We start from the raw sequence: 53,744 nt of genomic DNA on the forward strand, positions 1-53,744 counted from the left end.
GACCAGGTCGCGGCGAGATCACTTGTGGCGGAGTTCCACGAGCTGCGGACGTTGATGTCGACGATGGCGTTGTTGATGACGTCGTTCGGCTTGTCGCGTTACGGCCGCCTCATCCGCCCTGAGCGGTCGACGGCTGCCGGCGTTCTGGCGGAGGCCGACGCCGACCTGGGCGCCGCCTCCGACCATCTGGGCCAGGCGGCTGGGCACCTGACCGCCGCCCGCCGGAAACTCGATTCCCTGCACTGACCACCAGGTGCTGGACCAGGGTCTTCCCCTGGGGTGATGCGTCGCCAACTGACCAACAGTGGTGACAGCGGAACCCCTTCAAGGAACGGAAGACCCCATGACCACGATTCACTTCACCGAGGTGACCACCTCGACGCCCGAGCAGTTCATCGCCGGGCTCACCGATTTCGGGCCAGGACGCTCGAAGATCTTCGGAAACAGTCACGACGACTACCTCGTGGTGCACGACCAGGGGCCCGATTGGGCCGACGTCACCGAGGGCTTGCCCGGCGTCTGGGAGCGCCTGCGCTACGACTGGTCCGACCCTGACCACGTCGTCCTCACCACCACCGACTCCAACGTCTGGGGCGGCAATTCCGGTCACACGTACACATTCACGCGACGTGCTGACGGTGCGACGGAGATCGACGTCGTCATCGTCCGCGAAGGCAAGAACTTCAAGGGCCACCTGATCGGAGGTGTCTTCGCCCTGTTCGGCAAGCAGGTCCTGGGTAAGGCCTTCGACGCCTCCGTCCGAGCCATCGAAGCCCGCAACATCCCCACAACCCGAGCGGAGGCCTGATCGATGGAACCGGCCGGAGCATGCACTCCGGCCGGTTCTGGGTGTTCATGCGAGGACCGGGACCAACAGCGCTGGTGCTGTCAGGCGGAGCGGGCCAGGGCGCTACGGAGCTGGCGACGAGAGGTGATGCCCAGCTTGGAGAAGGTCTTGCGCAGGTGCCACTCGACCGTCCGGGGGCTGATGTAGAGCTGCGCCCCGATCTCGACATTGGTCAACCCGTCGCGGGCGAGACCGGCGATCTGGGCCTCCTGTGCGGTGAGGTCGTTGAGGGTGTCCGGCGTACGTTTGCGGACCGTTTCGCCGGTGGCGAGCAGCTCGTGGCGGGCGCGTTCGGCGAAGGCTTCGAGGCCCATCTTCTCCAGTTGTTCGTGCGCTGTCCGTAGCTGTTCGCGGGCGTCCACGCGGCGACCCTCGCGACGCAGCCACTCGCCGTACAGCAGACGGGCGCGGGCCTGCTCGACGCGGATGCTGGTCCGGTCCAGGTGCTCGATGGATCGGCGGTAGGCGTCCTCGCTGTCCTCTAGCAGCGCCTGCGCGCGCGACTCGATGCCGCGTCCCCACTCGGTCGGGGTGGCGGCGGTGCGTTCGGTGAGCCAGGCGAGGGTGCTCTCGAGCAGTTGGGTGTCGCCGGTGCGGGCGGCTGCCTCGGCGAGCTCGCCGACGACCAGTACGTCGTACCCGACGACGTCCTGGTCGAACACCTGGCGTGCCGCTTCGCGGGCGGCGTCGTACTGGCCGAGGCCGTTGTGCAGCACCGACTTCGCCACCATCGCGAACGACGCCATCCGGCCCTGCGTGTGCTCGGTCGACTCGCGGACGATCGTGTCGATCAAGGTGGTCGCGGAGGTTTCGTTGCCGCGGAATGCTTCGAGCAGCATCTCGCCGTACCGGATCCGCGGGTTGTTGGTCGCGGCGGCGAGCTGGCGTTCCTCTTCCATGAAGCCGGCCACTGCGGGCAGGTCTCCGGTGAGGCAGGTGAGGTTGGCGCGGAAGTTGAGGGCGAACTGGAGTTGCACGAGTGCGCCGGACTCGCGGGCCATCCGGTCCTGGCGGCGGGCGAGCTCGAGTGCGGTGTCGAAGTCCCAGACCTCGATGGCGATGATGCCGCTGGCTCGGTTTCCCACGAGCCAGAGCCAGCTGCCGACGTCGTCGGCGTCGACCATCGCCTCGCCTGCCAGTGCGAGGGCCTTGGTCAATTGTGGTGCGGCGGCTGCGTATCCGCGGGTGAAGCGTTGGGCGAACGCCTGGAGGATGAGATCGGCGGGTGGATCCGCTGCGGCCGGGGGAGGGGTCGCGGCCGCTGTGGTCGCCAAGATGCCCGGAGCGCCGGGTCCGCTGGCCCAGATCGCTGCTGACATGGCCTCCAGGAAGGTCATCCGGGCCCGGTCCGAGTTGCACGTCTCCATATGTCTGGCAGCGCCGAGCAGGAGGCGGGTGGCGTCGCGGGCGTGGCCTTGGTCGAAGGCGATCTCACCGCGCAGCCGCTCGACCTCGGCCGCTCGGTACGCGTCGGGTGGGCCGGCGGCGACTCCACTGAGCAGGCTCAGCGCGACGTCCAGTGCGCCTGACCCGCGCTTCGCGGCCGCGGCGGCTAGAGCGCGATCGGCGCGGCGGTCCGGTGCCGGCGTGAGCTCGGCGGCGCGTTCGAGGAAGTCGGCGGCGGCGATCAGGCCGCCGCGACTCTGCGCCCGTTGAGCGGACTGCTCGAGCTCGGCGGCGACTTCCTCGTTCGGGACGGGGGTCGCCTGGGCGCGGTGCCAGGCACGCCGGTCGGGAGCGGTCTCGGGGTCGGTGACGTCGGCCAAGGCCTGATGTACGGCTTGCCGGTCCTTGGGCGATGCCGTCCGGTAGGCGGCCGACCGCACCAAGGGATGCCGGAACATGACGTGGTGTCCGAAGGTGATCAGTCCCGACTCGATCGCGCTCGATGCCGGGTCCGCGCCAAGTCCGAGCTGCTCCGCTGCTCGCCAAAGCAGGGTTGCGTCGCCGAGCGGTTCGGCGGCCGCTGTCAGGAGGAGCAGGCGGGCGTCGCGCGGGAGCGCCTCCAGACGCCGTACGAAGCCTGCCTCGAGGCGGCTGGACAGTGCGGATTCGCTGTCGCTGTCCGCGAGTTCGGTGACGCTCCAGGCTCGGGGTAGTTCGAGTAGCGCGAGTGGGTTGCCGCGCGTCTCTGCGACGATCCGGTCGCGGACTCGGGGGTCGATCGGTCCCGGCAGCACTGAGTCGAGGAGTGCGCGGGCGTCCGCATCGCCCAGGCCGTGGACCTCGAGTTCGGGCAGGCCGTCGAGTTCGTGTTCCTCACCATGGCGTACGGCGAAGATCAGTACGAGCGCCTCAGCGGCCAGGCGCCGAGCGACGAACGCGAGGACTTGAGCGGAGACGCGATCGAGCCATTGGGCGTCGTCGACGATGCAGAGGACAGGCTGCTGCCGGGCTCCCTCGGCGAGCAGGTTCAGTACGGCGAGGCCGACCAGGAACCGATCGGGAATCGGTCCGGTCTGCAGGCCGAACGCCGTACTGAGGGCGTCCTGCTGTGGACGCGGGAGGCGGTCGAGTAGCGGCAGGAACGGCTGGCACAGCTGATGGAGTCCGGCGAACGCGAATTCCATCTCGGACTCGATCCCGACGGCCTTCGTGACCTGGCAGGACGGGGCTCGCGCCTCCAACGAGTCGAGCAACGCCGACTTGCCGACGCCCGCCTCACCGCAGACGACCAGCACAGCGCTCCGACCGGTCCGCGCCTCGTTGAGCAGACCGTCCAGCACGGCGCTCTCCCGCTCCCGGCCGCGCAGTTCACGCTCCGCCATGAGACCCCCGCCATCCGGGACCACGAGGTCAGGCTTGCACCCGGACACGATCCAACGCAACGCCAGACGGCGCCGACCAACACCACCGAGCCATGGTCCAGGCACAGGACGTCGCACGACGCAACACGCACTGCGTCCTCGACGACCGACCACGTCGTGTGCCCGAAGGTGCTCAGGGGTTGACGGGCTCGCGTGGCGTTAGGAGGTCTTGTGGCGGGCGCCGCCTTCGAGGTGGACTGTCTCGCCGGAGATGAAGCCCGCGCGGAGTAGCCACATGACCGTGTCGACGACGTCGTCGGATTCGCCGTACCGTCCGACCAGCGTTCCGGCGGCACTCTTGCTCAGCAAGCCGGCCTTGCCGTCGCCCAACCGGTCCCAAGCGCCCGAGTCGACGACACCGGGCGAGATGGCGTTGACCCGCACCGGGGCGAGGTCCGCCGCGAGGTGGCGCGCGACGTACTCGACCGCACCATTGGTCACCCCCTTGACCAGCGAGCCTGGTCCCGGTCGCCACCCGACGACGCCGGAGAACAACACGATCGACCCGTTCGGCCGCAGCACCGGCGCGAAGTGCTTGGCGACCAGCAGCGGTCCGATCACCTTCGCCGTGAACGCGGCCATCAGCTTGTCGTGATCCAGTTCGACAGCCCGAACGTCGTGCGGCGCCGAACCGGTCGTCACGATGTGGTCGATCCCGTCCGCGAGCCGGGTGGCCGCAGCGGCCATCGTCGTCTCGTCCTGCAGATCGATGCGCACCGCGGTCGCGTCGATCTCGGCCGCCAGCGCCTCGGCGGCCGCCAGATCACGTGCACCGATCACCACGTCGTACCCGTCGTTCACCGCACGCCGCGCGACTGCCGCCCCTAGCGCCCGTGCACCGCCGATGACCAGGATCCGTTCCACTGTCGTCACTCCCTCTCGTAGGATCGGACCTCACGGTATGGATTTGATACCGGTATCTTCAACGGAACTGGGAGCACCCATGGGCAAGGCGTACAACGTGATGGCGGCGACCTGCCCGAGCCGAACCGTGCTCCACCGCATCGGCGCCCGCTGGACCGTGTTCGTCGTCAACGCCCTCGCCGACGGCCCTCGCCGCTTCACCGACCTCAAAGCACACATTCAGGGCATCACGCCAAAGGTCCTGACCGAGACCCTCCGCTCGCTCGAGGTCGACGGCCTGATCAGCCGGCACGAGTACGCCGAGAACCCGCCACATGTCGAATACGCCCTGACACCACTAGGCCGCTCGCTCCTCGTCCCGCTCCGCGCCGTACGACTCTGGGCCGAACAACACGTCCCCGACATCGAAGCCGCCCGCGCTCGTCACGACGACCAGACGTACGCCGACCCGGTGTGAAGACCACGCCTGGCTGACCCGACAGTGGGCTGACATCGAAGCCGACTTCCGCGCCCTAACCCGGTTCATCGCACTGATTGTGGTGATCGGGATGACGCTGAGGTTGTGCGGAGTTCTCGGGCTTGACCCGGGTTCGGGTGCGGCAGAGGCTGGCTGGTGGAGGGTGGCTGAAAGGAGACGGTGGGATGGCGAAGGTGCTGATTCTTACTGGTGACGCTGCGGAGGATCTGGAGGTGTACTACCCCTACCAGCGGTTGCTGGAGGAGGGATACGAAGTACACGTGGCTGCGCCAGAGGTGAAGAAGCTGCAGTTCGTGGTGCATGACTTCATCGACGGGTTCGACACGTACACCGAGAAGCCGGGGCACACCTGCCAGGCTGACGTGGCGTTCGCCGACGTGGATCCGGCGGAGTACGTCGCGGTGGTGATTCCGGGTGGACGCGCGCCGGAGTACATCCGGAACGACGCGGACTGCCAGCGAATCGTGCAGCACTTCTACGGTGAGTCGAAGCCTGTTGCTCAGCTTTGTCACGGCCCGCTCGTCGCCGCGGCGGCAGGTGTCCTGAATGGACGCAAGACCTCGGCCTATCCAGCGCTGGCGATCGACATCCGTGCCGGCGGCGCGGAGTGGGTCGACGGTGACGCTGTCGTCGACGGCAATGTGGTCTCCGGTCGCGCGTGGCCGGATCACCCGGGCTGGATGCGCGCCTTCATGACGATCCTGAAGGAGCACGCACCGGCATAGCTCTCGACGTCCTGGTCGCCGGCGGCCAGTCCGCCGGCGACTCCGACCCACCTCCTGTGCGCGTGCCGTCGCGTGCTGGGTCGACTGCGGCGCGATCGACCGCGCTGGGCTCATCCGTGCCGGGGGAAGAGGGCATGGCGGGGGCAGCCGTACGGTCGGCGGGTGGGGGTGGTGTGGGAGTGATAGGTCACGCGCTGGTTTCCGTTCCGCGGCCGGCGACCCGGGTGGGTTGGGATCGCGCGATTGCCGTGGGGTTCGCGGTGGGGTCGGCGTGCTTCTTCATCGGGCCGTTCCCCGGGTTCGTCCAACTGGTGGGTGCCTCGGCGGATGGCGTGGTCTTCTTCGTCGGCTCCGTGTTCTTCACTCTCGCCGCCGCGATGGAACTGCGGGAGGGGACTGTTCGGCGGGGGCATCGGTGGGGGCGGGATCCGTCATGGTGGAGTGCTGCGGTGCAGTTTGTCGGGACTCTTCTGTTCAATCTCAGTACGTACTCCGCGATGCAGGAGAGCCTGTCGACGCAGCAGGAGAATCGGCTGATCTGGACGCCGGATGTGTTCGGCTCGGCGTGCTTTCTCGTGTCCGGGGTGCTGGCCTACCGGGTCGCGGCCGGACCGGGGTTCCACCCGCGGCGGATGGACCGTGCGGGTACGACGGCCGCCGTGAATCTGCTCGGATGCGTGCTGTTCGGCATCTCGGCCATCGCGTCGTTCGTCGTGCCGTCCACCGGTTCGATACTCAACCTGGCCGCCGCGAACTGGTGCACCGCACTCGGCGCCCTGTGCTTCCTCATCGGCGCCCTGCTGAGCCTGCCCCGTTCGCGTGACACCCGCCCGCCCACGGCGAGCTAGCTGTGCTCGCAACGCGCCGCAACTCCGAATGGTTGTTGGCTATCTGAGGTGGAAGACGTGGACCATGTGCGGTGTATCGACGAGGGTGTGCGGCGCCAACGCGTGGTAGGCCCAGACATGAACCCAGGCGTTGCCGGTTCGGACCGTGAGGACGGTCTTGAACATTCCGGGTGCGAAGTAGGTCAGTAGCAGGAAGACAACCGACAGGGCGGAATTGCCCGGTGAGTCGAAGACGATCCACGCGTCCCAGATGTGCAGCGCCGTGTAGGTGAGCCCACCGAGTATGACCGTGGCGGCGGTCGAGCCAGTGAGTCGCAAGAAGCGCGGTACCAAGATCGCGTAGATGAAGACCATGGAGGGCAGGACGGTGCCGGCGAGGTACAGCGTGAAGGTCATCGGAGCGCCGACCAGGATCTGACGGGCGGAAAGGTCGAAGATCGCCGGATCGAGCGTGGCGATCTGGACGAGCGATTCGACGCTGAGGATCACGCCGATGAGGAGCGCGTCGGCGCGGCGGTTGCCCGAGCGAAGGTTGAGCGCCTCGGCCGAGTAGCGGCGGCGGAAGTACAGGAGCGGAATCACCGCGTAGACGACGAGGTTGAAGCCTGCCCAGGTGATTGCCTCGGCGGGACTGACATGCTCGTGTGTTCCGTAGATCGATCCTGCGAGGTGAAGACCGAAGGGGTGCCATCCGGCGAGTCGGGCCAGGGCGAAGCCGAGGCCCAGCGTGCCTGCGGCGTAGAGAAGCAGGAACAGGGTTTCGCCGGCGGCCACCGATCGCCGCGGTGCGCGGCCGGCGAGGTCAGGCACGGCCCGTTTCCGGGTGAGCCAATAGGTCAATGCGGTGAGCAGCAGCACCTCGAGGAGAACGAGGTTGGCGTCCACCACGCGACCGAGCGGTGTCCGCGAAGCGGCGCTCGGCCAGTCGAACGGCAACGTGTCTCCCGCCACGGCGAGAGCCAGTGCGTTACAGGCGATCCAGCCCAGGGCGGCGAGGTGGACGCTGCGCCGGCGGAGCAGTGCGGGCAGACCACGTCGGCGCGGTTTCGCTTCTGGCTCGTTGATGAGGGTCACGGCGGCCTCCGGCAGGTTGGTAGTACGACTGTGCTACCAACGGAACGTAGCACGACTGTGCTATAAAAGACCAGTGCCAAAACTCGTGGACCCCGTAGAGCGCCGCGACGAGCTTGTCGAGGCGGTACTGCGAGTGGTACGCCGCGATGGCCTGGAGCATGCCTCGGTGCGCAACGTCGCGCGCGAGGCGGGGCTGTCGGTGGGATCGCTGCGGCACTACTTCGAGAGCCAGTCCCAGCTGATGGTCTTCGCGTTCCGGACGGTCATCGAGCGGATCGAGGCCCGCCTCGCGAGACTGGAGCCCGAGCCTGACCCGAGGCGACGAGCCGAGCGCACACTGGCTGAACTGCTACCGCTCGATGACGACCGGCGGGCCGAGAACGAGGTCTGGTTGGCGTTCACGTCCCGAGCCATGGTCGACTCGTCGCTGCGCGTCCTGCGAGACGAGGGCTACGCCGCGCTCGAAGCCGGCTGTCGAGCGATGCTGACCGACCTCTCGGCGGCCGGTCTCGCCCCGAGCGACGTTGAGGCTGAGGCTGAGCGGTTGCACGCCTGGCTCGACGGTCTCGCTGTGCACGCGGCTATGCGGGCGGATGTCTACACGGCCGAGAAGCTGACAGCCGCCATTTCATATCACCTCGATGCGCTCGCTAGCCAAGGAACCGTCGCTGTGAGAAGGCAACGACCGCGCTAGAGCCGTGCGGTGCTCGGACAGATCGGCAGACCATCCCCGCCGGCACACCTCTCCGAACCCGGCCTAGGCGTCGACCGGCAACAAGAAGCTCTTCCTTGACGACGAGCACAACAACCACGTCCACGTCCGCGTCCGCTCGGCCTGAGCTGGGGGTGGGGTGCTCGGTGGGTGGGATGGGGTGGGTCGGATGCAACCCAGGCCACGCCCACGCCCGACGTATCGACCTCACCGAGCCCGACGGAGACCCCGACCCCCACGCCGACCGGAACGGAAACGCCGACCGAAACGCTGACTCAGCCCTGACGTCGCGCTCAGGCGATTCGGCGTGCGCCGGCTTGGGAGTGGGTTGCCAGGAAGTCGAGCAGCAGGGTGTTCACGTGGTCGGGTGCGTCGAGTTGTGGCCAATGGCCGATGCCGTTGATCCGCTCGTAACGCCACGGGCCATGGACGAAAGCAGCGGTGCCGGTCAGTGCTTGTTCGGTGATGGCGAGATCCTCGGTGCTCCAGATCCCCATGGTCGGCGCCTGGATGGGCGGGAGCTCCGTCGGAGGTCGGATCAGCGACTCCGGTGGCAGGATCGCCCGGTACACCGCGAGGCTCGCGACGAGGGCCGCGGGATCGCGGAGGCGCGCGATGACGGAGTCGATGTCCGGGTGCCTGCTCCAGTCGCGCAGGTTGGCGAAGTCGTCGGCGGCAAGCCAGTGTTCAGCGACGCCGGGGAACTGGAACAGCAGCATGTACCACGACTTCTCGCGCTGGGCCCAGCCCGCGGCGGCGAACGCCGCTGGGTGGCCGACCGACAGGCAGGTCAGGGTGTTGACCCGCTCAGGCGCCAGGGCAGCGAGTACGGCGCCGATCGCACCGCCCCAGTCGTGGCCTACGACATGGGCCCGGGGTGCCTCGAGGACATCGAGGATCCCGATGAGGTCGCCGACGAGTTGGATGATTCCGTAGCTCTCGACGGCGCCGGGTTTGTCGGACTGACCGAATCCGCGAAGGTCAGGTGCGATGGTTCGATAGCCGACCGCGCCGAGTGCGGTGATCTGGTGGCGCCAAACCTCGTGACAGTCGGGCCAGCCGTGGAGTAGCAGGACGGGCTCGCCGTCGCCGCAGTCCTCCACCTCGAGGGTCGTTCCGTTGATGTCCAGTCGCATGGCGAGCTCCCTACTGGTTTGCCGCGATCGTGGAGAGGAGCTCCGCACGGTCGGGGCCAGGGGTTGGGTACTGCGGGGCGTTGGCGCCGAGCGTGAGGACCTTGGCCACCATGCCTGGGGCCGCCAGCGCCTGCTGGGGTGTGCACAGCATCGACACCACGGACGCGTACGCACGCAGTACGTCGGGATCGCGGTATGCGGCCGCATACAGTGCTTTGCTCATCGCCCAGTTGGCGTCTGAGGTGCGGTAGGTCTCGCCGGTGACGTCGGCGGCGATCTCGTTCAGCCGGTGCCGGTCGAAGGCCAGAGTCATCCGGTACAGCGGGGCGACCGTACTCTCGGTGATCTCGTCGAACCGCCGTACCAGCTTCTCCGGCTGGTCCGGCCCGACGTCGCGGAGCAGGTCGCGGAGTGCGCACGCGTGCAGCATCCCGATCGACGCGCCGCGGCCGAGCGAGGGGTTGGTGCACGCCCACGCATCGCCGACCGCGACGAGCCCGGTGACCACAGGTTCGCCGTCAACGACGAACCGGCGGTACCGATCCTCGATGCCGGCGATCACCTGGACGTCGGTGATCGGCTCGGCCGCTCCCCAGTGGGCGACCGTCGGGTAGAGCTTCAGCGCCGCGTGCCAGGCGGAGGTGTCACGGAGCCCGCGCAACTGCTTGTCCCGCCCAGACGTGATGAACCCGACGCCCCAGGTGTCGTTGTCACAGGGAAGAGTCAGGATCGACAGGCTGTTGAAGTGCTGGAGCAGCGTGCCCTGTGCCCTGGGGCGGGATCCGTCCGCTGAACGGAAGTGGCGGGCGTAGTACACGAATCCTGAGTCCTCGCGTTCCTGGTACGGCGTGCGGCCGCCGGCGGACTCGAGCATCGTCCCGACCTGTGACCGTCGTCCGGTCGCGTCGACGACCAGATCGGCAGGCAGTACGGCGCCGCCGTCGAGCACGACCCCGGTCACGTGTGGCGCGGCTGCGACCGAGCCGCGACCGGTAAGCAATCCGGTGACCGTGACGCCGCGGCGGATCGAGATACCGGGGGTTCGCTGTGCGACTGCGGCGGCTGCTGCCTCCAGGACCGGACGCCGGGCGGTCACCGTGTCGAAGCGCTCGTCGCCGTCGCGCCGGCCACCGGTGATGGCTGATGGCAACTCCTCCAAGACGTTCACCCGGGTGCCGCCGAAGGCGATCAGCTGTTCGAGCACGGTTGGTAGCTCTTGCTGCACGAGCGTCCGCCAGCGGGGCAGCATGAAGTGCAACTGCCGGAACTGGTTGACCCCCGGCCGCTGCCAGTTGTGCCAAACGCGTGCGACGTCGGCGCCGGGAGCTGAGTCGTCTCGTTCCAGGATCGTCACGCTGTGGCCGTCACGGGCCAGCAGCATCGCGGTGGCCAGGCCGTTGAGGCCGGCGCCCAGTACGAGGATTTCCGCCATGTCGCACCTCCGGAGCTGAATCGGTGCCGGAAGCGTGCGGCACCGGCCTGCTCACCCTCCAGGCCAATCGCTGTCCAATCACTGTCCGAACGCCGTCCTGGATGTCCGTCCGTCTTGACCGCCAACCGGGCGAGAGGCAGGTTGGACTGAGAATGCTCGGAGTGCCGGAGGGGGGTGGCACATGACGAGCCGTGGCAAGTCGACACCGACGGCACAGCTCGGCGCGATCACGGTGGCTGATCGGCTTCGGCAGGCGCGGCGCCGGCGGTTCGTGGGGCGCACCGGCGAGCTCGAGCTGTTCCGGAGCGCGTTGACGTCAGGCGAGCCCGGCTTCACGGTGCTGTTCGTCCACGGGCCGGGAGGGATCGGGAAGACCACCTTGCTCGGCGCTCTCGCCGAGACCGCCGTACAGGCGAATGCGACGGCGGTGCGTCTCGACGCCCGGACGATCGAGCCGTCGCCGCCCGCGTTCTACGCCGCACTCGGCGGAGCTCTCGGCCTGCCGGACCAAGCGGGAGCTCTGGAGAGCCTCGCTGCGTACCCTCGCCCGATTCTTTTCATCGACACCTACGAGCAGCTGGCTCCGCTGGACAACTGGCTGCGTGAGGAGTTCCTGCCCGCGCTTCCCGCGGACGCGCTGGTCGTGGTGGCCGGGCGGACGCCGCCGTCGCCGCAGTGGGCGAGCGATCCAGGCTGGGGCGAGCTGTTACGAGTGGTTGCCCTGCGCAACCTGCAACCGGACGACGCGCGCGCATACCTGCACGCCGCGGGCGTGCCCGCGGCCTTGCACGGACAGGTGCTCGAGATGACTCACGGCCATCCGCTGGCACTGTCCCTGCTGGTCGATGTCGTCGAGCAACACCGGGGTGCCGTCGCGCCGGGCCTGTCTCTGCAGGAAACGCCGGACGTGGTTCGGGTGCTACTCGAACACTTCGTCGAGTGGGTCCCCAGCCCACGGCACCGCGAAGCGCTGGAGGCCTGCGCGCACGCACGGTTCACCACGGAAGACCTGCTGCGCACCGCGCTGGGCGGCGACGACGCGCACGAGCTGTTCGGCTGGCTGCGTGGGCTGTCGTTCATCGAGGAAGATCCGTACGGCGTGTTCCCGCACGACGTGGCCCGCGACGTCCTCGACGCGGATCTGCGCTGGCGCGACCGGGCGTCGTACGCCGACCTGCACCGGCGGGTACGGCGGCATCTGGTCGAGCAGGCACGCCGTACCAGGGGACTGGAACAGCACCGCTGGGCCGCCGACATCATCTTCCTGCACCGCAACAACCCGGCGATGCGAAGCTTCTGGGACTGGGAGTCCTTCGGGCACGCGTTTCCCGACGAGCTCCACGACGAGGACCGCGCGCCGATCCTCGCGATGACCGAGCGGCACCAATCGGCCGAGCAGGCCGAGCTGGTGGCGCACTGGATGGGGCATCCGGCTGCGACGTTCATCTCCATCCGGGCCGGAGCCGGCGAACCGATCGGCTACGGCGGGATTCTCACGCTCGATCAGGTCGGTGAGTCCGATCTCGCCGTCGACCCCGGCGCCGCGGCGATCTGGGATTACGCGCAGCGGCATGGTCCGCCGCGGAGGGGCGAGAGCGTGCATGCGGCCAGGTTCCTGATGGATCGCGACGCCTACCAAAGCCCGTCGGCGTCGAACAACGTGATCACCGCGTGGCACATCCAGCACATCCTCACCGCCGCGGGGCTGTCGTGGGACTTCATCGCGTGTTACGAGGACGCAGCCTTCTGGGAGCCCTTCTTCGCCTACATCGACTACCACCGGGCCCACGAGGCGGAGTACGACGTCGGCGGCCATCACTACGCGGTGTTCGCCCACGACTTCCGGCGACTGGGGCCGCTGGGTTGGCTGGAGCTGATGTCCGACCGGGAGATCGGTGCGCCTGCCGGACCACCGACCGGCGCGGATCCGGAGCTGGTGCTGTCGCAGCCCGAGTTCGCCCAGGCGGTCCGTGCCGCGCTGCGGTCCCTGCACCGTCCGGACCAGCTCGCCGGCAATCCGCTCCTACGCTCCAGGCTGATCCGCGACCACGGTGAGGCATCCGCCGACACACTCCGTGCCCTCGTTCTGGAGGCTGCTGAATCGCTCCGGGCAGACCCCCGTGACGACAGGCCGTTCCGGGCTGTCGACCGTACCTTCCTCCGACCGGCCACCACCCAGGAACGCGCCGCCGAGGTGCTCGGCCTCCCGTTCACCACCTACCGCCGCCACCTCACCCGCGGCGTCGACCGCATCATCGACTACCTATGGACCCGCGAACTCCACGGCCCCCAGGCCGAGCCGGCCTGAGTTCGCTGACCTGAACGCCTTCAGTTTTCGGAGGGTTGGGCCGAGACTCGAAGAGGCGGGAGGTTCGTCTTGTGGTCCCGCCCGGGGGCGACAGTCGGGGGAGGGCTCATGTCCGAGCAAGTCGAGGTAGTGCGCGCGGTGTACGACGCGTTCACGCGCGGTGACATCGCGGGAATGCTGGGGATGCTGGACCCGCAGGTGGAGTGGATCGAGGCCGAGCACGCGACGCTGTGGCCGGGTGGACCGATCTACGGTCCTGACGAGGTCGCGGCACAGGTGCTGTCTCGCATCCCCGAGCTGTTCGGGGACACCTTCCGGATCAAGGTCGAGCGGCTCCATGAGTGCGGTGACACGGTCGTCATGCAAGGCCGCTACACCGCCACTGCGCGGGCCACGGACACGGACCTGTCGGTGCCGGTCGTTCATGTCTGGGACATCGCGGGCGGCAAGGTGGTGCGGTGGCAGCAGTACACCGACACCTGGATGTTCGCCGAGGCAACCAACATCCGGCCACTCGAGCGCTCGACCACCACCTAGCTTCCTTCGGCAGAAGGTTCTCGGGGACTCCGGTGGTGTCACAAACCGGGTCAGGATTCGGTCCCTGTTTCAGAGGAGTTCGTCGTGCCGGCGGATTCCGTGAAGGAGAGCTGATGCCATGAGGTGGCTGCTGAGGGCGGCGTGTCGGAGTGTGGATCCGGAGCTGTTCTTTCCGATCGGGACGACTGGGCCGGCTGTGCGGCAGATCGAGGCTGCGAAGCAGGTGTGCCGGCGGTGTGAAGTGGTTGACGCATGCCTGGAGTGGGCGTTGCGGACCGGGCAGGACGCCGGCGTGTGGGGCGGGTTGTCCGAGCTCGAGCGTCGTGACTTGAGGCGCCGGCTCCGGGAGACCGACCCTGCAGAGTCGCTGCCGAGATAGGCGCAGCCCGCCTGCCGGTGGGCAAGTGGGCTGCTGTTGTGAGCTGTTACTTGCAGGCGTAGACGATCGGGACGAGTTCGCCGGAGCTGACGTCGTACCCGGCGGCTGTCCACTTGGTGTTGGGCTCGAAGATGTGCTCCAGGAGAGTGCCCTGGGGGAAGGTGATCTTCGTGCCGTCGCTCTTGATGATCACCGACGGGTAGTCGCCGAGTGGGCCGAAGCGGCCCTCGGTGACGGCGTCGAGGGAGCTGTCGAGGTCGACCACTCGATCCTCGAGCTGCACGATGCGGGTGGTGCCGGTGTTCCAGAGCAGGCCGGTGACGTCGTCGATGTCGGTGTCGCCGCCGGCGATCCAGCTGCCTTCGATGTCACGCGCCCAGACGCCGGTGTCGTTGATGCCGGGCAGTTGTGAGGGCTCGCTGGCGTAGAGGGTCGTGCCGCTCGGCACGGGGATCAGCCGCGGTTGTCCGCCCGCGGGCCAGACGAACGGGATGTTCTGGCCGAGTGTCTCGTCCCAGGTCGTGCCGAGGATGTCCTGGTTCTTGTTCATCGCGGTCAGACTGCTGATCTGCAGGGTGGTGGGCTCGAGGATGCGGTACGAGTTGGTCTTGACCGAGTAGATCCAGTGGTCGGTCCGCGTCATGCTGCTGGTGGTCCCGACGACGAGTCCGCCCTCGATCACCGAGTAGGCGAACGACTCGCCGTCCGGCTGTGAGGCGAGCCAGCGCGGTACGCCGTTCACCCAGAGCACAGCCTGGCCGTGCATGCGTCCCTCCCGATTCGCTTCACCGAGGATGTAGCGGCCGGACGGGTCCGCCGTACGCGCCTTGCTTGACCCTGGCAGCGAGTCAGCAGGCAGTTTGAGGACGTGCTTCGTGCAGTTCGCCGGCCCGGCTGCTGCGGCCTGGGCGGCCGGTAGCGCTGTGACGAGCAGGGTGGCGGTGGCCGCGACGGCGGCCAATCGTCGAATCATGTCTTTCCCCCAAGACGAATGGCCCCTTCCCCACAGGGGCACCGTGCGATGTCAGACGCAGATGCTCCACCAGAAGTTCGGCAGCGAGTCGAACTGATTGTGCGACTACCATTCCGTACAGTGATTTGTTCGCAATTCCGGATGCATTCCGGCAGCATTCCCTTCGCAGGGCCGACCGAGAAACCGGGGAGCTTGCCACCATGTCACGGGCCAGACGAGCGTTACCGCACGGGAAAGGTTGGGGCAGCGGGCTTCTGCTTGCTGTGGGATTTGTCGGAGCGGCCGTTGCGGTCGTGGTCGTCGGCGCCCAGCTTCAGGACGACAGCGGGCGGCAGGGTGGTCAGCCGCCGTCATCGCTGCCAGGCACTGTCGCGTCGGCGTCCGGGACGCTCGGTACGACGTCCACCCTCGAGGCGACCGACTCGGCCGCGGCGTGCGTCGCCCAGATCGCCGCTGCCGAACAGGTCGTGAAGGCCGCGCGGATCGCGGCCGGGCACTGGCGGGAGCATGTCCAGGCCCGTACGGATCTGATGACCGGGAAGAACACCGAAGCGACGACCAAAGCGATCTGGAAGCGGACTCGGCTCGCCGGACCGGCTGATGTCAGTCAGCTCGCCACGGCCACGTCCGCCTACGCCAAGGTCGTTCGCGGGTGCGAGGGGCTGACCAGCCCGGATGCCGCGGCCTGTCGAGAGCGCCTGACTGCACTCGAGGTAGCCGCGGCCAGCGGGCGTGCTGCGAGCGGCGACTGGGCCGCGCATCTCGCGATGATGCGAGCCCACGCGGCCGGCGACTTCGGCGCCGAACATGCTCAGGAGATGTGGGTCTCGGCATGGGAGAACGCGGCGAAAAACCTCAACGCGTTCGCCCGGTCCGACGCGGCACTGGCCAACGCCCCGGCGTGCCGGTCCGAATGATCGCCAGTGCGCGAGCCAGGGCAAGAGCTAACGGGGCTCAGTAGCAAGCGCGGCGGGCGGTTTCGCGGAAGGCCGGCAGGGCGGGGTTGCTGTTGTCTGCGGACCAAGCGAGTTGGAGGGTGAGCTCGTGCCCGTCGAGGGGGACGAAGCGGACGCCGGCCATCGACACCGCTTGGTAGGAGGAGGCGACGGCGGTGACGCCGAGGCCTGCGGCGACCAGGCCGAGCGCGGAGATGCCGCTGGCCTCCTGGACGATGTCCGGGCTGAATCCGGCGGCGCGGCAGGCCGCGATGAACTCGTCGTACGCGAAGACGGACCGGTGGCGCGGGAAGAACACGAACGGCTCGCCGGCGAGCTCGGACAAGGCGATCCGGTCGCGGTCCGCCAGCCGGTGATCCAGCGGTACTCCGGCCAGTAGCGGCTCGGTGAGCAGGGTTTCCAACTGGATGCCCGGCGGCGCCGCCGAGGCGCGCACGAAGCCGGCATCGACACGACCAGCATTCAGCGACACCAGTTGCTCGTCGTCGGAGCTCTCGCTGATCCGGAAGCTGATCTCGGGGTGCGTCTTCCGGTGCGCCCGGATGATCGTGGGCAGCAAGGCGGGTGCGACCGATGGAAGGATCGCGACGGCCAGCTCGCCCCCGCCACCCTGGGCAGCGAGCCGGGCCAGCCGTACGGCGCGATCGGACTCGGTCAGCGCCCGTCGCGCCTGCTCGAGGACTGCTTGGCCGGCTCGGCTGAGCGTGACCCGCCGACTGGTCCGGTCGAACAGCCGGACTCCCAGGATCCGTTCCAGGTCGCGGATCTGCCGGGACAGGGCCGGCTGGGTGATGCGCAGCCGCTCGGCGGCGCGGCCGTAGTGGAGCTCGTCGGCCACCGCAGCGAACGACCGCCACAAGCGCCCATCCACATCCATGCGGCCACGTTATCAATCATGAACCAAGAGGCCTTGGACATCATCGATGGCTCACGGTTGGCTGGAATCGTCGAAAGGATGCCGACGATGACCCGACCCCTGACGCCCGGCACGCGCGGGCTGATCGCCGATCCGGATGCGCAGACCGCGATCTGGTTCCTGGGCGTGCTGTCTCAGGTGCGCGTGACCGGTGAACAGACTGGCGGATCCTTCTCGCTGACGGACAACCTGGGCCGGCACGGGGACGCCAGCCCGGTCCATGTCCACGAGCGTGATGACGAGATGTTCCTGGTGCTCGATGGCGAGTTGCGCGTCCTCGTCGGCGACGACGAACACACCGCTGGTCCCGGCACCGCAGCCGTGCTGCCGAGGCGACTGCGCCATGCGTACGTCGTCACGTCGCCGACGGCACGTTTCCTGTCCCTCCACACGCCCGCCGGGTTCGAGCAGTTCGCAGCCGAGGTCGGCCGTCCTGCTCCGACGCTCACGCTGCCGCCCGAACCTGTGGAGCCGCCGGACTTCGCCGTACTCGCAGAGACCGCGGCTCGTCACGGCATCACCGTCCTGGCTCCGCCGCCCCAGCCGTAGACGTGGGAACTCTGCTAAGGGCCGTCTCGGTCGCGGCGGCTGGATCGTTGCCGGCGCGACCTTCTCGATCCCGGTCTGCGCGAACGGCCGGTCGCCACTATCGGCGCACGCTGGGGACTGACCAGCCCTGGGCATTTCACCGCGCCTTCAAACGCCGCTTCGGCTTGCCGCCGGCCGAGTACCGCGCCGTCCACGGTGCGCGGGGAGGCAGCACTACGGCTGTGCACGGCTGGCGTACGACGGCTGTCTGAGAGAAGCCGCATCGCTGGGGTTGTTCGGGGGTACCGGATGCGTTGGGGACGGCAGGGGAGTGACCATGATGCGTCGGCGCGGCGCGGTCCACGGGGACAGGGAGTCCGACGACATCGAGGTCGGGCTGGATGAGCTGCTGGGAACTCGTGACTCCGGCGTACGGGAAGATGCCGGCGCTGACGAGCCGATCCCGCAGGACGAGGCGTACCCGGAGGACGAGGCGTATCGGGAGGGTGAGCCTCGGGTGCCGGGGGCGTCGCTCGGCGCCGCGTTCTTCGGCTGGTTGGTCGCCTGCGGCACCGCCGTACTCCTGCTGGCGTTGGTTGGCGCCGTGTGCACGCTGATCGGGTGGGACAGACTCGCCGCCTGGGCGGGCGACGAGACCAGCACCGGCCGGCTGTACGTCGGCGGTTGGATCGTTTTCGTTCTGTCGATGGGAGTTGCCGCGTTCGCGGGAGGCTACGCCGGCGGGCGGATGGTGCCGTCGCACGGCGACCGGCAGGGCTTGGGCGTCTGGCTCTTCGGCTGGGCCGCTGCCGGCCTCATCCTCGGCCTGGGCTATTTGGTGGATCGCAAGTACGACGTCGTGGAGCGAATCGACTGGCCGTCCGTCCCCGTCGCCGAAGCCGACCGCCCATGGGCGACTCTGGCTGCCCTCATCGCGATCCTCCTCATCACCCTGCTCGGCTCAGTACTCGGCGGCACCGCAGGCAACAACTGCTACGGCAGGCTGACCCTCCTCAGGAAAGGGTGATCAGGCGGGAGCCGTGGGCGGGGACGGACTTGGCGGTCCAGGACTTGTTGGACTTGCCGAGGTCGCGGTGGTTCACCAGGTCGCGGAGCTGTCGGTTGCCGTGTACGCCGAGTTGCTGCCAGGTGACCGTGATGTCGGCCGGCTGGTCGCCGAGGTTGTAGACCGCGACCGCGAGGCGGCCGTCCGGTAGGCGCTTCTTCCAGACCTGCAGCGTTCCGGCGGTGACCTGAGTCGGGATCACGCCGGCCTGGTCGACGGCGATCACTTCGCGGTTGGTGAGGATCGACACGGCCTTGTCGTCGATGTTCGAGAGGTCGCCGCCGACGTACAGCGGTGAGGAGGCCATCGACCAGAACGTCATCACGCTCTGCCGCTCGACGTCGGTGATGCCGTCCTGGATTCCGCGGCCGGTGTTGTTGTTGATCGGCATCGAGTCGAGGTCCGGCCAGTAGTTCGGCTCGACCACGTCGAGCCACTTCGGCAGGTCCTCCCACCGGTTGTCGACCGAGCTCGTCCAGGTCGACACGGTGTTGCAGTAGCACTCGACGTCGGTGTCGACGCGGACGCTGTTCGCCCACGGCCGCAGGCCTTCGCCCGCCTCGCGTGGGATCGGCCAGGCGCTCGCGGTCAGCCACATCTTGCGGCCGCTCTGGTCGATCGCCTTCGACCAGGCTTCGATGTCGGGGATGTTGTCGGTGGTGACGCCGTCGATCTTGACGAAGTCGACGCCCCAGGACGCGAACCGGTCCGCGATCGAGTCGAAGTAGGCTTGTGCGCACGGTTTGGTGAAGTCGATCTTCCAGTCGCCGCCCCACATGTTGGTCGGCGTCAGCGGCATCACGGTGATGTCCTGGGTCGTGCAGTCGGTGCCGAGGATCGGGGCGTTCTTGTCGTAGATCGGCTTCTGCAGACCGGCGCCGCCGTACAGACCGAGCTTGAGTCCCTTGCCGTGGACGTACCTGGCCAGGCTGGCGATGCCGTTCGGGAAGCGCTCGGGGTCGGCCTCGGGGATGCCGTTGGCGTCCGTGCGGAACTGCCAGTCCCAGTTGGCGTTCCAGCCCGCGTCGAGGTTCACGTTCGTGTACCCGGCCTGCTTCAGGTTCGCTGCCATGGCGTCGGCGGTGTCCTTGATGTGCTCCTCGGTGAGCCACTTCGTCCCGTAGTCGGGGTGCGTCGAGGACTGGACGCCGGAGTCCGTGGGTGTCGCCGGGGCATCGGGGAGCCGTCGACGTCGTCGCCGGAGGCGTGGGCCGCGGCGGCCGCCGCCGTACGGATGCTGCACGACGCGCCCCGAGATCGCCGAGGCTGCGTTGACAGCTCCGGTATTGCTCAGTGATTATTGAGGCAATGGACGTTGAGGTGCGGTCTCTGGTGGAGCGGGCTCGGGTGCATGCGGCGCTTGGGGATCCGGCTCGGTTGGCGATTGTGGATGCGTTGGCGGTGGGGGACGCGGCGCCGGGGGAGTTGGGGGCGTTGCTGGAGATGCCGACCAACTTGGTGGCGCATCACCTGAAGGTTCTGCAGGAGGCCGGCCTGGTGATCCGGGGGAGGTCCGAGGGTGACCATCGCCGGACCTATGTGCGGTTGGTGCCGCAGGCGTTGTCGAAGGTGGGGATTCCTCCGTTGAGCGCGGTCCCGCGGGTCGTGTTCGTGTGCACGCACAACTCGGCGCGTTCGCAGCTGGCTGCCGCGATCTGGTCGCGCCGGAGTCACGTCCCGGCGACGTCAGCCGGGACTCAGCCGGCGGAGCGGGTGCATCCGCGGGCAGTGAAGGTGGCGCGGCGGCGTGGGCTTGACCCGGAGAAGTGGCGCACGAGTCAGGTGAACGACGTGGTGAAGCCGGATGATCTGGTGATCGCGGTGTGCGACATCGCGTATGAGCACCTGCCGGCGGAGGCCCGGCCGCGAGTGCATTGGTCGGTACCGGATCCGGCGCCGGCGGACACGGATGCGGCCTTCGAGGCCGCGTACGACGAGATCGCCGGCCGGATCGAGCGGCTGGCGCCACTGGTTGCACAGAGCAAGAGGAAGAAGGCCGGCGCATGACCGAAGTCAGTAGGTACCACCGGGAAGACTTGTCCATCGACCAGCACCTCGCGTTGCGTACGGCGGCCTCCCGGCTGGGCGAGCAGTTCGCCGGAATCTACGGGCCGGAGACGATCGAGCGGTTCCTGCACTCGAGCTACGACCAGTTCGCCACCGGTAGCACGGTGCCGAACTTCCTTCCGCTGCTGGCAGAACGCTTCGCCCGCCAGCGGCTGACGGCACTCGCGCGAGTGGAAGGCCACCATGACGATGGCCGTCCGGTCGTCTTGTTCCTGTGCGTGCACAACGCCGGCCGCAGTCAGATGGCGCTAGGGTTCTTCGAACACCTGGTCGGCGACCGCGCCATCGGGTGGTCGGGTGGCTCGGAGCCGGGCGTCGAGGTGAACCAGGCAGCGGTGGCCTCGATGGCCGAGCGTGGCATCGACATCTCGACCGAGTACCCGAAGCCATGGACCGACGAGGTGGTCCGGGCAGCGGATGTCGTGATCAGCATGGGCTGCGGCGATGCCTGCCCGATCTTCCCCGGCAAGCGGTACGAGGACTGGGTTCTCGACGACCCCGCCGGCCTCGAGGTCGCCGACATCCGCCCGATCCGCGACGAGATCGAGCGTCGCGTCCGGCAGTTGCTCGACGAGCTCGACGTACATGTCGTGAGCGGCCGGTGAACACGACTCCGCTGTGGCGACGGACAGTTGCCGAGGGCATCGGAACCGGTCTGCTGGTCACCGTCGTCATCGGATCCGGGATCGCCGCGTCCAGGCTGTCGGCGAACGATGTCGGGCTCCAGCTCCTGGAGAACGCGTTCGCGACGGCACTCGGCCTCGCCGTCCTCATCCTGATGATCGGGCCGGTGTCGGGTGCGCACTTCAACCCGGTGGTGTCGGCCGTCGACTGGTGGCTCGGCCGGAGCAGCGGCACCGGCCTGACCGCTCAGGACCTCACCGCCTACATCCCGGCGCAGATCGTCGGCGCTGTGCTGGGCGCCGTTCTGGCGAATCTCATGTACGGCGAAGCCGCGGTCTCATGGTCGACGACGGAACGGGCCACCGGGCAGCTGTGGCTGGGTGAGGTGGTCGCGACGGCCGGGCTGATCGTGCTGATCTTCGCCCTCGCGGCATCCGGCCGGGCCTCGGTCGCACCGGCCGCGGTCGGCGCCTACATCGGGTCGGCGTACTGGTTCACCTCCTCGACCTCGTTCGCCAATCCCGCGGTCACGATCGGGCGGGCGTTCAGCGATACCTTTGCCGGGATCGCTCCTGGCTCGCTACCAGGCTTCGTGATCGCGCAGGTGGTCGGCGCGGCAGTCGGTGTCGGACTGCTGGCGGTGCTGTATCCGGCTGCTGGGCGGGTCGCAGACGCTGTGGTGACTACATCTCAATCAACTGGAGCATCCAAGTGAGCAAGCCAAGTGTTCTGTTCGTCTGTGTCCACAACGCCGGCCGGTCGCAGATGGCCGCGGGCTGGTTGCGGCACCTGGCGGGCGACACCGTCGAGGTCCGTTCGGCCGGCTCCGCGCCGCGCGACCAGATCAACCCGGTGGCCGTCGAGGCGATGCGGGAGGTCGGGATCGACATCACCGGCGCGGTGCCGCAGTTGCTGGCGACCGAGACCGTCCGGGAGAGCGACGTCATCGTGACAATGGGCTGTGGCGACGCGTGCCCGATCTTCCCGGGCAAGCGGTACGAGGACTGGGAGCTCACCGACCCGGCCGGTCAGCCGATAGAGGTCGTTCGCCAGGTCCGCGACGAGATCCGCGGCCGGGTCGAAAAGCTCGTCGGCGAGTTGCAGGCGGCCTGAGCGTTGACCGCTAAATAGACGGCTGTGAATATAGACCTATGTCGACTCCGGGGGGAGCGCGGACGGTGGTCGTACCGCTGTCACGGGAGGACGCCGAGCGGCGCGCGGCTCAGCTGAGTGTTGTCGCGGATCCGACGCGGCTTCGTCTGATGAGCCTGGTCCTGACCCACCCGGCCGGTGAGATGAGTGCGGGTCAGCTCGCCGCGGAGTTCGATCAGTCGCTCACCGCGATCAGCCATCACTTGCGGCTGCTCTGCGAGGCCGATCTGCTGACGCGGGAGCGGCGGCAGTCGTTCAGCTACTACCGGCCGACACATCACGCCGTCGCGCAACTGGCGACCTTGCTCGGGGTGGAGGTGCCCGAGCAAGGCGGAGCTCGTGAGGCCGGGTTCGATCTCAGCTCGGCCGTTGTCGATCGGCAGCTCGAGCGCATCGCGGAGCAGTTGGCGACCCGCTTCACGGGGACCTTCTCGCCGGAAACGGTACGGCGGTACGTCGGCGAGAGCTACGACATGCTGGCGGCCCGGTCCCGGGTCCGCAGGTTTCTCCCATCCCTGACCGCGAACTTCGCGGCCGAGCGGCTGACCGCCCTCGCGAAGGCGGAGGGCAAGACGCGGACCAGCGTCTCGGAGGTCCTCTTCGTCTGCGTCCGCAACGCGGGCCGGTCACAGATGGCGGCAGGCCTGCTGAGCCAGTTGGCCGGCGACCGGGTCCTCGTGCGGTCGGCCGGTTCGTTGCCCGTGGCGCTCGTCGACGCGAACGTGGTCACCGCCATGGGCGAGGTGGGCGTCCAGCTCGGCGGCGCGTACCCGAAGCCGTTGACCGACGAGATCGTGCGGGCCGCCGATGTCGTCGTCACCATGGGCTGTGGCGACGCCTGCCCGGTCTACCCCGGTAAGCGCTACCTCGACTGGCAGATCGAGGATCCCGAAGGACGGCCACTGCCGGAGGTCCGCAAGATCCGCGACGAGATTCGTCGACAAGTCCTGGAGCTCGTCGCCGAGCTGTCCGCGCCTGTCTGATCAGAGGGCGGCGACAAGGTCGCGGGCCGTCCGACCGGCTCCGATCAGCGTGGCCGAGGCGGGCCCGGTCCAGTCGCCGTACCCGATCAGGTGCAGACGTTGCTCCTTGATGGCCTGGGTGCCGTCGGTTGGGATCCGGCCGTCGGGTCCTCGCAGACCCAGAGCGGTCAGATGGCCAAGGGCGGGGCGGAAGCCGGTGCACCAGATGATCGTGTCGAAGGACGACTCGCTGCCGTCGTCCCATCGGACACCGTGGTCGACCAACTGTGTGAAGGGCCATCGGGCATGGAGTACGTCGCGGTCGCGGGCCTCCCGCACGCTGTCGACCATCACGATGTCGCCAAGGCCGGCGACTCCAGCGGAGTCTGGTTCGCCGACCTGGCGGGCGCGGTGCCGGCGCGTCGCGATCTCGAACAACGCCCGGCCGTCCACGTCGTCAGGGAGGAACCGCGGCGGTCGCAGCGTGATCCAGGTCGTCGCCGCGACCTGCGAGACCTCGGCGAGGATCTGCGCGGCCGAGTTGCCGCCGCCGACGATCAGCACCCGTTGGCCGGCGAAGTCCGATGCGCGTCGGTAGCCCGCGGTGTGCACCCGGCGGCCGGCGAACGATCCCGGGTACGCCGGAACGAACGGACGCGACCACGTACCCGTCGCAGACACGACTGCCTCTGCCTCCCAGTCACCACGAGTGCTGTGCACCTGAAGCAGCCCGTGACGGCCGCGCGTGACGGATTGCACCGAGACGGAGCGCCGTACGTCGAGGCCGTAGCGCTGCTCGTATCGGGTCAGGTAGTCGACGACATGAGACGCCAGCGGATAACCGGCGTCGCCGGTCCAAGGCGGCATCATCCAGCCGGGCAGCGATGAGTACTGGGTGGGGGAGAAGGTCCGCAGCGTCGGCCACAGCTGCGCCCAGGCTCCGCCCGGCTGCGTCGCGGCGTCGAGGATGACGAAGTCCTTGCCCGGGACCAGGCCTGAGCGTCGCAGGTAGAAGCCTGTCGCGAGGCCTGCTTGTCCACCGCCGATGACGACGACCTGCACCATCTCGGGCGTCAGACGGTGGTCGGAGTCGGGACCGACAGGAGCGTGGACAGCCAGGTCAGGCGTTCGGGGCGCGGCCAGTAGTAGACCCAGGTGCCGCGGCGCTCGCAGTCGACCAGGCCGGCCTCACGCAGGACCTTGAGGTGGTGGGAGATGGTCGGGCCGGAGACGTCGAACTGCGGGGTGATGTCGCAGACGCAGACCTCGTCGCCGGCCGAGGCGATGATCGACATCAGCCGCAGCCGGACCGGGTCGGCGAGAGCCTTGAAGACCGCGGCGCCCTCGGCTGCCGCGGCAGGCTCCAGGGCAGCGTCCATGATCGGGACGCAGCAACCGCCGCCGACGGGCTCGAGGGAGAGCTGCTGTTTTGACATGCGTCTATCTTGACTTATGTCTAATCAGGAGGCAAGGTGGAGCTCGTTGATTAGATGAGCATCAACTCAGGTCACCGGCGCGGCTTCCGGGCGCCCGGGCCTGTACAGAGTCTTGGGGAGTTGCAATGAGCGTTTCATCGAAGGACCTTCCGGTCGTGGTCATCGGGGCGGGACCGGTCGGTCTGGCCGCCGCCGCGCACCTGGCCGAGCGCGGCCTGGAGTTCGTCGTACTGGAGTCCGGCCCGAGTGTCGGCGCGGCGATCGACGAGTGGCGGCACGTGAAGCTGTTCAGCCCGTGGCGCTACGACATCGACGGCGCCGCCCGCCGGCTGCTGGAGCAGACCGACTGGATCGAGCCCAACCCGGACGACCTGCCGACCGGCGGGGACCTGATCGACGCCTACCTGGCCCCGCTGGCGAAGACGCCGCAGCTCGGTGACCGGATCAAGTACGGCGCTCAGGTGACCGCCGTGACACGGGTCGGGTTCGACCGGATCCGGACTGCTGGCCGCGAGGACGCGCCCTTCCTCGTGCGCCTGGCCGACGGCGAGGAGGTCCTGGCCCGCGCGGTCATCGACGCGGCGGGGACATGGCGCCGGCCGAACGTGCTGGGTGGTTCCGGCATTCCCGCACGGGGAGAAGCCGAGGCGGCGGACGTGATCTCGGCGGCCCTGCCGGACGTGCTGGTGCGTGACCGTGAGCGCTTCGTGGGTCGCCGTACGGCGGTTGTCGGGGCGGGTCACTCGGCGGCGACGACGCTGCTGGAGCTCGGCGATCTCGCTGCGCAGGAGCCGGGCACGGAGGTGCTGTGGGTGGTTCGCGGTGCGGACCAGGCCCGGACCTACGGCGGCGGCGCCGACGACGAGCTTCCGGCCCGCGGCGCGCTCGGCACTCGGCTGAAGAAGCTGGTGCAGTCCGGCCACGTGGAGCTGGTGAGCAGCTTCCGGATCGAGGCGATCAACCGTACGGCGGATGGTCGCGTGGAGCTGACCGCGGGGGACCGGTCGGTTGTCGTGGACACGGTGGTGAACTCGACCGGCTTCCGGCCGGATCACGACATGGTGGGAGAGTTGCGGCTCGACCTCGACCCGATCCTGGGATCCACCCGCGCGCTGGCCCCGTTGATCGACCCGAACCAGCACTCCTGTGGAACGGTCCCGCCGCACGGTGTCGACGAGCTCGAGCACCCCGAGCCGGGCTACTTCGCCGTCGGCGCGAAGTCGTACGGCCGGGCGCCCACGTTCCTGCTGGCGACCGGCTACGAACAGGCCCGCTCGGTCGTCGCAGCGCTGTCGGGGGACTGGGACGCCGCGCGCGACGTACAGCTGAACCTGCCCGAGACCGGTGTCTGCTCGTCGAACCTCGCGTACGGCGACTCGGCCGACGAGGCTGCCGGCGGCTGCTGCGGCCCCGCCCCGCAGGCGGTCAGCATCGAGGCACCGGCTGGGCGCGGACTGGCCACGGGGATCAGCGGCGGTCTGCTGACGGTTGTCGAGGCCAAGCCGGCTACTCAGTCGGGCTGCTGCAACTGAGATGACGGCGAATCCGGGTCTGGTCGAGCGGCCAACGGCGGCGAGGCCCGGCACGCGCCGTTTGGTGGGCGCCCTCGCCGTCACTCAGACGGTCGGGTACGGCGTTCTGTACTACGCCTTCAGCGTCATCCTCGGTCCGATGAGCCGCGACCTCGGCATCTCGAACGCGACGGCCGCCGGCGCCCTGACCGTGGCGGTGCTGGTCGCCGGGCTGCTGTCCATCCCGGTCGGACGATGGCTGGATGCCCGGGGCGGACATGCGTTGATGACCACCGGATCGGTGCTGGGCTCGATGGCGGTGCTGGGATGGTCGCAGGTCCACAGCGCGGCACAGCTCTACGCCGTCTTCGTGCTGATCGGTGTGGCGTCCGCGATGGTTCTGTACGAGCCGGCGTTCGCGGTCGTCGTGGCCGTCACCGATCCGGCGCGGCGGGGGAAGGCGCTGCTCGGCATCACGTTGGTCGCTGGGTTCGCCAGCTCGATCTTCATTCCGCTGACCGGTCAGCTGGTTGCCCGCGTGGAGTGGCGGCCGACGTTGGCGGTTCTCGCGGTCCTGCTGGCGATGGTCACGGTGCCGCTGCACGGTCTGGCCTTGCGGCGCACCGCGCCCGTGCTCGACCGGGCAGAGCGGCACCGGCGAGGATCGCCCGGGTGGGTGTTGCGTGATCCCGCGTTCTGGTTGCTGGCGGTCACCTTCGTGCTGCATGGTGCCGCGCTGGCCGTGATCGCCGTACATCTGGTCCTGTATCTGGTCAGCCTCGGCCACCCGGCCGCGCTGGCCGCGTCTCTGGCGGGGCTCCTCGGACTGCTGTCGGTCACCGGCCGGGTGGTCACGACCCTGTCGACCCGATGGTTGCCGATGGCCACCATCGCGGGCGTGATCTTCGTCGGGCAAGGGGTGGCGATGGTCCTGCTGCCCGTCGTCGGGCGTCAGGTGCCAGGAGCCATCGCGTGCCTGGTCCTGTTCGGACTCGGCTTCGGCGTCGCGTCGATCGCGACACCGGCCATCCTGCTCGACCGGTACGGCGCCGCCGGCTACGGCACGATCGCGGGAACTCTCGCCGCGCCGGTCCTGGTTGCCAAGGCCTCCGCGCCACTTGGTGGTGCGCTCCTGGTTGCCGCCGTGGGCTACCGGCCGCTCGTCCTGTGCGTAGCGGGGGCTTGCGCGCTGGCCGGCGTACTCCTTCTGCTGCTGAAGTGGCGGCCTACTGCGCGAGCGGCATCTCCCCGGTGACCAGGAAGATGACGCGCCGGGCCATGGAGACGGCGTGGTCGGCGATGCGTTCGTAGTAGCGGCCGAGCAGCGCGAGGTCGACGGCGGCCTCGACCCCATGGGGCCAGGACGCGTCCATCATCAGCCGGAACTGGTTGCTCCGCAGCTTGTCCATCTCGTCATCGGTCGAGGCGATCTCCTGAGCGGCTGCCACGTCGCGGCTGTGGATGACGTCACCGGCCTGGTCGACCATCCGCCGTGCGACCTCGCCCATGTCCTCGATGAGGAACTCGAGGTCGACCGGGATAGCCGGCAACGGGTAGCGGAGCCGGGCGATCTTCGCGACGTGCGCGGCGAGATCTCCCATCCGCTCGAGGTCGGCGACCATGCGCAGCGCGGCGACCAGCATCCGCAGCTCGTCGGCGACCGGCGCCTGGCGGGCGATCAGGACGAACACCTTCTCCTCGACCATCTCGCCGGTGGCGTCGAGTTGGGAGTCCGCGCCGATGACCTCTTCGGCGAGGCCGAGGTCGGTCGTCAGCAGCGCGTTGGTCGAACGTCGTACGGCAGTCGAAACGGTCCGCGTCATGCGTTCGAGTTCGACGAGAATGTCGTCGAGCTGTTCGTGGTAGAGCTCACGCATGTGTTCCTCCGGTGGGTGTGGCCGGCTATCGCGCTGCAAGCCAGTGCTGTGCGGCGAGCTGGATGGCGTCCCAGGGGCTACCCAGGGGCGGTGTATAGGCGAGGTCGAGGTCGAGGAGTTGTTCGACGGTCAGGCCGGTTTGCAGCGCGACGGCGTAGCCGACGATTCCGGCGAACTCCTTGGAGCCGCCCGCGGCGTTCTCTCCGGCGACGCGGCCTTGCTTGTGGGCGGTGGTCCCGAGCGGCACGTATGTCGGCTCGGCCAGCAAGACGTGATGCGTGTGCACACAGTCGCCGGCGGCCCAGACATCCGGAAGGTTGGTGCGCATGTGACGGTCCACGATGATCGTGCCGTGGTTGTTCAATTGTACGCCGGCGGCCGCAGCGAGCTCGCTGTTCGGCCGGACGCCTCTGACGACCAGGACGGCGTCGGCGGTGATCTCGTCGGCGAGCTCCTGATCGAGGTCGTCGTCGAGCTCGCGGGCCTCGTCCATGGTGTGCAGCAGGTAGGTGTCGGCGACCAGGATCGTCACGGTGCTCTCGGGCGCGCACTCCCGGGCGCGCAACGCGGCACTGATCCCTGCGTCGGAACCGCCCACCACCACAATCCGCATCTCTCCGGCTCCCGTCATCTCGGACTTTGCCTCAGGCAATCAAACCGGATCGACGGGCGGTTCCCCGGCCGGACATCATTCGGCGAACTCCCGGTCGACAACAGGTGGCACCCTGAACTGGTACCCAAGCCCGCGGATCACCTTGATCCACTGCGGGTTCCGCTCGTCGTCGCTGAGGCGTTTGCGCAGCCGCATGATGTGCACGTTGAGCGTGTTGCTCCGGATCGTCACGCCTTTGCCCCAGACCGCCCCGCGGACCTCCTCACGGGTGACGAGCTCGCCGGGCCGTTCGGCGAAGAAGCGGAGCAGGAGGAACTCCATCGGCGGCAGCTCGATCTGGCGGCCGTCGAGCCACATCTGCGGTACGGCGCCGTCGACCCGGAGCCGCCCGAGGTCGAGTGCCAGCGGTCGCAGATCGACTTGGTTCGGGGCCGGTGCGAGTGAGTTGATCAGGGCGAGCAGTTCACGGACCCGGTACGGGCGCGGAACCACCGCGCTCGCTCCGGCGTCGCTGGCGCGGCTGGTGAACTCGCTGCAGCCGGCGTCCGCGCCGACGATGACCGGTTGCTCCGGGTCGTCGGCGCGGACGATGTTGAGGAATTCGATCGGGTCCAGGCGTCCACTGCCCGGGCCGAGCAGAACAACGTCGGGGCACAGCTTGCCGACGTGGAGAAGTGCCTCCGCCGCGTCGGTGCAGACGTGCACCTCGAGCGGTTGCGCGAGCGCGGCGGCGAGCAGTTCGTCCACCGTCTCGCCATGATCGACGACCAGCACCGAGATGCGGAACTCCGGCTTCCGGTGGGCCGGATCAGCGGACCGGCGGCGAGTACGCACGGGATGGCCGTGTGACTCCCTGGCGTTCATCATCGGGGCGGTCATGGCGGATCAGCCGAACCTGCCCGTGATGTAGGCCTCGGTGCGTTCGTCGGCCGGGTTGCCGAAGATCTTGCCGGTGGTGTCGAACTCGACCAGCCGGCCGGTTCGCTGGCCGTGTTCGTCGGCGGCCGCGGTGAAGAACGCCGTACGGTGGGACACCCGGGCGGCCTGCTGCATGTTGTGGGTGACGATGATGATCGTGAAGGTCTTGGCCAGCTCGACCATCAGGTCCTCGATCTTGGCCGTCGCGATCGGGTCCAGCGCCGAGCACGGCTCGTCCATCAGGATCACCTCGGGGCTGGTGGCGATCGTCCGGGCGATGCACAGCCGCTGTTGCTGGCCGCCGGACAGGCCGTAGGCGCTCTGCTTGAGCTTGTCCTTGACCTCGTCCCACAGGGCCGCCCCGTGCAGTGCCTTCTCGACGACCTCGTCCATGTTCTTCGGCTTCATGCCGGTGACGCGGGGGCCGTAGGCGACGTTGTCGTAGATCGACTTCGGGAACGGGTTGGGCTTCTGGAAGACCATGCCGATCCGGCGCCGTACCTCGATGACGTCGACGCTCGGGTCGTACATGTCGACCCCGTGGAACGTGACGTTGCCCAGCACACGGGCGCCGGGGACGAGGTCGTTCATCCGGTTCAGGCAGCGCAGCACGGTCGACTTGCCGCAGCCGGAGGGACCGATGAGTGCGGTGATCTCCTTGCTGCCGAACACCATGTCGACGCCCGAGACGGCGAGGAACTTCTCGTAGTAGACCTCGAGGTCGCGCAGTTCGATCACGCCGTCCGGCTGGGCCGCCGGCGCACGGTGGTTGGTGCGGTCGCCGAGCTCGACGTGGATCTCGTGCGGTGCGCCGACCGCGCCGACCGTCTCGGGAACGGTGGCGAGGTCCGGTTCGACGTTCGTCATGGGTGGGTCTCCCGGAGTGGTCATGGTCACCAGCGGTGCTGGTAGTGGTTGCGCAGCCAGATCGCGACGGCGTTCATGGCCAGCAGGACGACGATGAGCAGCAGGATGGCGGCGTACGCGAGGTCGCGGAACGCGTCGCGGTCCTGCGGGACGAGGTTGTAGATCTGCACCGGCAGCGTGGTGTACTTCGACAGCACGCCGTCGGGGTTGAACGTGACGAAGGTCGTGGCGCCGACCAGGATCAACGGGGCTGCCTCGCCGATCGCCCGCGACATCGCCAGGATCGATCCGGTCGCGATGCCGGGCAGGGCGGCCGGCAGCACTTGGAGCCAGGTCGTTTGCCACTCGGTCGCGCCGAGCGCGAGTGAGCCGTCACGGATCTCCCGCGGTACGGCGCGCATCGCCTCCCTGGCCGTGATGATGATGACCGGAAGGATCAGCAGAGCCAGCGCGATACCGCCGGCCAGCACGACCGCGCCGACCGAGAGCGGGCCGCGGACGACGAAGCCGAGGGTGAGGATGCCGTAGATGACCGCGGGGACGGCGGCGAGGTTCTGGATGTTGAGCTCGATCGCCCGGTTCCACCACTTCGCCGGATTCGCGTACTCCTCCAGGTAGACGGCCGCTGCGATGCCGAGCGGCAGCGCGATCAGGACGGTCATGGCGCCGACCCACAGCGTGCCGAGCAAGGCCGACTGCACACCGGCCGTCGCGGGCCTGATCTTCGACGGCTGATTCGCGATCAGGTTCGCGTCGAGGCGCGCGAGTCCTTTCTGCACGATCACCGCGAGCATGAAGAAGAGGAACACACAGATCAGCGCGAGGCACGTCCACAGGACGGCGGCGAAGATCGCCGAGATGATGCCGTCGCGGCGCCGGCCACGGGTCAGGGCATTTCCCCGGGTCACACTGGCTGTTGTCATCAGTAGGCCTGCCTGTACTTGCGCACCAGCCGGATGCTGGCCAGGTTGATCACGAACGTGATCGCGAAGAGCAGCGCTCCCACGGCGAACAGCGAGTAGTAGACCGGCGACCCTTGTGGCGCGTCGCCGCTGGCGATCTGGGCGATGAAGCCGGTCATGGTCTGGGCGCCTTCGCGTGGGTCGAAGGTCAGCTGGGCCCGGCTACCGGCCGCGATCGTGACGATCATCGTCTCCCCGACCGCCCGGGAGAACCCGAGCACGATCGCCGCGACGATCCCGGACAACGCGGCCGGGAACACCACTCGCAGCGTGGTCTTCATCCGGTTGGCCCCGAGCGCGTACGACCCTTGCCGCAACGCCAGCGGTACCGCGGACATCGCGTCCTCGCTGAGTGATGCGACGGTCGGGACGATCATGAACCCCATCACGATGCCGGGCGAGAGCATGTTGTGGATGGTGGTGAAGTGGACCAGGTTCGCGAGGATCGGCGTGATGATCGTCAGCGCGAGGAACCCGTAGACCACGGTCGGGATGCCGGCCAGCACCTCGAGCACCGGCTTGAGCACCTTGCGGACCCGCTCGGAGGCGTACTCGCTCAGGTAGATCGCTGCCCCGAGTCCCAACGGTACGGCGACGGCCAGGGCGATCAGCGTCACGATGAGGGTCGCGACCACCAGGGGCAACACGCCCCAGGCCTTGTCGGTCCAGCTGAACTTGTCACCGAAGCCGGCGGTCCACTCGGTGCCGAGCAGGAAGTCGCCGACCCCGACATGGGTGAAGAACGCGACCGTCGGGGCGAGCAGCGACAGCACGATGCCGATGGTGACCGCGACGGACACCCAGGCCGCCGTGATCATCGTTGCTTTGATGAATCGCTCGCCGCGCCGGGGGTGTTGCTGGGTCAGGTCGACGGCGGGCCCACGCCAGGCGGGTGGGTGGTTCCGCTTCGTGGCGGAACCACCCGTCGCCGTGTCTGCCGTTGTGTCCGGCATGGTCACTGGGCCTTCAGCTTGTCCAGTTCGGTCTTCGCGGTCGCCTTCTGGGCGTCCGTCAGCGGCACGAACTTGGCCGCCTCGACGATCTCCTGGTTCTTCTCCAGGTAGAACTCGACGAACCCGAGCACCTGCTTCTTCTGCAGGCCCTTGTCCGACGGGTAGATGAACAGCGGACGGGCCAGCGGCGTGTAGGTGCCGTCCTGCGCGGTGGCCACCGACGGCTCGACGCAGCCCTTGCCGCCGTCGACCTTCAAGGCCTTCAGCTTGTCCTCGTTCTCCTCGAAGTAGGAGAAGCCGAAGTAGCCGAGCGCGCCCTTGGCGCCGGACACACCCTGGACGGTGACGTTGTCGTCCTCGGTCGGGTTGTAGTCGGTGCGGCTGGCGCCTTCCTCACCGTTGATCTCGGCGGTGAAGTAGTCGAACGTGCCGGAGTCCGAGCCGGCGCCGTACAGCGGGAGCGGCTCGTTCGGGAACTTCGGGTCGACCTGGTTCCAGCTCTTCACCTTCGAGCCCGGCTCCCAGATCTTCTTCAGCTGGGCGACGGTGAGGCAGTCGACCCAGTCGTTGTCCTTGTTGACGACGACGGTCAGCGCGTCGTTGGCGACCTGGAGCTCGGAGAACTTGACGCCGTTCTTCTCGCACAGCGCCTTCTCCTCGTCCTTGATCGGACGGGACGCGTCGGAGATGTCGGTCTCGCCGGCGCAGAACTTCTTGAAACCGCCGCCGGTGCCCGAGGTCCCGACCGCGACGTCGACGCCGCTCTGCTCCTCCTTGAACAGTTCACCCGCGGCCGCGGTGAGCGGCTCGACCGTGCTCGAGCCGTCGACGACCACCTGCCCGGACAGCGCCTCGCCGCTGCCGCTGTCGCCGGAGCTCTCGTTGTTGTTCCCACCGCACGCCGTCAGGGCGAGCAGGGCGGCCGCCGAGACGGCGACGTAGCGCATGTGCTTGACCGGGCGCATGACCACCGGGCACCCCTCCATGTTGTAGGCCCCGGAGACCCGGGACACCGCGGGCTGAACGCGTTCACGTGACAACTAAATCGAAGAAGTTCGATGTAAACGCCAGGTGAACGGATGGTGATCACTGGGCTGTAGATAGACGAATCTCGATGTACGAAATCCAGCCCGTGACCAGGTGGTTTCCGCGGGTGGCTGTTCACCCAATGGTCACGGACTGACCACCGCCAACGTGCGGGAACGCCTGTCCCCACCCGCGTGCTCGGATCGCTGAACACCTGCTCGGGTGGCCTGACGCCGTGGGGCGTCGCCGATCTCCTGTCCGGACAACCTCGACTTCGATGCCCACGGCAACCCGCGGTGATCGTCACCTGGCGGCCCGACGGGGGCGAGATCGGCGCCTGAGACTGGGCCGGCCGCTCCTCTGCTCCTTGGGGCGGCCGGCCCTCGCTGGGTGTCTAGCCGGTGAACATATTCGTGCCCAATACGTTTTCTGCGACGGCAGCCATTTACACTGCTGAGGTGAGCCCCCGCCAGAGCGCCGCCCGAGTCGGTGCGCCGAGCAATGACGGTGCTCAGCAGGTCACCGGCGTCGCGATCGACCGCGACGAGGCCGAGCGACTGGCCGTCGTACTGAAAGCCCTCTCCGACCCGACCCGGCTGCAGCTCCTGGCGATGATCGAGGCGAGCCCGAACGGCGAGGCCTGTGTCAACGATCTGACCGAGCCCCTCGAGCTCAGTCAGCCAACCATCAGCCACCACCTGAAAATCCTCGTCACCGCGGGAATTCTTGCCCGGGACAAGCGTGGCCTGTGGTCCTGGTACTCGATCGTCCCGGAGCAGCTCCAGACGCTGCGGGCACTCTTGCCTGGGCCTACCTTCCTGCGCTAGCCCGCACCACGTACTCGGCGTCGCGGGATATGCCGCGCAGCGTGTTCGACGAGAAGGATCGCTGGAACTCGACGCCGAGGTACGCTGACGGGCGGACAGCCCAGCGGGCGAGATCCGCTGGGCTGTACTTCATGGCGAGGTCTGTGTCAGTCGTCGCATCCGCATCCGCATCCACAGCCAGATGAGCACGTCGGGTCGTCGCAACAGGTGGTGTCGTCGAGGATCTCGAGCACGGTGTTCACCTCCCCTCGAATCCGGGTGGACACCAAGTGGTGTCCGGCGCGGGCGGAAGGCAGTCGGCGCTCGGCAGTGCGTCCGCCATCGCGACGATCTGCCCCCGCAGCTCGGTCAGCCGAGCCAGTTCGGCGTCGAGCTCAGCCAGCCGGCGCTGCAACAACTCCGCCGCTGGCTCACACGGACATGTGCCGGTGTCCCGAACGGCCAGCAGATCGGAGATCTCACGCAGCCGCAGGCCGAGCCGCTGGCAACCTTGGATGAACCGCAGCCGTTCGATCGTCGAAGGTTCATACAGCCGGTAACCGGCCGGTGAGCGTTCCGGTGCCGGCAGCAGACCCTCGCGCTCGTAGTAGCGGATCGTGTCGGCGGAGACAGCTACCGCCGCGGCGAGCTGGGCCACCCGCAGACCCTGAACCGCAACGCTGGTGTTCATGCATCGAACGTAAACCTTGGACCCCACTCCAAGGTCAAGCCCTCGTGCATCATTCTGTGGCTGTGCGCCGGTAGCAGAGCACGGCGGCGGGAATGGTGACGACGAGCAAGCCGGCGATCCAGGCGAGTGCGTGCCGGACGGGATCGGCGGTAGGGCCGCCGAGGGTGAGGGCGCGCAGGGCGTCGACGGTGATCGTCACGGGGTTGATCTCTGCGAAGGTCTGCAGCCAGGTAGGCATTGTCGTGACCGGGACGAATGTCGAGCTGGTGAAGACGAGAACGATGACCGGCATGAGTCCGAGCAGCCCGGCCGACTCGGCGTCGCGCACGAGGAGTCCGATCAGTGCGTTGATCCACGAGAAGGAGACGCCGATCAGAAGGGCGAGTCCGATGGTGCCGACCGCGGCGGCGGCGCCGGCGTGGAAGCGGAACCCGATCGCGTAGCCGACGCCGATCATCAGCAGGACGACGAAGAGGTTGCGGATCGCGTCGGCCAGGGCTCGCCCGGCCAGTACGGCTGATCGGGTCATCGGCAGGGCGCGGAAGCGGTCGATCATGCCGGTCGCGAGGTCGTCGGCGATCGCGACGCCGGTCTGGGATGCGCCGAAGGCGATCGCCAGCACGAACAGGCCGGGTAGCAGGAAGTCGACGTACCTGGTGACGCCTGGTGGGTCGACCGCGCCACCGAACACAGAGGTGAACAGAACCACGAACAGGACGGGCTGTGCGGTGGCGTACGCGATCAGGGTGGGCACTCGGACGAGCCTGCGCAGGTTCCTCGCGGTGATCACGGCGACGTCGCTCAGGAGTTGGGGGAGAGCGGCCTGCTCGTCGGTCCGCCGTACCCAGGTCGCAGTCATCGAGAGCTCCGGATCTGGACGTGGTCGTCGCTTGTGGACTGTCCGGTCAATGTGAGGAACACATCGTCGAGTGACGGGCGGCGCAGAGCGACATCGGTCACCGGCACGCCCGACTCGCGCAGGCGGGTCACCACCTCGCCGAAGGCTTCCAAGCCGCCCGAGATCGGCAGCACCATCGTGCCGTCGGCCACATCCATCACCGGAGCGGCAGAGCTGAGATCCGAGAGCTTGGCGGCGAGTGACTCCGGATGAGCGTTCTGTGGGATGCGCACCTCCACTCGATCGCCGCCAACGCGGGCTTTGAGCTCGTCCGCCGTACCGGTGGCGATCAGGCGTCCCCTGTCGATGACGGCAATCGCGTCCGCCAGTCGATCGGCTTCTTCCAGGTACTGCGTGGTCATGAGGACCGTTGTTCCTTGTGAAGCCAGGGTGGAGATCGCCGACCAGAGATCGATGCGGCCACGCGGGTCGAGTCCGGTGGTCGGCTCGTCGAGGAACAGTACGGCGGGTCGCCGCACCAGACTCGCCGCGAGGTCGAGTCGCCGTCTCATGCCACCGGAGTAGCCGCGGACCAAACGGTTCGCCGCGTCGGACAGGTCGACCATGGCCAGCAGTTCGTCTGCTCTCCGGTTCGACGGCCCGCGGTTCAGCCCGGACAGCCGGCAGATCATTCGCAGGTTTTCGCGGCCGGTGAGGTAGCCGTCCACGGCGGCGAACTGGCCGGACAAGCCGATGATCCGCCGTACGGCCCTGGAATCGCCGACCACGTCGAGACCGGCCACCCGGACTGTGCCGGCGTCCGGTCGCGTCAGCGTCGCCAGGATGCGAACCAGGGTGGTCTTGCCTGCGCCATTTGGTCCGAGGAGCCCGAGGACCGTGCCCGCCGGAACCTGCAGGTCGACATCGGCCAGCGCCTCGATCGCGCCGAATCGCTTCCTGAGTCCGTCAACCTCGATCGCGGGCACCTCCATGACGCCACCGCCTCATAGCTAGCATTACTACCTATGCCCTTGGTGTAGCATAGCTACCTATGAGGGTGGATGCGCAAGTGCTGAAGGGGCACCTCGACGTCCTGCTGCTCGCCACCTTGGCTGACGGCCCGCTGCACGGCTATGCGATCAAGGAGGCGCTGCGCGAGGGCAGCGAGGGCCGCTTCGACCTGCCCACGGGCACCGTCTATCCCGCGTTGCACCGGCTGGAGCGTGCCGGTCTGATCGCTGGGTCGTGGTCGGTTGTCGACGGCCGTCGCCGCCGCAGCTACCAGCTCACGGCCGACGGTCAACGCAAGCTCACGGGAGAACGCGCGAACTGGCGCGAGTTCGCGCAAGCGGTCACCACCATGCTGGAGCCGAACAAATGGCTGACCGGGACCTGATCGCGGACTACGTCGCCGAACTGGCTCGCCGGCTCGCACCCGAGATCGTCGAGGAGCTCGCGGACGGCCTCGAGGAATCGGTTCGGAATCAGCTGAGCCGAGGCCTGACGCCGCTCGAGGCGGCCACTGCCGCCGTCGAAGAGTTCGGTTCGCCGACCGAGATCGCAGCGGCGTTCGCACGGCAGTCGGTAGGTCACCGTACCGCCGTGGCACTGCTGGAGACGGCGCCGCTCTTCGCAGTTCTCTGGGGATTTGCGCTGATCGGCGCGAAAGCCTGGAATTGGCCGATCCCTGTGAGTCTTGCCTGCCTGTTCGGTGTCACTCTCGTCTCGATCGCCGCGACGCTGCTGACCGTCGTGCGGAGCAAGAAGCCGTCTACTGCTCGGCTGGCTGCGCCTGCGACTGTGGCGATCACCCTCCTCGACCTCGGGCTGTTGACCATTGTCCTAGCGGTAGGCCCGGTGTTGACGGTTGTGATCGCGCTCGCGGCGTCCGCCAGCCTGACGCGCGCTGCCCTGTCGATCCGCCAACTCCCAGGCCTCCTGGCCGGGTGACGGTCATGCGTTCAGCGTCAGTTGGTGGCGGTGGAAGTTGAAGTGTTGGGTGGGGAAGCGGTAGAGGTCGGCCAGGGTCATGTAGTGCTTGAAGAACGGGTCCCAGCGGGTGGGGTAGCACATCCCGCGGTTGAGGTCCGTGTCGGTCTCTGCGTCCAAGCGGCGGTGCAGCTTGTCGACGACGTGGTCGAACATCAGCTCCATGCGATGTGGGGTCATCGCTGTGCCGCCGGCGTACGAGCCGAGGAAGTTCACCGCGTCGAAGGGTTTGGTGCCGGCGTTGAGGGTTCGCGCGAACACCTCGCTCGCGCCGGTCGGCAACCTGTCGAAGATGCGGGCCAGCCTCAGCAGCGCGCGGATGATGAGGTACCCGAGCAGCATGTGGAACAGCAGTTGCCGGTTGTTCCAGCGGGTGCCGTTCGACGGTCGGCGCAGGCTCTGCGCGGTCGCTCCTTCGATGAGTTCGTGGAAGGAGCGACGCGCAGCCTCCAGCTCCTCGTGCGTCACGTTCCGGTCCATGGATTCATGGTGGACCAACCGCTGACGACGAGAATGTGCGGTCAGAGGATCGTGAGGGAGATGGTGCCGGGCGCGAGCCTGTTGGTGGAGACTCTGTCGTTGCCGGTCAAGGTGTCGACGGTCAGCTGGTCAGCTGGTTCGACGTCCGACAGCCGGACGTCCGCGCTGAGTCCTGAGACCCGCACGTCGCCACCGGAGCCGGAGACGCGGATGTGATCCTTGCCGGGTGTGCCGGTGACGGTCACTGCGTCGACCGCTGAGTCGCCGCCGCTGGTGTTGATTTGTGCGCCGAGGTCGATGTCGAGCTCCCGTACGTCGGTTCCGCGCAGGTCCCCGATGGAGACGGAGTCCGCGCCGCCCAGGGCGTTGAGTTTCACCCGCTCCACGTTGTCGGTGTCCATCACGATGTTGCCGACGTCGCGGGTGAAGCGGAGGCGGGGCCCGTTCGCGGTGGCGGCGAATCGCTCGGCGATGGCCGCGCCGTTGAACAGCATCGTGTCGGGACCGCGACCGCCTTCGATAACGTCACTGCCGTCGCCCGGATCCCAGACGAACGTGTCGCTGCCGTTGCCGAGGAAGGCCGTGTCGGCGCCGCGGTTCCCGTCGACGAAGTCGTTGCCGTTGCCGGTACGGAAGACTTCGTTGCCGCTGCCACCGAACGCGGAGTCGTTGCCGTTGCCGGTGTCGATGATCGTGAACGGCTGCGTTTCGGCGCCGTAGTCGATCCGTACGACGTCGTTGCCGCCGCGACTGGTGACCTTGATCTGGGTGAAGTCGGCCCGCTGGACGATGCGCGGCGCCGTACCGTTGCCGAAGTCGACCTCGACGACCGAGGTGTTGGTCGCCGGCACGCGCAGGGTGATGTTGTCTGCGCGGTTCGTTCCCGTGACGGTCAGTTGTCCGTTGTCGATCACGACTCCGCTCGCGGGCGCCGCGGACGCCGTACCGGCGAAGCTCACTGCCAAGCCGGTAGCGATCGCTGCCGCGCTCAGACCTCGCCGGAGTCGTCTTGTCACACTGCTCATGATTGAGCCCCTCCCTTGGTCGCGGCCCTCCTGATGGGCTGCGCTGTCGGTGTTTACGGGGCCTACACGAGTGTCATCGCCGACCGGTTCAGAGCGAATTTCTCCGAGAAGTTGCTAAGGGCATCTAACGGGAATTCCCGGGCCGAGGGTTGAACCGGATCGGCCCGGGATCCGTATAGAGAGGCGGCGATCAGCGGTTGGTGTCGTAGACCAGCTTCTGGATGCCGTTGGGGTAGGACTGGCTCTCGACGAGGGTCAGCTTCTGCTTGTCCTTGTCGGTGTCGCTGAACAGGCGCTTGCCGGCGCCGAGCAGGACCGGGAAGACAAGGAGGTGGTAGCGGTCGATCAGACCGGCGTCGGACAGGTTGCGGTTGAGGGTCGCGCTGCCGTGGACGATGATCGGTCCGCCCTCGGTCTCCTTGAGCGCCGCGACGTCGTCGAGCGTGCGCAGGATGGTGATGTCGCCCCAGTTCGACACCAGGTCGGACTCCTGCAGGGTGGTCGAGACGACGTACTTCGGCATCGTGAGGTACAGCGGGAAGTCCTCGGTCATGGTCGGCCACACCGGCGAGAACGCCTCGTAGCTGACGCGGCCCATCATCATGGCGGCGGCTTGCTCCTGCTCGCGGCCCTTGAGCTCGTAGGCGGACTCGTCGAACGCGATGTCCTTGAACGTCCAGCCGGCGTTGCGGTAGCCGGTATCTTCGCCGGGCGAGTCGACGACGCCGTCCAGCGAGACGAAGGCAGTGGCGATCAGGGTGCGCATCTCATGCTCCTTGGGTTGGTTGATGTGCGGTCGTCACTGCGTCGATCGAGAGCCGCTGGACACTACACAGCTCTCACAGACAACAAGTGTGACGCCGATCACACTCGTCAGCGTCCGAAGGCCCAGGCTGCCATCAGGGGGAGTTCTTCGCGCCAGAACGGGTCGCCGTGGTCCCCGGGCCGCTCAGTGATGACGACGTCGGCGTTCGCCGCCTTGAGTGCGTCCGCCCAGCGGGTCGCGTTCTCCTGGAACCACGGTTCCTCGGTGCCCGCGACCAGGTACGTGCGAGGCAGCGAGCTCTGCATGTCGCCCGGCGGCTGGTACCCGCCACCCGGTGACGCGCAGAAGATCGCGCCGTAGATGTCCGGGTGGCGAAGCCCGGTGGCGAGCGCCAGTTCGCCACTCGCCGAGACGCCGAACACCGCCGTACGTTCGGTGGGCAGCGCGACGCCGAAGCGCGTCCGCACCCACTCGCGGACGTCCTCGACGAAGAACTTCTCGTGCGCCCCGAAGCGTTCGGCGTCGAAGCCGGGAGAGTACTCGTGGATCCGCTGCATCTCGTCGTCGAGGCGGTGCGCGGCCACGAGCAGCGTCGGCGGCACGTCGGCCGCTTCGTTGAGGAACTCGCCCCACTGCGAGATCAGTTGACCGTCGCCGGCGTACACGACCGCCTGTGGAGTTTCGGCTGGCACGTACGCCGTGACCCGCCGGCCACCGTCGTACTCGAGCGTTTCGGTGACGAGTTCTCCCGCGCTGGACGGCATTGTGTGTGGCCCCTCACTCGCCGGATCTTGTAGTGTCACAGTCTGCCGAATCGGCAGGCACCTTGTGTGATGCCTGACTGCTTGATGACCGAGGAGTTCTCGACTATGCCAGAAGACATCAGCCCTCTGATCCGGACGGACATCCCGCACTCGGCACGGATCTGGAACTACTGGATGGGGGGCAAGGACAACTTCGAGATCGACCGCGTCGTGGGCGACGCCGGAGTCGAGGTCGACCCGGACATCGCGACGATGGCGACCGAGTCGCGGAAGTTCCTGGTTCGTTCCGTGCGCTACCTGGCGTCCGAGATCGGCATCCGCCAGTTCCTCGACATCGGAACCGGCCTGCCGACGATGCAGAACACCCACGAAGTCGCTCAGAGCGTGGCTCACGACGCGAAGATCGTCTACGCCGACAACGACCCGATGGTCCTCGCGCACGCTCGGGCGTTGCTGACCAACACCACGCCCGAGGGTGTGACGACGTACATCGACTCTGACTACCACAAGCCCGAGCAGATCCTCGCCGACGCCCGGAACGTGCTGAACTTCAACCAGCCGATCGGCGTCATGTTCATGGGCGTGCTGGGGCACGCTCAGACGTACGACGACCTGCGCCGGATCGTGTCGACGGTGATGGACGCCGTACCGTCGGGGAGTTACCTCACCATGTGGGACGGCACGACCGACAGCCAGGCCTACGTGACGCTGTGCGAGAACTACGCCAAGACCGGCGGCGTCCCGTACGTGCCCCGGCCGCAGGACGAGATCCGCGCGGTCTTCGACGGCCTCGAGATGGTGCCGCCTGGCTTCGTGTCGATCACCCAATGGTGGGCAGACGAGGACGACAGCGACCTGGAGGACGCGCGACCGATCTCCGCGTACGGCGCAGTCGCCCGCAAGCCCTAGTCAAGCCCACACCCTGCCAAAGGACTCCTGACTCGTAGGAGTCCTTTGGCAGGTGCTGCCCGGCCGAGTCCTAAGCCCCTTCTCGGGACCCGGTTCGGCGGGGAGGTCGGGACTTTTGGCCTCTGGGTTCGGGGGCGGGGGCGGCGCAGGCTGGGTGCATGTCCTCGTTCATCGTGCCGGTCAGGTCGTCGCGTGAGCCGTGGTTCCGGCAGCGTCCGGCGGCCGCGGTGGCGCTCGCGGCAGTGCTCTACGCCTTGGTGCTGGTGCTGCGCTTGTTCACTGGAGGACCGTCCGACGCCTACGCGCTGCTCTTCGTCCTGCCGATTGCCCTGGTCGCCGTCACCTTCGGGATGCGCGCCGGGCTGGCTGGTGGTGTGGTCGCCGTCGCGCTCATCGTGGTCTGGGTGATGGTCGAGGACGTTTCGCTCAGCCCGATCGGGTGGGTGTCGCGCATCGTGCCGTTGCTGCTGCTGGGCGTGTTGCTCGGGGACGCCGCGGACCGGCTGCGTCGTGCCGAGGAGGAGCGGTTGCGGCTGGAAGCCGCGGCCCTGCTGTACCGCGAGGCGATCGAGATCAACGACTCGGTCGTACAGGGCATGGCGGCGGCCCGCTGGGCCCTGGAGACGGGCCGGGTGGACGCGGGCCTGCAAACCCTCGAGCAAACAATCACTCAGGCCGAGGAACTGGTGTCCGGCCTGATCCGGCAGGCAGGCCTGGGCGGCTCCAGTCCGGCGGCCATCGCCCCCACTGCACACCTCGAGCCCAGAGAAATCGACGGCCCCCGCTAGCTGCACCGGGCCGAGGAGTCGTCGCCCGGGCCTTTGGTCGGATCGCCGCGAGGCCTTCGCCTCTGTGGGCCGACGCCCCCACGGGCGTTCGGTGGAAGCTGATAGGCACAGACAGCGCGGTGGGGAGGTGCCGGTGATGACCAACCCAGGCATGAAGGAGCCGCGGGCGGTCGCGGTTGGTGTCGGGGGGAGTTGGATCGATGACGGGGCCGTGGACTGGGCGCTGTCCGAGTCGGTGGTGAGCGGGGCTCCGATTCGGGTGCTGCACGTGGTCGAGCACCGAGCGCGACCATTGAACGGGCCCGCGGCGGTGTCGGAGGCCGAGCAGTTGGTCGACGACGTCCGTGAGTACCTGGACCGCCACGACACGGGCGCGGTGCACACCGGCGTGATCTTGTCCGGCGGACCGGCACACATGCTGGGGCGGTGCACCGCCGGCGACCGGATGCTGGTCGTGGGGCGGCACAGCCGAGGTCTGGTCGGCCAGGTGCTGATCGGCTCCACGGCGGAGGCGGTGGTCTCCGAGCCGAGTACGGCGGTAGTCGTCGTACCGCCGACGTGGAGTCCAGGAGACCCGGCGGCCCCGATCGTGGTCGGAGTGGACGAGCTCGAACACTGCGAGACGGCGCTGGACTTCGCTGCCGCACTGGCGGCGGAACGCGGTGCCCCGATCCGGATGGTCCAGGTCTGCGACACCGGAGAACCAGCCGTCGAAATCGAGAGCCAGGAACTGGAAGCGGCAGATCGCCACTGCCGGGAGAGGTTCCCCGGCGTGAGGTTCGAGACCGAGCTCAGGCGAGGTCGACCCGTGGCCGAACTGCTCGACGCGGCGCAAGCTGCAGGTGCCCAACTCCTGGTCGTCGGAGGCCGCAGCCATCGCCGTCTGGTGGCAGCCGTGCTCGGCTCCACGGTCAGGGGAATCCTCCAGCACGCCGATTGCCCGGTCGCGATTGTCCACCAGCCGGGTGCGGATTCCTGAGGTGCGGTTACTTGTCGGAGTTGACGGCGAGCTCGGTCGAGATTTGGTGGGCCCAGTCGGTGATCTTCTTCCAGTCGCGGGAGTCGACGGCCAGGTCACCGGTCGCGAGTCTCCGGGCGAGGAAGCCTTTCGCCGAGTCCGGGTCCAGCCGGCCCGCGAACGTCACGGCGGGCTCGGCGCCGATCCGGTCAGCGAGTCGCGCGACCTTGCGTGGCATCGTCTGGGCCTCGTCCTTGTCGGGGCCGACCGGCCCGCTGTGGAACAGCCAGACCTGCCGCGTGCTCAGCTGATCCGCGTGCTTGCGCAGGAACGTGACCGCCTCGGGACGCCAGCGGCGCAAGTAGATCGCGCTGCCGACGATCACGGCGTCGTACTCGCTGACGGCCTTCACGTCGGCGACGTCGAGCACGTCCACCTGATGACCCGCCCTGCGCAGTTCCTCGCCGATGGCGCCGGCGATGCTGGCGGTGGCCCCCATCTTGGTGGCGTAGGCCACCAGAACCTTTCTGGACATCGAAACCTCCTCTCTGGCGATCGTCAACGGACGATCGCGACGGGGCAGTGGGCGTGGTGAAGCACGGTCTGGCTGACCGAGCCGAGCAGCAGGCCGGCGAATCCACCGCGCCCGCGGGAACCGGCGACGGCGAGTTCGGCAGACTCGGCGGCGTGCAGGATGGCGCGCGCCGGCGGACCAGCGACCAGGCGGGTGTCCCACTCGACGCCGGGGTGATCGGCGGCCGCGCCGGCGACGGCTTCAGCCACGAGCACCAGCGCGGACTCCTGCACAGCGTCCTCGTCGAACTCCAGCATCGATTTCCCGTCATCGTCGTACGTGCGGAACGGGCTCGACCAGGCGTGTACGGCGAGCACCCGCGCGTTCAGCGCCTCGGCTTGGTCGAAGGCGAAGTCGATCGCCTTCGCCGATGACTTCGAGCCGTCCACACCGACCACGACCGTCCGTGCCTCGTGCGCCCGCGGACGCAGGTCCGGCGGAATCACGACGACCGGGCAGTGGGCGTGCGTCGTCACCTGGACGGCGACGGAACCGACGATCAGACCACTCCAGCCGCCGAGTCCGCGCGATCCCAGCACCAGGAGCCGAGCGTTCCCGGTCTCCTCGATCAGCGCGCCGGCCGCATCGCCCTCGACGAGTATTGTCTCGACCTGAAGCGTCGGGTGCTGTTGGCGGATGCCGTCCGCCAGCGCGCTGAGGCCGCGCTCCCGGGCGGTGCGCAGGCCCGCGAGTGGCACCACCTTGCCGGGTGACGGCCGGGTGAACACCACGATTTCGAACGCCTCGACGACCCGTAGCGGAGCATGGAGCCGATCGGCTTCAGCGGCTGCCCACTGCAGGGCGGCTTGGCTTGACGGCGAGCCGTCGTACCCGACGACGACCGAACCGGGTTGTGCTGACATGGGTTCTCACCTTCCGTGCGCGGTGGCGATGTCGCGGCCGTCGAGGGCCGGTAGGGCGATGGCAGTGAGTACGACGGTCCCGGCGAAGAGCCAGCCGTGACCGGCGGTGAGTCCGGCGCCGAGCGGACCTTCGTGGAAGGCCTGGTAGAACGGCGAAAACGGCAGCCACGACTCCACCGAACTGAGCAGCAGGCCGGCGGCGTACAGAACGTACGCAGCGGTGGCGGCGACCGAGCCGACCACGATCGCAGTCCCGCGACGGCCGGTGATCGCACCGGCGGCGAGTGCCAGGGAGCCGAACTCGAGTCCGAGCAGCGTCATCGCGAGGGCGCCGGTGGCTGCAGCTCCGACGCTGATGCCGAGGTCGAACAGGGCATTCCCGGCGAGCGTCGATGCGAACAGCGCGGTGCCGAGGACCGCGAGCGAGGTCGCTAGGGCGAGCGCCTTCTCCACGACGATCCGGGCCCCGGACACCGGGGTGACGAGGAGCAACTCCAGCGTCCCCTGCTCCTCCTCGCCGGCCAGCGCGCGAGCACCGCGGCCGATGCCGTAGACGAGGAACAGCGCCGGCAGCAGCAACGTGAAGAGCTCGGCGTTGAGGAAGCCGGCGCCGGTCGTCATGGCCTCGAGGTCGAAGAACTTCTTCAGCTCCTCGGGAAACGAGCCGTAGATCTGTTCGAGGTCGAGCCCGCGGACCGACGGCCACAGTGCCGACTCGAGCACGGTCAGCGCCGCGATGGCGATCGACCAGCCGAACAGGCCGCGGCGGGCGTCGTACAGGGACTTCAGGTAGACGTTGCGGAACATGCCGATCACCTCGGGGTCGCGTAGTAGTCGAGGAACACGGCTTCCAGGTCGGCCTCGTGACTGACCAGGTTGGTGACCTCGTACGGCGCGACGGCCCGGACCAGCTCGGCGGTCGACCCGGTGACCACGACGTGCGCGGTACGGCCGTCCGACGACACGTCCTGGACACCGGGGACCTGACGGATCCGGTCGAGCGGGGGAGTGGCGGCGAAGGTCAGGTCGAGCCGCCGGCGCGCCTGGGCCTTGAGCGCTTCGACGGACTGGGTGGTCACGAGCTCGCCCCGCCGGAGGATGCCGACGGTGTCGGCGACAGCTTCGACCTCGGCGAGGATGTGCGAGGAAAGGAAGACGGTGCGGCCTGCGTCCCGGGTCTCGCGCAGCAGGGCGAGAAACTCACGTTGCATGATCGGGTCGAGTCCCGCGGTCGGCTCGTCGAGGATCAGCAGTTCGGGTTCGTGCATGAACGCCTGGATGATGCCGAGCTTCTGCCGGTTTCCGCGCGACAGGGCGCCGATCCGGATCTCGGTGTCGAGCTCGAATCGTTTGGCCAGGCGGTCCACCGCGGCCTGGTCGACGCCGCCGCGCAGGTGTGCGAAGTAGCGCAGGTACTGCGTCCCGGTGAGATCGGGGTAAGCGGCGAAATCCCCTGGTAGGTAGCCGATGCGTCGCTGCAGGGCGTCGTACTGATCGGCGGCGTCGAAGCCGAAGACGATCGCGGAGCCGGACGTCGGCCGGATCAGGCCGGCGAGCAGCCGGATCGTGGTGGTCTTGCCGGCGCCGTTGGGGCCGAGGTAGCCGAACACCACGCCACGCGGGACGTCCAGGGTGAGCTCGCTGAGCGCGAGGTGACGGCGGAACTTCTTCGTCAACCGCCGGGTCCGGATCGCGACCTCCATGCCAGCTCCCTCCTCACTCTCGACGCTACGGATCAGCCGCCGGGTTGATCAGGGCCGAAGGTCCCCATGTCCCGCGCCGGGTGGCATCACGTCGGCCGGTGTGGCGAAGCTCAGCGCACCACTGCGACCGGGCATGGGGCGTGGTGGACGAGCGACCGGCTGGTCGAGCCGAGCAACAAGCCACGGAATGCGCCATGTCCGCGCGATCCGACCACCAGCAGGTCAGCGGTCCGACCGGCGGCGACCAGTACGTCGTCCGGCCGCCCGTGCACGAGTTCCTGCCGTACGGCGACGTCCGGGTACCTCTCCCGGTGGCCCGCAATCGACTCGGCCAGCAGGGCCGCGCTCTGCTGCTCGAGTGCGTCGAGGTCGTAGACCACGGGCAGTGGATCGTCCGGCCCGGTGCTCACCGGGTCGTGCCAGGCCATCACTGCGATCAGTCGCGCCCGTCGGGCCTGAGCCGCCTCGTAGGCGAACTCGACCGCGTCCAGGGACAGCCCGGATCCGTCGACCCCGACCACCACCTCGCCGGTCGGAGGCCCGGACTCCCACCGGGGCGGGATGATCACGACCGGACACGGTGCATGCGTCGCGACGTGCGCCGCCACCGATCCCATCGCCAGGTCACGGAACTCGCCCAGCCCCCGCGACCCGACCACCACCATCGACGCCTCGGTTGCCTCCTGCAACAACACCTCCGCGGCGCTGCCGAAGCTCACGACGGCGTCCACGGCCAGTTCCGGGTCGTCCGTCCGGATGCGCTCGGCCACCTCACCGAGCAGCTTCTCGGCCGTACGGCGTACGGCGTCGGCCGGCAGCGGCGTCGTGACACCCGTGGGGCTGCGGAGCATCGGTAGCGGAAGCACGTAGGTCAACCGGAGGCTCCAGCTCCGCCGATCGGCCTCGTCGGCGGCCCACCGGACTGCGGCTTCGCTTGCGGGCGATCCGTCGTACCCGACGACAATGGTCACGGCCGTGCTCCTTCGGATGGGCGCCAGTGCCAGTCGCGGATCTCGGGCAGGTCCTCGCCGTGCTCCAGGATGTAGGCGTGATGCCGGGCGCGCTGGTCGGTCAGCCATTGCCGGACGTGTACGGCGCGCTCGGCCAGCCCGGGCACTCGGTCGATCACGTCCATCGCGAGGTGGTACCGGTCGAGGTCGTTGCGGACCACCATGTCGAACGGCGTCGTGGTGGTGCCCTCCTCCTTGTAGCCGCGGACGTGCAGGTTCGGGTGACTGTGCCGGCGGTAGGTCAGCCGGTGAATGAGCATGGGGTAGCCGTGATAGGCGAAGATGATCGGCGTGCTGGTGCCGAAGAGCGCGTCGAACTCGGCGTCGGGCAGCCCGTGCGGATGTTCGGAGGCCGGCTGCAACCGCATCAGGTCGACGACGTTGACCACCCGGATCTTCAACTCTGGAAGGTGTTCGCGCAGCAGACTGACCGCTGCCAGCGTCTCCACCGTGGGGACGTCACCGGCGCAGGCCATCACGACGTCCGGCTCGCCGGCGTCGTTGCTCGCCCAGCTCCAGACGCCGAGACCGCGGGCGCAGTGCAGCTCGGCGGACTCCAGGTCGAGCCAGTCCTCCTGCGGGTTCTTACCGGCGACGATCACGTTGATGTAGTCCCGGCTGGCCAGGCAGTGCCTGGCGGTGGACAGCAGCGTGTTGGTGTCCGGCGGCAGGTAGACGCGGATCACTTCGGCCTTCTTGTTCACGACGTGGTCGATGAAGCCGGGATCCTGGTGCGAGAAGCCGTTGTGGTCCTGGCGCCAGACGTGCGACGTGAGCAGGTAGTTGAGCGACGGCACCGGTCGCCGCCAGGGCAGAGCGCGGGTCACCTTCAACCACTTGGCGTGCTGGTTGACCATCGAGTCGACCAGGTGCACGAAGGCCTCGTAGCAGGAGAACCAGCCATGCCGGCCGGTCAGCAGGTATCCCTCGAGCCACCCTTGGCAGGTGTGCTCGCTGAGGATCTCCATCACCCGGCCGTCGACCGCCAGGTGCTCGTCGGTCGGCAGCACCTCGGCGTTCCACGCCTTGCCGGTCACGTCGTACAGCGCGTCCAGCCGGTTGGACGCGGTCTCGTCCGGTCCGAACACCCGGAAGTTGCGCTGGGCAAGGTTGTTGCGCATCACGTCGCGCAGGTAGGTGCCGAGAACTCTGGTGGGCTCGTGCCGCACGCTTCCGGGTGCCGGTACGTCGACGGCGTACCCCGTGAGCGAGGGCAACTCGAGCTCACGCGTCAGGATGCCGCCGTTGGCGTGCGGAGTGGATCCCATCCGCCGGTCACCGGACGGCACCTGGGCGAGCAGCCCGGCAACCGGCCGCCCGGACTCGTCGAAGAGCTCCTCCGGTCGGTAGCTCCGCAGCCAGGTCTCCAGCAGTTCGAGGTGCTCGGGCGACGTCCGTACCGCAGACAGCGGGACCTGATGGGCTCGCCAGGTGCCTTCCACCGGCAGCCCGTCGACCTCTCGGGGTCCGGTCCAGCCTTTCGGCGTACGGAACACGATCATCGGCCACGGTCGCCGCGGCGCATCAGGATCGCTTCGGGCCTCGTCCTGGATGGACTTGATCTCGTCCAGAACGCGGTCGAGGGTTGCGGCCAGCGTCTGGTGGACGACCTCCGGATCGGACCCGCCGACCAGGTACGGCGTGTAGCCGTACCCCGTCAGCAGGTCGGTCAGCTCGTCGTCACCGATCCGGGCCAGGATCGTCGGGTTCGCGATCTTGTACCCGTTCAGGTGCAGGATCGGCAGCACCGCGCCGTCGGTGCGCGGATCGAGGAACTTGTTCGAGTGCCAGGACGCGGCCAGCGGCCCGGTCTCGGCCTCACCGTCACCGATCACGCAGGCGACGACGAGATCAGGATTGTCGAGTACGGCGCCGTACGCGTGGCTCAGCGAGTAGCCGAGCTCGCCACCCTCGTGGATCGAGCCGGGCAACTCGGGCGCGACGTGACTCGGAATCCCACCGGGAAACGAGAACTGACGGAACAGGCGCTCCATCCCGGCGGCGTCGCGCGACACCTCCGGATAGGTCTCGCTGTAGCTGCCTTCGAGCCAGGTGTTGGCCGCGATCGCAGGCCCGCCGTGGCCGGGGCCGATCACGTACATCATCGAGAGATCGCGCCGGCGGATGACGCGGTTGAGGTGCGCGTACAGGAGGTTGAGTCCGGGCGTCGTACCCCAGTGGCCGAGCAGTCGCGGCTTGACGTCCTCGGCTCGGAGCGGCTCCCGCAGCAGCGGGTTCCGCAGCAGGTAGATCTGACCGACGGACAGGAAGTTGGCGGCTCGCCAATAGGCGTCCAAAGCGTCGAGCTCGTCCGCACTCAGCGGCTTGTCGCTGACCTGCTGCATAGTCACTCCCTTTGGCGTGGGCATCACTCCAACCTTCGCTCCGCGGGGCCGGCGGCCGGTAGAGGCCAAGGTCCGCCGCGGGGCGGGCCCTTTGGGACCAAGGTCCCGGCAGATCGTGTTCTTGGTCCCTGCTCGGGACGCAGTGGGCGGTGGATCATGGAGGGGAGGGAGCGATTTCATGACCATCAAGGTGTTCTTGCTCGACGACCACGAGGTCGTTCGGCTCGGCTTACGGCAGTTGCTCGAGGGCGAACCCGATATCGAGGTCATCGGCGAGGCCGGTACGGCGGCACAGGCCGTGGCCCGGGTTCCGGCGCTGCGGCCCGACGTTGCGGTGCTCGACGTACGGCTGCCGGACGGCGACGGGATCACCGTGTGCCGGGAGATCCGGTCGGCGATGGATTCGCCGCCGGCCTGCCTGATGCTGACGTCCTTCTCCGACGACGAGGCGCTGTTCACCGCGATCATGGCCGGCGCGAGCGGGTACCTGCTGAAGCAGGTGAGCAGCTCCGACCTGATCGGCGCCGTACGGCGGCTGGCGTCGGGGGAGTCCCTGCTCGATCCGTCGATGACGACTGCCGTCCTGGAACGGCTCCGGCATCCGGTCGACGAGGACGAGGACCCGCGGTACAAGTCGCTGACCGAGCAGGAGCGCAGGATCCTCGACGAGATCGCGGCCGGCAAGACGAACCGGCAGATCGCGCAGAGCATGTTCCTGGCCGAGAAGACGGTCAAGAACTACGTCTCCGGCCTGCTGCGCAAACTCGATATGGAACGCCGTACCGAGGCCGCTGTCTACGCCGTCGAGCGCTCCAAGCGTCGCCCGGTGCGCTGACCGATCACGACGGAACGCCTCGCAGCAGGCTGAGGTCCTTTCCGATCACGCCGTCGACGCCCAGGTACTTCGCGTGGTCGCGGTCGTCCTGGGTGTCGACGGGCCAGGTGAAGACGCGTTCGGCGCCGCGGCGTAGTTCGGTGACCAGGTCAGGCGTCAGTAGCCGGCGGTGTACGCAGGCGCCGTAGGCCGGGCGGGTGCGTAGGCGTTTGCGGAGACGGCGCAGGCCGCGGCGGCTGCCGGCTGACAGGACGAGTCGGACGTGCGCCAGGTCGCTGAACGCATCGAGCATCCACCAGTGCTGCGTGCAGAGGGTGACGGTGCCGGTGGGGAGTGCTGCGGCGAGTCGCTTCGCGAGCCCGGGGTGGATGCCCTTCAGGTCCAGGAGCAGGCGCGGGTCGCCGTCGGCCGCCGCCAGCAGTTCCTCCAACTGGAGCAGTTGGGTGTCGCGCCGGCGGACGAAGATGCCCTGGTCCCAGAGCCACCAGGGTCCGAGAGATTTGAGATGGCGTACTTCGAGGCGCCGCCGGAACACGTGGATATCGGCCTCGACCAGGTCGGCGCCGCCGGCGAGCGCGGCCCGGAGGGTGTCCAGGTCGTTCCCGGCCCGGTGTGCGACGGCCAGCTGGGGTGTCACGTCGTACCCGGGGATGGCTCGCTGAACCAGCCGCGCCAGCGCAGGATGAGGCAGCTGCCGCCGAAGATGAGGGCGGGGATCCAGTAGAGCAGCGCTGTCAGCGCCACGGCTCCGAACGCGGCCGTCCAGGACACTCCGATGGCGGCCAGCCCGGCGACGAGGGCGCCCTCGCGTGGGCTTGCTCCGTGGACTCCGGGCAGCGCACCGGCCAGCTGACTGGCGCCGAACACGGCGACGAGCTGGACCGGTGACACCGAGTCTCCGACCGCGTGGATGGCTCCGATCAGCAGGCCGAGGATCGTGATCTGGTAGCCGACCGACAGCAGCACCCCGGCCAGGAAGACCTTGGGCGACGGCCACGGCCAGCGACCGGCCAGCCCCGGGCGCCGCCGGTTCACGATCAGTGCCACCACGAGTACAACGGCCGCGGCGCCGAGGGCTACTGCGAGGACCGCCCGGGGCATCGCGACGCCACAGACCGCGACGGCGAGGATCAGGCCGACCGCGCCGACGAAGCGGTCGAGCGCGACCTCGGAGACGGCGGCGCTCCGCCGTACGCCGGTCCGCTCCAGCCGGTGAATGCGCCAAAGGTCCGCGCCGGCGTGCCATGGGGAGATCAGGCCGAGAATCTCGCTCTCCGCGTACGCGCGGATGTGCCAGCGTCGCGTCCGGCCGCTCGCCGACAGTGCGTGCCACCGCATCGGGCAGAGGATGTACTTGCCGATCGCGAACGGCAGCAGGCCGGCGATCGCGGGCAGCACTGCTGTGTGGGGTACGCGGTCGACGTTCCACAGGGACAGGCCGACGGCGATCAGCAGTGCGGTGACGTGCGTGGCACGGTGGGTGATGACGGCATGTGCGATCCGCCAGGTCTGTGCGATGCGCCCAGATCCCAGTTGCACGGAGGGCTCCTTCCGGGCACCCGAGAGACAGCGGAGCGTGAGGGGTTGATTGCAGTCCGCCGAGTACCTGACGCGTCAGACAATAGCTACGGTTCTTGTCTGCCGCATCTTGGTGTACGGGTAGTGGACACTCCGCTGATGGCCGGTGATCGCTCCGCTGCGCTCGGTGGCACGGGCGGTGGCTCGGCCGGTGGTCGTCGTACCGGGGTTTGCGCGGGACGCCGGCGGGCGAGCCGGGTTGCCGCGAGGAGAGCGAGCAGGGCGATGGCTCCGCCGGCGAGACCGTCGAAGAGGTAGTGGTTCGCGGTCAGCACGATCGCGGCCAGCATCGCCAGTGGCATCAACCAGCCGAAGAGGCGGACCAGCCAGTGCCCGGCCAGGGTCGCCCAGGCGATGCCGATCAGCAGGTTCCAGCCGAAGTGCAGGCTCGGTACAGCGGCGTACTGGTTGACGAACGCAGGTGGCTGGAGCACCCGGTAGGCCGAGGTCTGCTCGGTGACCGTGTCGACGAAGCCGTACCAGGCGAGGAATCGCGGCGGTGCGACCGGGAAGACGGCGAAGATGACCAGCCCGATCGCGCCGGAGATGAGCATGGCGTTGCGAAAGCGCGAGTACTCGTGGCGGTGGCGGACGATCAACCAGAGCAGGGTCAGGGCGAGGACAGGCCAGTGCCCGTAGATGTAGACGTAACTCAGCGCTTCGACGAGCCAGTTGTGCGGGAGCACTGCGCTCTGTAGCTGTGGTTCGGCGAAGACGCCGACCGACCGTTCCAGGTCCACGACCCGGTCGGCGTTGCGAAACGCCAGGTCGGTCCTGGTCTCCATCAGCCCCCGGACGCCGAAGTACAACACGATGGCAGTGCCGATCAGCGAGACCTCCCACACCGCCCGCCGCCGTCGCGCCCCGGCCAACCTCGTCGGCATGCAGTCCACCCCCTCCTGACCACGATGCACCACCAGCACCCGCGATTGAAGGCGCTGTGGGGCCCCGCCGGGGGGTCAGCGGATGCGGACGGCGATTACGCCCTTGACGGTGCCGGCGAGTACGTCGGCGAGTTTGCGTTCGTGGGCGTCGGACGGGCCGGTCACGGTGACCACGCCGTCGTGGACTTCGACGTACCAGTCGGGGCCCTCGGTGTAGAGCAGGTCGCTCACCTCGGCGCGGATCCGGTCGTCGCGTCCGGCCAGCAGGTGGACGACGTCGCTGCGGCTGATCATGCCGACCACGCGACCCTTGTGCAGCACCGGCAGGCTCTTCACCATCGTCGACCACATCAGGTCGATCGCGACCTCGAGGTCGTCGTCGGC

60 protein-coding genes (2 of these 60 cut by a window edge) are annotated in these 53,744 nt (G+C 68.3%); 26 read left to right on the forward strand and 34 right to left on the reverse strand.

Features of this window, described 5'->3' with window-relative positions; all coding sequences use genetic code 11:
- Positions 1-246, forward strand: partial view of a hypothetical protein gene (locus ACIBL3_RS29645; RefSeq protein WP_396356955.1) — the 3' portion only. 84 nt of this gene lie to the left of the window's left edge; the window shows 246 of its 330 coding nt (coding positions 85-330); the start codon falls outside the window, past its left edge; it ends in the stop codon at positions 244-246.
- 97 nt (positions 247-343) lie between these two features.
- Positions 344-808 (forward strand): hypothetical protein, encoded by a 465-nt coding sequence (locus ACIBL3_RS29650; protein ID WP_396356956.1) that lies wholly within the window; start codon positions 344-346, stop codon positions 806-808.
- Between the two features lie 80 nt (positions 809-888).
- Here the strand turns inward: ACIBL3_RS29650 and ACIBL3_RS29655 are convergent, their stop codons facing one another.
- Positions 889-3,615 (reverse strand): ATP-binding protein, encoded by a 2,727-nt coding sequence (locus tag ACIBL3_RS29655; protein ID WP_396356958.1) that lies wholly within the window; start codon positions 3,613-3,615, stop codon positions 889-891.
- Positions 3,616-3,813: 198 nt separating this feature from the next.
- Positions 3,814-4,527: an SDR family oxidoreductase gene (locus ACIBL3_RS29660; protein WP_396356959.1), complete on the reverse strand. Its 714-nt coding sequence runs from the start codon at positions 4,525-4,527 to the stop codon at positions 3,814-3,816.
- Positions 4,528-4,597: 70 nt separating this feature from the next.
- Here ACIBL3_RS29660 and ACIBL3_RS29665 point away from each other — a divergent pair, with 70 nt between their 5' ends.
- The 3 genes from ACIBL3_RS29665 to ACIBL3_RS29675 all read left to right on the forward strand — a co-directional run bounded on the left by ACIBL3_RS29665 (position 4,598) and on the right by ACIBL3_RS29675 (position 6,569).
- Positions 4,598-4,975 (forward strand): winged helix-turn-helix transcriptional regulator, encoded by a 378-nt coding sequence (locus ACIBL3_RS29665; RefSeq protein WP_396356960.1) that lies wholly within the window; start codon positions 4,598-4,600, stop codon positions 4,973-4,975.
- 185 nt (positions 4,976-5,160) lie between these two features.
- On the forward strand, positions 5,161-5,721 hold the full coding sequence (locus tag ACIBL3_RS29670) for a DJ-1/PfpI family protein (protein ID WP_396356963.1): 561 nt from the start codon (positions 5,161-5,163) through the stop codon (positions 5,719-5,721).
- A 248-nt stretch (positions 5,722-5,969) separates the two neighbouring features.
- The gene (locus ACIBL3_RS29675) at positions 5,970-6,569 is read left to right on the forward strand and encodes a hypothetical protein (protein WP_396356964.1); all 600 of its coding nucleotides are present in this window, start codon (positions 5,970-5,972) and stop codon (positions 6,567-6,569) included.
- A gap of 39 nt (positions 6,570-6,608) precedes the next feature.
- Here the strand turns inward: ACIBL3_RS29675 and ACIBL3_RS29680 are convergent, their stop codons facing one another.
- Positions 6,609-7,427 carry a hypothetical protein gene (locus tag ACIBL3_RS29680; protein ID WP_396356965.1) on the reverse strand — a complete coding sequence of 273 codons (819 nt, stop codon included), beginning with the start codon at positions 7,425-7,427 and terminating at the stop codon, positions 6,609-6,611.
- A 289-nt stretch (positions 7,428-7,716) separates the two neighbouring features.
- Between ACIBL3_RS29680 and ACIBL3_RS29685 the strand changes: the two genes are divergently transcribed.
- A complete protein-coding gene (locus ACIBL3_RS29685) occupies positions 7,717-8,337 on the forward strand; it encodes a TetR/AcrR family transcriptional regulator (RefSeq protein ID WP_396356966.1) in 621 nt (206 codons plus the stop codon).
- Between the two features lie 311 nt (positions 8,338-8,648).
- On the opposite strand, the gene ACIBL3_RS29690 is transcribed toward ACIBL3_RS29685, so the two are convergent.
- Complete coding sequence (locus ACIBL3_RS29690) at positions 8,649-9,491, reverse strand: alpha/beta fold hydrolase (protein ID WP_396356967.1); 843 nt, start codon at positions 9,489-9,491, stop codon at positions 8,649-8,651.
- A 10-nt stretch (positions 9,492-9,501) separates the two neighbouring features.
- On the reverse strand, positions 9,502-10,923 hold the full coding sequence (locus tag ACIBL3_RS29695) for an FAD-dependent oxidoreductase (RefSeq protein ID WP_396356968.1): 1,422 nt from the start codon (positions 10,921-10,923) through the stop codon (positions 9,502-9,504).
- A 181-nt stretch (positions 10,924-11,104) separates the two neighbouring features.
- On the opposite strand from ACIBL3_RS29695, the gene ACIBL3_RS29700 reads away from it, so the two are divergent.
- The 3 genes from ACIBL3_RS29700 (at position 11,105) to ACIBL3_RS29710 (ending at position 14,147) form a co-directional block, all read left to right on the forward strand.
- Complete coding sequence (locus ACIBL3_RS29700) at positions 11,105-13,231, forward strand: ATP-binding protein (RefSeq protein WP_396356969.1); 2,127 nt, start codon at positions 11,105-11,107, stop codon at positions 13,229-13,231.
- Positions 13,232-13,339: 108 nt separating this feature from the next.
- A complete protein-coding gene (locus ACIBL3_RS29705) occupies positions 13,340-13,768 on the forward strand; it encodes a nuclear transport factor 2 family protein (protein ID WP_396356970.1) in 429 nt (142 codons plus the stop codon).
- Between the two features lie 118 nt (positions 13,769-13,886).
- Positions 13,887-14,147, forward strand: a complete 261-nt coding sequence (locus ACIBL3_RS29710) for a WhiB family transcriptional regulator (protein WP_396356971.1) — start codon at positions 13,887-13,889, stop codon at positions 14,145-14,147.
- 46 nt (positions 14,148-14,193) lie between these two features.
- Here the strand turns inward: ACIBL3_RS29710 and ACIBL3_RS29715 are convergent, their stop codons facing one another.
- Positions 14,194-15,120 carry a hypothetical protein gene (locus ACIBL3_RS29715; protein WP_396356972.1) on the reverse strand — a complete coding sequence of 309 codons (927 nt, stop codon included), beginning with the start codon at positions 15,118-15,120 and terminating at the stop codon, positions 14,194-14,196.
- Between the two features lie 263 nt (positions 15,121-15,383).
- Here ACIBL3_RS29715 and ACIBL3_RS29720 point away from each other — a divergent pair, with 263 nt between their 5' ends.
- Positions 15,384-16,037: a hypothetical protein gene (locus ACIBL3_RS29720; protein WP_396356973.1), complete on the forward strand. Its 654-nt coding sequence runs from the start codon at positions 15,384-15,386 to the stop codon at positions 16,035-16,037.
- Between the two features lie 37 nt (positions 16,038-16,074).
- Here ACIBL3_RS29720 and ACIBL3_RS29725 read toward each other — a convergent pair whose 3' ends face one another.
- A complete protein-coding gene (locus ACIBL3_RS29725) occupies positions 16,075-16,953 on the reverse strand; it encodes a LysR substrate-binding domain-containing protein (RefSeq protein ID WP_396356974.1) in 879 nt (292 codons plus the stop codon).
- Between the two features lie 87 nt (positions 16,954-17,040).
- Between ACIBL3_RS29725 and ACIBL3_RS29730 the strand changes: the two genes are divergently transcribed.
- Together ACIBL3_RS29730 and ACIBL3_RS29735 are read left to right on the forward strand one after the other, a co-directional pair.
- Positions 17,041-17,541 (forward strand): cupin domain-containing protein, encoded by a 501-nt coding sequence (locus tag ACIBL3_RS29730; protein WP_396356975.1) that lies wholly within the window; start codon positions 17,041-17,043, stop codon positions 17,539-17,541.
- Positions 17,542-17,857: 316 nt separating this feature from the next.
- Complete coding sequence (locus ACIBL3_RS29735; protein ID WP_396356976.1) at positions 17,858-18,547, forward strand: hypothetical protein; 690 nt, start codon at positions 17,858-17,860, stop codon at positions 18,545-18,547.
- Here ACIBL3_RS29735 and ACIBL3_RS29740 read toward each other — a convergent pair.
- Positions 18,534-19,829, reverse strand: a complete 1,296-nt coding sequence (locus tag ACIBL3_RS29740) for a glycoside hydrolase family 27 protein (RefSeq protein ID WP_396356977.1) — start codon at positions 19,827-19,829, stop codon at positions 18,534-18,536. The two genes, ACIBL3_RS29735 and ACIBL3_RS29740, sit on opposite strands and share 14 nt — an antisense overlap.
- Before the next feature lie 65 nt (positions 19,830-19,894).
- Here ACIBL3_RS29740 and ACIBL3_RS29745 point away from each other — a divergent pair, with 65 nt between their 5' ends.
- Genes ACIBL3_RS29745 through ACIBL3_RS29765 form a run of 5 tightly spaced genes read left to right on the forward strand, consistent with a single transcriptional unit; the run spans position 19,895 to position 23,412 of the window.
- On the forward strand, positions 19,895-20,593 hold the full coding sequence (locus ACIBL3_RS29745) for an ArsR family transcriptional regulator (RefSeq protein ID WP_396356978.1): 699 nt from the start codon (positions 19,895-19,897) through the stop codon (positions 20,591-20,593).
- Complete coding sequence (locus ACIBL3_RS29750; RefSeq protein ID WP_396356979.1) at positions 20,590-21,258, forward strand: arsenate reductase ArsC; 669 nt, start codon at positions 20,590-20,592, stop codon at positions 21,256-21,258. Before ACIBL3_RS29745 ends, ACIBL3_RS29750 begins: the two co-directional genes overlap by 4 nt.
- On the forward strand, positions 21,255-21,992 hold the full coding sequence (locus tag ACIBL3_RS29755; RefSeq protein ID WP_396356981.1) for an aquaporin: 738 nt from the start codon (positions 21,255-21,257) through the stop codon (positions 21,990-21,992). The genes ACIBL3_RS29750 and ACIBL3_RS29755 overlap by 4 nt, the downstream gene beginning before the upstream one ends.
- Positions 21,989-22,390, forward strand: coding sequence for an arsenate reductase ArsC (locus ACIBL3_RS29760; protein WP_396356982.1), 402 nt, complete (start codon positions 21,989-21,991; stop codon positions 22,388-22,390). The genes ACIBL3_RS29755 and ACIBL3_RS29760 overlap by 4 nt, the downstream gene beginning before the upstream one ends.
- A 38-nt stretch (positions 22,391-22,428) precedes the next feature.
- On the forward strand, positions 22,429-23,412 hold the full coding sequence (locus ACIBL3_RS29765) for a metalloregulator ArsR/SmtB family transcription factor (protein WP_396356983.1): 984 nt from the start codon (positions 22,429-22,431) through the stop codon (positions 23,410-23,412).
- Here ACIBL3_RS29765 and ACIBL3_RS29770 read toward each other — a convergent pair whose 3' ends face one another.
- Positions 23,413-24,456, reverse strand: a complete 1,044-nt coding sequence (locus ACIBL3_RS29770) for an ArsO family NAD(P)H-dependent flavin-containing monooxygenase (RefSeq protein WP_396356984.1) — start codon at positions 24,454-24,456, stop codon at positions 23,413-23,415. It abuts the gene before it with no gap.
- An 8-nt stretch (positions 24,457-24,464) separates the two neighbouring features.
- The gene (locus ACIBL3_RS29775) at positions 24,465-24,827 is read right to left on the reverse strand and encodes an ArsR/SmtB family transcription factor (protein ID WP_396356986.1); all 363 of its coding nucleotides are present in this window, start codon (positions 24,825-24,827) and stop codon (positions 24,465-24,467) included.
- Between the two features lie 125 nt (positions 24,828-24,952).
- Between ACIBL3_RS29775 and ACIBL3_RS29780 the strand changes: the two genes are divergently transcribed.
- Together ACIBL3_RS29780 and ACIBL3_RS29785 are read left to right on the forward strand one after the other, a co-directional pair.
- On the forward strand, positions 24,953-26,359 hold the full coding sequence (locus ACIBL3_RS29780) for an FAD-dependent oxidoreductase (protein ID WP_396356987.1): 1,407 nt from the start codon (positions 24,953-24,955) through the stop codon (positions 26,357-26,359).
- Between the two features lies 1 nt (position 26,360).
- Complete coding sequence (locus ACIBL3_RS29785) at positions 26,361-27,593, forward strand: MFS transporter (RefSeq protein ID WP_396356989.1); 1,233 nt, start codon at positions 26,361-26,363, stop codon at positions 27,591-27,593.
- On the opposite strand, the gene phoU is transcribed toward ACIBL3_RS29785, so the two are convergent.
- From phoU to ACIBL3_RS29820, 7 genes are all read right to left on the reverse strand, one after another.
- Entirely contained in the window at positions 27,565-28,215 is a 651-nt protein-coding gene (gene phoU, locus ACIBL3_RS29790) for a phosphate signaling complex protein PhoU (RefSeq protein WP_396356990.1), read from the reverse strand. The two genes, ACIBL3_RS29785 and phoU, sit on opposite strands and share 29 nt — an antisense overlap.
- A gap of 25 nt (positions 28,216-28,240) precedes the next feature.
- Positions 28,241-28,828 (reverse strand): FAD/NAD(P)-binding oxidoreductase, encoded by a 588-nt coding sequence (locus ACIBL3_RS29795; protein WP_396356991.1) that lies wholly within the window; start codon positions 28,826-28,828, stop codon positions 28,241-28,243.
- 75 nt (positions 28,829-28,903) lie between these two features.
- Complete coding sequence (locus ACIBL3_RS29800) at positions 28,904-29,662, reverse strand: response regulator transcription factor (RefSeq protein ID WP_396356992.1); 759 nt, start codon at positions 29,660-29,662, stop codon at positions 28,904-28,906.
- A gap of 51 nt (positions 29,663-29,713) precedes the next feature.
- Positions 29,714-30,613, reverse strand: a complete 900-nt coding sequence (gene pstB / locus ACIBL3_RS29805) for a phosphate ABC transporter ATP-binding protein PstB (RefSeq protein WP_396356993.1) — start codon at positions 30,611-30,613, stop codon at positions 29,714-29,716.
- Between the two features lie 26 nt (positions 30,614-30,639).
- Positions 30,640-31,536: a phosphate ABC transporter permease PstA gene (pstA, locus tag ACIBL3_RS29810; protein ID WP_396356994.1), complete on the reverse strand. Its 897-nt coding sequence runs from the start codon at positions 31,534-31,536 to the stop codon at positions 30,640-30,642.
- Positions 31,536-32,528 carry a phosphate ABC transporter permease subunit PstC gene (gene pstC / locus ACIBL3_RS29815; RefSeq protein ID WP_396356995.1) on the reverse strand — a complete coding sequence of 331 codons (993 nt, stop codon included), beginning with the start codon at positions 32,526-32,528 and terminating at the stop codon, positions 31,536-31,538. Before pstC ends, pstA begins: the two co-directional genes overlap by 1 nt.
- Before the next feature lie 2 nt (positions 32,529-32,530).
- Positions 32,531-33,493 (reverse strand): PstS family phosphate ABC transporter substrate-binding protein, encoded by a 963-nt coding sequence (locus tag ACIBL3_RS29820; RefSeq protein WP_396356996.1) that lies wholly within the window; start codon positions 33,491-33,493, stop codon positions 32,531-32,533.
- Positions 33,494-34,012: 519 nt separating this feature from the next.
- On the opposite strand from ACIBL3_RS29820, the gene ACIBL3_RS29825 reads away from it, so the two are divergent.
- Positions 34,013-34,381: an ArsR/SmtB family transcription factor gene (locus ACIBL3_RS29825; protein WP_396356997.1), complete on the forward strand. Its 369-nt coding sequence runs from the start codon at positions 34,013-34,015 to the stop codon at positions 34,379-34,381.
- Positions 34,382-34,619: 238 nt separating this feature from the next.
- Here the strand turns inward: ACIBL3_RS29825 and ACIBL3_RS29830 are convergent, their stop codons facing one another.
- The 3 genes from ACIBL3_RS29830 to ACIBL3_RS29840 are packed head-to-tail and all read right to left on the reverse strand — an operon-like array spanning position 34,620 to position 36,881.
- A complete protein-coding gene (locus ACIBL3_RS29830) occupies positions 34,620-35,051 on the reverse strand; it encodes a MerR family transcriptional regulator (protein ID WP_396356998.1) in 432 nt (143 codons plus the stop codon).
- 49 nt (positions 35,052-35,100) lie between these two features.
- Positions 35,101-35,910 carry an ABC transporter permease gene (locus tag ACIBL3_RS29835; RefSeq protein WP_396356999.1) on the reverse strand — a complete coding sequence of 270 codons (810 nt, stop codon included), beginning with the start codon at positions 35,908-35,910 and terminating at the stop codon, positions 35,101-35,103.
- The gene (locus ACIBL3_RS29840; RefSeq protein WP_396357001.1) at positions 35,907-36,881 is read right to left on the reverse strand and encodes an ATP-binding cassette domain-containing protein; all 975 of its coding nucleotides are present in this window, start codon (positions 36,879-36,881) and stop codon (positions 35,907-35,909) included. Before ACIBL3_RS29840 ends, ACIBL3_RS29835 begins: the two co-directional genes overlap by 4 nt.
- A gap of 59 nt (positions 36,882-36,940) precedes the next feature.
- On the opposite strand from ACIBL3_RS29840, the gene ACIBL3_RS29845 reads away from it, so the two are divergent.
- On the forward strand, positions 36,941-37,285 hold the full coding sequence (locus ACIBL3_RS29845; protein ID WP_396357002.1) for a PadR family transcriptional regulator: 345 nt from the start codon (positions 36,941-36,943) through the stop codon (positions 37,283-37,285).
- On the forward strand, positions 37,267-37,839 hold the full coding sequence (locus ACIBL3_RS29850) for a permease prefix domain 1-containing protein (protein ID WP_396357003.1): 573 nt from the start codon (positions 37,267-37,269) through the stop codon (positions 37,837-37,839). The genes ACIBL3_RS29845 and ACIBL3_RS29850 overlap by 19 nt, the downstream gene beginning before the upstream one ends.
- Before the next feature lie 3 nt (positions 37,840-37,842).
- Here the strand turns inward: ACIBL3_RS29850 and ACIBL3_RS29855 are convergent, their stop codons facing one another.
- From ACIBL3_RS29855 to ACIBL3_RS29870, 4 genes are all read right to left on the reverse strand, one after another.
- Positions 37,843-38,358: a DinB family protein gene (locus ACIBL3_RS29855; RefSeq protein WP_396357004.1), complete on the reverse strand. Its 516-nt coding sequence runs from the start codon at positions 38,356-38,358 to the stop codon at positions 37,843-37,845.
- 41 nt (positions 38,359-38,399) lie between these two features.
- A complete protein-coding gene (locus tag ACIBL3_RS29860; protein ID WP_396357006.1) occupies positions 38,400-39,383 on the reverse strand; it encodes a calcium-binding protein in 984 nt (327 codons plus the stop codon).
- Positions 39,384-39,573: 190 nt separating this feature from the next.
- Complete coding sequence (locus ACIBL3_RS29865; protein ID WP_396357008.1) at positions 39,574-40,149, reverse strand: dihydrofolate reductase family protein; 576 nt, start codon at positions 40,147-40,149, stop codon at positions 39,574-39,576.
- Positions 40,150-40,256: 107 nt separating this feature from the next.
- Positions 40,257-40,913 (reverse strand): alpha/beta hydrolase, encoded by a 657-nt coding sequence (locus ACIBL3_RS29870; RefSeq protein ID WP_396357009.1) that lies wholly within the window; start codon positions 40,911-40,913, stop codon positions 40,257-40,259.
- A gap of 105 nt (positions 40,914-41,018) precedes the next feature.
- Here ACIBL3_RS29870 and ACIBL3_RS29875 point away from each other — a divergent pair, with 105 nt between their 5' ends.
- From ACIBL3_RS29875 to ACIBL3_RS29885, 3 genes are all read left to right on the forward strand, one after another.
- Complete coding sequence (locus tag ACIBL3_RS29875) at positions 41,019-41,822, forward strand: SAM-dependent methyltransferase (protein ID WP_396357010.1); 804 nt, start codon at positions 41,019-41,021, stop codon at positions 41,820-41,822.
- Between the two features lie 158 nt (positions 41,823-41,980).
- A complete protein-coding gene (locus tag ACIBL3_RS29880) occupies positions 41,981-42,610 on the forward strand; it encodes a hypothetical protein (protein WP_396357011.1) in 630 nt (209 codons plus the stop codon).
- A gap of 136 nt (positions 42,611-42,746) precedes the next feature.
- Positions 42,747-43,589 (forward strand): universal stress protein, encoded by an 843-nt coding sequence (locus tag ACIBL3_RS29885; protein WP_396357013.1) that lies wholly within the window; start codon positions 42,747-42,749, stop codon positions 43,587-43,589.
- Positions 43,590-43,596: 7 nt separating this feature from the next.
- On the opposite strand, the gene ACIBL3_RS29890 is transcribed toward ACIBL3_RS29885, so the two are convergent.
- From ACIBL3_RS29890 to ACIBL3_RS29915, 6 genes are all read right to left on the reverse strand, one after another.
- A complete protein-coding gene (locus tag ACIBL3_RS29890; RefSeq protein WP_396357014.1) occupies positions 43,597-44,103 on the reverse strand; it encodes a flavodoxin domain-containing protein in 507 nt (168 codons plus the stop codon).
- Between the two features lie 23 nt (positions 44,104-44,126).
- On the reverse strand, positions 44,127-45,005 hold the full coding sequence (locus tag ACIBL3_RS29895) for a universal stress protein (protein WP_396357015.1): 879 nt from the start codon (positions 45,003-45,005) through the stop codon (positions 44,127-44,129).
- Between the two features lie 6 nt (positions 45,006-45,011).
- The gene (locus ACIBL3_RS29900) at positions 45,012-45,812 is read right to left on the reverse strand and encodes an ABC transporter permease (protein ID WP_396357016.1); all 801 of its coding nucleotides are present in this window, start codon (positions 45,810-45,812) and stop codon (positions 45,012-45,014) included.
- 5 nt (positions 45,813-45,817) lie between these two features.
- Positions 45,818-46,708 (reverse strand): ABC transporter ATP-binding protein, encoded by an 891-nt coding sequence (locus tag ACIBL3_RS29905; RefSeq protein ID WP_396357018.1) that lies wholly within the window; start codon positions 46,706-46,708, stop codon positions 45,818-45,820.
- Between the two features lie 110 nt (positions 46,709-46,818).
- A complete protein-coding gene (locus ACIBL3_RS29910; protein WP_396357020.1) occupies positions 46,819-47,679 on the reverse strand; it encodes a universal stress protein in 861 nt (286 codons plus the stop codon).
- Positions 47,676-50,063: a phosphoketolase gene (locus tag ACIBL3_RS29915; protein ID WP_396357021.1), complete on the reverse strand. Its 2,388-nt coding sequence runs from the start codon at positions 50,061-50,063 to the stop codon at positions 47,676-47,678. Before ACIBL3_RS29915 ends, ACIBL3_RS29910 begins: the two co-directional genes overlap by 4 nt.
- Positions 50,064-50,241: 178 nt before the next feature.
- Here ACIBL3_RS29915 and ACIBL3_RS29920 point away from each other — a divergent pair, with 178 nt between their 5' ends.
- Complete coding sequence (locus tag ACIBL3_RS29920; protein WP_396357023.1) at positions 50,242-50,898, forward strand: response regulator; 657 nt, start codon at positions 50,242-50,244, stop codon at positions 50,896-50,898.
- A 4-nt stretch (positions 50,899-50,902) separates the two neighbouring features.
- On the opposite strand, the gene ACIBL3_RS29925 is transcribed toward ACIBL3_RS29920, so the two are convergent.
- The 4 genes from ACIBL3_RS29925 to ACIBL3_RS29940 all read right to left on the reverse strand — a co-directional run.
- Positions 50,903-51,535 carry a hypothetical protein gene (locus ACIBL3_RS29925; protein ID WP_396357024.1) on the reverse strand — a complete coding sequence of 211 codons (633 nt, stop codon included), beginning with the start codon at positions 51,533-51,535 and terminating at the stop codon, positions 50,903-50,905.
- Positions 51,532-52,437, reverse strand: coding sequence for a lysylphosphatidylglycerol synthase domain-containing protein (locus ACIBL3_RS29930; RefSeq protein WP_396357025.1), 906 nt, complete (start codon positions 52,435-52,437; stop codon positions 51,532-51,534). Before ACIBL3_RS29930 ends, ACIBL3_RS29925 begins: the two co-directional genes overlap by 4 nt.
- A gap of 86 nt (positions 52,438-52,523) precedes the next feature.
- Positions 52,524-53,360, reverse strand: coding sequence for a phosphatase PAP2 family protein (locus ACIBL3_RS29935; RefSeq protein WP_396357026.1), 837 nt, complete (start codon positions 53,358-53,360; stop codon positions 52,524-52,526).
- A gap of 75 nt (positions 53,361-53,435) precedes the next feature.
- A protein-coding gene (locus ACIBL3_RS29940; protein ID WP_396357027.1) for an HPP family protein crosses the window boundary here: on the reverse strand, positions 53,436-53,744 show its 3' portion. 282 nt of this gene lie beyond the right edge of the window; the window shows 309 of its 591 coding nt (coding positions 283-591); its start codon lies off the right edge, out of view; it ends in the stop codon at positions 53,436-53,438.

The sequence above is a fragment of the Kribbella sp. NPDC050124 genome, assembly GCF_044460355.1.
Lineage (GTDB): Bacteria > Actinomycetota > Actinomycetes > Propionibacteriales > Kribbellaceae > Kribbella.

Coding starts and splice junctions, on each gene's coding strand:
- ACIBL3_RS29650 (WP_396356956.1), top strand. CDS start 344: ATGACCACGATTCACTTCACCGAGGTGACCACCTCGACGCCCGAGCAG.
- ACIBL3_RS29655 (WP_396356958.1), bottom strand. CDS start 3,615: ATGGCGGAGCGTGAACTGCGCGGCCGGGAGCGGGAGAGCGCCGTGCTG.
- ACIBL3_RS29665 (WP_396356960.1), top strand. CDS start 4,598: ATGGGCAAGGCGTACAACGTGATGGCGGCGACCTGCCCGAGCCGAACC.
- ACIBL3_RS29670 (WP_396356963.1), top strand. CDS start 5,161: ATGGCGAAGGTGCTGATTCTTACTGGTGACGCTGCGGAGGATCTGGAG.
- ACIBL3_RS29690 (WP_396356967.1), bottom strand. CDS start 9,491: ATGCGACTGGACATCAACGGAACGACCCTCGAGGTGGAGGACTGCGGC.
- ACIBL3_RS29695 (WP_396356968.1), bottom strand. CDS start 10,923: ATGGCGGAAATCCTCGTACTGGGCGCCGGCCTCAACGGCCTGGCCACC.
- ACIBL3_RS29700 (WP_396356969.1), top strand. CDS start 11,105: ATGACGAGCCGTGGCAAGTCGACACCGACGGCACAGCTCGGCGCGATC.
- ACIBL3_RS29705 (WP_396356970.1), top strand. CDS start 13,340: ATGTCCGAGCAAGTCGAGGTAGTGCGCGCGGTGTACGACGCGTTCACG.
- ACIBL3_RS29710 (WP_396356971.1), top strand. CDS start 13,887: ATGAGGTGGCTGCTGAGGGCGGCGTGTCGGAGTGTGGATCCGGAGCTG.
- ACIBL3_RS29715 (WP_396356972.1), bottom strand. CDS start 15,120: ATGATTCGACGATTGGCCGCCGTCGCGGCCACCGCCACCCTGCTCGTC.
- ACIBL3_RS29725 (WP_396356974.1), bottom strand. CDS start 16,953: ATGGATGTGGATGGGCGCTTGTGGCGGTCGTTCGCTGCGGTGGCCGAC.
- ACIBL3_RS29730 (WP_396356975.1), top strand. CDS start 17,041: ATGACCCGACCCCTGACGCCCGGCACGCGCGGGCTGATCGCCGATCCG.
- ACIBL3_RS29735 (WP_396356976.1), top strand. CDS start 17,858: ATGATGCGTCGGCGCGGCGCGGTCCACGGGGACAGGGAGTCCGACGAC.
- ACIBL3_RS29745 (WP_396356978.1), top strand. CDS start 19,895: ATGGACGTTGAGGTGCGGTCTCTGGTGGAGCGGGCTCGGGTGCATGCG.
- ACIBL3_RS29750 (WP_396356979.1), top strand. CDS start 20,590: ATGACCGAAGTCAGTAGGTACCACCGGGAAGACTTGTCCATCGACCAG.
- ACIBL3_RS29765 (WP_396356983.1), top strand. CDS start 22,429: ATGTCGACTCCGGGGGGAGCGCGGACGGTGGTCGTACCGCTGTCACGG.
- ACIBL3_RS29770 (WP_396356984.1), bottom strand. CDS start 24,456: ATGGTGCAGGTCGTCGTCATCGGCGGTGGACAAGCAGGCCTCGCGACA.
- ACIBL3_RS29775 (WP_396356986.1), bottom strand. CDS start 24,827: ATGTCAAAACAGCAGCTCTCCCTCGAGCCCGTCGGCGGCGGTTGCTGC.
- ACIBL3_RS29780 (WP_396356987.1), top strand. CDS start 24,953: ATGAGCGTTTCATCGAAGGACCTTCCGGTCGTGGTCATCGGGGCGGGA.
- ACIBL3_RS29785 (WP_396356989.1), top strand. CDS start 26,361: ATGACGGCGAATCCGGGTCTGGTCGAGCGGCCAACGGCGGCGAGGCCC.
- phoU (WP_396356990.1), bottom strand. CDS start 28,215: ATGCGTGAGCTCTACCACGAACAGCTCGACGACATTCTCGTCGAACTC.
- ACIBL3_RS29795 (WP_396356991.1), bottom strand. CDS start 28,828: ATGCGGATTGTGGTGGTGGGCGGTTCCGACGCAGGGATCAGTGCCGCG.
- pstB (WP_396356993.1), bottom strand. CDS start 30,613: ATGACGAACGTCGAACCGGACCTCGCCACCGTTCCCGAGACGGTCGGC.
- pstA (WP_396356994.1), bottom strand. CDS start 31,536: ATGACAACAGCCAGTGTGACCCGGGGAAATGCCCTGACCCGTGGCCGG.
- pstC (WP_396356995.1), bottom strand. CDS start 32,528: ATGCCGGACACAACGGCAGACACGGCGACGGGTGGTTCCGCCACGAAG.
- ACIBL3_RS29820 (WP_396356996.1), bottom strand. CDS start 33,493: ATGCGCCCGGTCAAGCACATGCGCTACGTCGCCGTCTCGGCGGCCGCC.
- ACIBL3_RS29830 (WP_396356998.1), bottom strand. CDS start 35,051: ATGAACACCAGCGTTGCGGTTCAGGGTCTGCGGGTGGCCCAGCTCGCC.
- ACIBL3_RS29835 (WP_396356999.1), bottom strand. CDS start 35,910: ATGACTGCGACCTGGGTACGGCGGACCGACGAGCAGGCCGCTCTCCCC.
- ACIBL3_RS29840 (WP_396357001.1), bottom strand. CDS start 36,881: ATGGAGGTGCCCGCGATCGAGGTTGACGGACTCAGGAAGCGATTCGGC.
- ACIBL3_RS29845 (WP_396357002.1), top strand. CDS start 36,941: ATGAGGGTGGATGCGCAAGTGCTGAAGGGGCACCTCGACGTCCTGCTG.
- ACIBL3_RS29850 (WP_396357003.1), top strand. CDS start 37,267: ATGGCTGACCGGGACCTGATCGCGGACTACGTCGCCGAACTGGCTCGC.
- ACIBL3_RS29855 (WP_396357004.1), bottom strand. CDS start 38,358: ATGGACCGGAACGTGACGCACGAGGAGCTGGAGGCTGCGCGTCGCTCC.
- ACIBL3_RS29860 (WP_396357006.1), bottom strand. CDS start 39,383: ATGAGCAGTGTGACAAGACGACTCCGGCGAGGTCTGAGCGCGGCAGCG.
- ACIBL3_RS29865 (WP_396357008.1), bottom strand. CDS start 40,149: ATGCGCACCCTGATCGCCACTGCCTTCGTCTCGCTGGACGGCGTCGTC.
- ACIBL3_RS29870 (WP_396357009.1), bottom strand. CDS start 40,913: ATGCCGTCCAGCGCGGGAGAACTCGTCACCGAAACGCTCGAGTACGAC.
- ACIBL3_RS29875 (WP_396357010.1), top strand. CDS start 41,019: ATGCCAGAAGACATCAGCCCTCTGATCCGGACGGACATCCCGCACTCG.
- ACIBL3_RS29880 (WP_396357011.1), top strand. CDS start 41,981: ATGTCCTCGTTCATCGTGCCGGTCAGGTCGTCGCGTGAGCCGTGGTTC.
- ACIBL3_RS29885 (WP_396357013.1), top strand. CDS start 42,747: ATGACCAACCCAGGCATGAAGGAGCCGCGGGCGGTCGCGGTTGGTGTC.
- ACIBL3_RS29890 (WP_396357014.1), bottom strand. CDS start 44,103: ATGTCCAGAAAGGTTCTGGTGGCCTACGCCACCAAGATGGGGGCCACC.
- ACIBL3_RS29895 (WP_396357015.1), bottom strand. CDS start 45,005: ATGTCAGCACAACCCGGTTCGGTCGTCGTCGGGTACGACGGCTCGCCG.
- ACIBL3_RS29900 (WP_396357016.1), bottom strand. CDS start 45,812: ATGTTCCGCAACGTCTACCTGAAGTCCCTGTACGACGCCCGCCGCGGC.
- ACIBL3_RS29905 (WP_396357018.1), bottom strand. CDS start 46,708: ATGGAGGTCGCGATCCGGACCCGGCGGTTGACGAAGAAGTTCCGCCGT.
- ACIBL3_RS29915 (WP_396357021.1), bottom strand. CDS start 50,063: ATGCAGCAGGTCAGCGACAAGCCGCTGAGTGCGGACGAGCTCGACGCT.
- ACIBL3_RS29920 (WP_396357023.1), top strand. CDS start 50,242: ATGACCATCAAGGTGTTCTTGCTCGACGACCACGAGGTCGTTCGGCTC.
- ACIBL3_RS29935 (WP_396357026.1), bottom strand. CDS start 53,360: ATGCCGACGAGGTTGGCCGGGGCGCGACGGCGGCGGGCGGTGTGGGAG.